Source organism: Lawsonibacter sp., assembly GCF_022777125.1.
In the GTDB taxonomy this organism is placed as follows: Bacteria; Bacillota; Clostridia; order Oscillospirales; family Oscillospiraceae; genus Lawsonibacter_A; species Lawsonibacter_A hominis.
Window position 1 is genome coordinate 1 of the sequence record NZ_JALFGV010000155.1, and the last position, 57,671, is coordinate 57,671.

Sequence of the window (57,671 nt, forward strand, 5' to 3'; positions counted from 1 at the left end):
TTGGCGGCTGTGCTGGCGGTGGGAGCGGCGGCGGTGTTCCTGGGGGCGTCCCAGGGGACCCAGACTGACCCGCTGGTGACCATGAGCTACATAAACGAAGTGACGGCGCCTCAGATTCTCTCCGACGTAGATGACAGACTGGACCAGCGGGAGCAGGCGCTGGTGGACCGGCTGGATGCCTCCATCGCCCGGTACGAGCGGGACATGGAGCAGAAGCTGTCCGGCTCGGCTGGGACGGGCATGGCGGGGACCTCCTCCGCCTTTACAGTGGTGAATGTGGCGGCAGGTCGGCAGCTCACCGGCGCCACCGGCTTCGAGTTCCTGCTGCGCTCCGGCTCGGCCACTGCGGTGGCGGCCTCGGCCCCGGGGCTCATCGATACCACCGGCGGCGGCACCCTGGCCTCCGGCGGGGCGGTGGAGCCCAACCACCTCTATCTCACCACGGCCGAAGGCAGGGGCCTGAAGGCCGTCACCGACCTCACCGTGCTGGTCCGGGGGAGCTATACCCTAACCTGATTGGAATGGAGCGGAAAAACACCCGGGACATCTGTCCCGGGTGTCAGGCTGTCGAAAAGCCCTCCTGGAGAAGAGCCTCGCAGAGTTCCGTCGTCCGCAGACGACGGAAGGAAAGGAAGCTCCGTCATTTCCGGCGACATGCGCGTCGGAAATGACACCTCTCATAACGGACAGGGCGACTTTTCTGCAAGAATCGAGCCCTGTCCGTCATGCATCCCTCTGTCGAAAAAGGCCTTTGGCCTTTTTCGACAAGCTGAGGCTGCCCGGCTTTGCCGGGCAGCCTGATTTTACGCTGTTTGGCGCATGCCATTCTGCGAGCGGACCCGGCCGGACGCGGCGGCAGCGGCCGGCGCCGCGCCGATGCAGGGCAGCGCCAACAAGAAAAAAGAAAAAGTGACGGCGAATTTTTAAAATGTAACCGAAATGTATCTGCTGGACTTTATAGTAAGAAGCACAGTAGATACCGTAAGACCTGCGCAGCAGGCAGGACGGGAGGTGATGGCTGCCTATGAAACAGGCGGCAGGAAAACGGGAGACCTTTGTGGTACAGATCCTGAATACGCAGAATGCCACATGGCAGGGAACCGTGACCTGGACGGATGGACAAAAGACACAGCCCTTCCGGAGCGCCTTGGAGCTGATTCGCCTCATCGACAGCGCCCTGCTGGAGCAGGCAGCAACGGAAGAGAGTAAGCAACCAGAGCAAGACTGAGCACACCAAGCGGCCCCATGAACACCGTGCAAAGGCAAACCGTCCGAAAGGGCGGGACGCAAAGCCAGGAGGCTACAGCGGGCGACCGCCACGCCGGTCCGGCTGCCACTGTTCCACTTCTCTTATTTTAAGGAGGAATTGAAACAAGATGGCAAAAAGAATGAAACGGACCCTGTCCCTGCTGCTGACAGCCGTGCTGCTGCTGGGCATGCTGCCCATCACGGCGGCGGCGGCGGAGAGCAGCAATCAGCAGATCAGCAACCCAGGCGGAACTGTTTACTACGATACCGATGGAACCCAGTATCAAGAGGGGACATTGGGGGAAGACGGAATCGTAGTCAAAATGACTAAAATGGTTGAGGGGACCACAACGGAAAACGAATTTATCGTTACCCTTCAGGTGCAGACCAACCAGAAATTGACGGAAATCCCGGCGTCTACGCCTGATGCAGCGGTGGCCTTGGCGATTGATGTGTCAAATTCTATGGATGACTGTGTCAACTGTGGCAAGGAAGAGGATGACCCTATCCATCAAGGGGAATCTCACACGGAGTATTATTGCTCTGGTACCTCAGGGAATACTTATAAGGAGCACTGGCATAGCTACGGTTTAGGCGGACGCTATGATTGTCGGCATTGCCACAAGACGCTCTGGGAACACAATGAAGTAACCACGACAACCGCTGGAACGTGCGCCTATCGTTCCCGGTTGGCCGATGCGCAGGCCGCGGCCCTGAGTTTCCTGAATCAGTTTGCCAATGAGACCGGCGCTAAGGAAGGCGAACGTCGTATGGTGGCCGTCGTCTCCTTTGGCTCCAACGCTCGGCGGGAGCTGAACTGGGTGGATATTAGGACACAGCCGGGAATGGATGCCGCCATCGCAGCAATCAACGGAGTTGAAGTCGCCCACGGCAATTCTAAAAACGGCGGCACCAACATCGAGGGCGGCCTGATGCTGGCGAAGAACCTGCTGAAGGCGGGCCGGGGCGATTCCGGTTATGTTCTGAGCGATGCCTATCAGAAGATTCAGGGTATCAACTACCTGTATACGATTCTGCTCACCGATGGCAATCCTACGTACCACGTCTCGAACGACAGCTCCAGCACCAGCAGTATTAGCGGGGCGAAGGGCGGCGGTAGTAGCACTACAGAAGCGGACGCAGAAGACGTAGGCGACGAGGCCGCGGCGATTCGCAGTATCACAAGCCTTTCCAGGCTGTATTCTATTTGCTTTGGCAAGGAAAAGAATAATGATGGAACCTATACAGTTGTTTGGGATAAAAAACCCTTTGGCGACTGGAAGAGTGCCAATCCGAAGACGACCAAAAGTACAACCGTAGGACAGTGGTTGAGCGCCTTTTCTACAGAGGCATACAACGGGCAGGCCACCGGCCTGTTTGACAGCTTTTCTGATATTGCCGCTCAAATCGCAACGGCCGCCCAGGCGTGGAAGGTCAATGACGAGATGGGCGAAAAGATCGAGTATCTTGAAGCGGTTCCGGTTGCAGGCAAAAGCAGCGGTTCTTACATCAATAACGCGGTGACATTCGCTGCAGATGGAAGGTCCTTTGAATGGAATATCCTGAACTCGGAGTATGACCCCAGGATTACAAACGTCGTGGTGCAGGATGGTAAGATGGTCAGCGGAACGCTCGGCTATACGTATCGCTACCGTATTCGTCTGGATAATTTGAATACGAGCCCTGCCGCTGTGGAGGATACAAATCGATTAGCTACACTGAAGTATATGGTGGCGGACACGGACGGGAACTGGCCCACCAGTCCAGATGATCTGAAGACGGGCGAGTTCCTGAGACCGAGCGTCCACGGCATGGAAGCGAGCACTGCGAGCCTTATTCTGAAGACGGACCAAAAGGGAACGCCGCAGAAAGACGCACAGTTCACGCTGGTGCATAATACCGACTGCGCAGCGTGCTCCCATGCGCAAGCGAATGCTTGGAGCAGTGGAACGGTATTTTCCAACGAAAATGGCTTTGTCAATATTACGAACATCCCGTCCGGCCATGCATATACCCTGACTGAGACCCAGGCCCCTTCCGGCTTCATTACCCCTTCTCTCAGCGACGCTCAGACGGCGATCACGGTGAAGTGGGGCAAGGTCTATGTGGGCAGCACGGAGATCACCGCGAATGCCCCCCATATCGTTCGGAACACCCGCGATCCGCAGAAGAAGAGCTTCACCGTCACCAAGAGCTGGCTGCCCGCCGGCAGCGCGCCCACGGACGGCACGACGGTTTCCGTCGACATTTATGTGATGACCGGCGCCACCCAGGACGGAACGCCGATCTACGACGCGGTGAAAGCGCCTGTGGATACGCTGGAGCTGACCCAAGGGAACGGCTGGAGCGATACCACCATACAACTGCCTACCAAGGACGAGGATGGCAAGGATATCGCTTATGTGGCCGTGGAGCGGGAGGTGACCGGCTACCGTACCGTCACACCGGCCGTCCCGCTGGTCTCCACAGCGGGCAATACCATCACCAATGTCAGAGACGCAAAGACGGACATCACCGTCACGAAGGAATGGGAAGGTCCCGCCGCCGACCAGAGCAGCGTTACCGTCGCGGTGATGCACGGCAGCACCATCGTGGATTCTGCTGTGCTGAGCGCTCCCGGCTGGTCCCACACCTTCCGCGTTCCCACGTATGACAATTCCGGCAATGAGGTCCACTATACCGTGGCGGAGCTGGGCGCAGATAACAAGCCTGTCAACGGCACCGTGACATTCAACGATCACACCTATACGATCCATTGTGACCAGGCGACCGGGAAGCTGACCAATACCATCACCGACCCCAAGAATGCCTCGATCGCCGGTACCAAGGTCTGGGTGGCCGCGGCGCTGGACAGCGCGGACAAGACCGCCACGATCGAGCTGTATGCCAACGGTAAGGCCACCGGCATCACCGCTGAGGTCACGGAGAGCAGCCCGGCGTTCTCTTTCACCGGCCTGCCCGTGTATGCCCTGAAGGGTACCGAGATTACGGTCGGAACGGGCGAAGACGCGCAGACCTACGCGATTCCGACTGCCGACGCCAACGGCGAGGCCATTGAATACACCGTCAAGGAGCAGGGCGAGAGCAACGGCAAGATCGCCCTGGATGACGGCGACTGGTTCGAGGTCGGCTATAAAAACAACCAGGATGGCAGCGTGACCATCACCAACACCCTCAAGGGCAGCTTGACCATCGAGGGTGACAAGCGCTGGGACGACGAGGGCAACACCAACGACACCCGGCCCGGGTCCATTACCGTCCGGCTCTATGCAAACGAAGTGGAAGTCGAGGGGCAGGCGAGGGTCCTGACCGCCGACCGTAACCAGAGCGTGGAGCTGAACGACGCAACGCCGGAAAGCACCGAAACGCCCAGCACCGAACCTACAGTCGAGCCCACGATCGAGCCCACAGTCGAGCCCACAGTCGAGCCCACCGCGGAGCCCACTGCCGACGGCGGCGATGCGGTCCTGTCCGGCGCACTGGCGGCGGCCCGCTTCATCGGCGTCGCGGGCCTGGACGGACTGGAACTGCTGGACGGCGCACCCGAGGGCGAGGGAGGACCGGCCGGCGGCATCGTCGCCACGGCGGGCACCTGGGCCTGGGCCGAGGAGACCCACTACAAGTGGGAGGATCTGCCCAAGTACGATGAAACCGGTGCGAAGATCACCTATACCGTGCGCGAAGATGCGGTTCCCAATTATACCGCCAGCTACGGGAAGGGTGAGGCCAAGAACGTGGGTGATTACGATATCACCAATATTCTGGAAGGCGATACCGCCAGCCTGACCATCTCCAAGACCTGGGTGGACGCCCGCAGCAGCCATGATACCGTTGCCTTTACGGTCAGCGCTGCCAACAGCGACAACGTAGCGCCGCGGACCGTGTACCTCCCGGTTACAAACGAAGGGGAGCCGGTCTGGACCACTACGATCTCGGTGCCTGCTTATGACGACGGCAAGCGCATCAATTATACCGTCCGGGAGCTGCTGGGCGGCGAAGCGCTGGAGAACGGGGCCGAATTCAAGCCCTACGGCGCCGATGGCGAGACCTATACGGTTACCTACAGCTCCTCCGGCAATGTGCAGAGCGGTTATGTCTGGAACGTGGTCAACACGGTGGGGCAGAGCAAGGTGAGCGTTTCCGCCACCAAGGAATGGAGCGGCGGGGATCCCGCTTACCGGCCCGCGCTGACCTTTACCCTCCATAAGAACGGCGTGACCACAAACCAGACCAAGGCCATGGTGTATGATGAGACTACGGGCATCGGCAGCCTGACCTTTGAGGATCTGGACCAGTACACCTTCAACGGCAACACCTGCACGAAGAACATCTATACCATCGTGGAGACCATGGAGGAGACCGCTCTGGCGGCTCGTTATACGCCTGCCAACACCACCGGTGAGGACGGCGTCATCCGCTTCGTCAACACCTTTAACGCCGGTACCAAGGATATCAGCATCACCAAGACCTGGGTGGACGGCGCTGCCGCCCATACCGGTGCGGACGCTTCCTTCCTCATCCTGCGGGACGGCACGGAACTGACCGGCGTGGACGCGCCTGCTGCGCCCACGGTTACGGCGAACGACGACGGCACCTTTACCTATCTGTATGAGGACCTTCCCGCCTACTCTGCGATGGACGGCCATGAATTTGCCTATACCATCCAGGAGAGCGGCGCGGTGACGGATGCAGCCACCGGGAAGACCACGGTTACCTGGGGCGGCAGCACTTACGACGTGGTCATCAATGGCTATTCTGTGACCAACACCCTGCAGCAGGATCATGTCGAGGTCACGGTGACCAAGATGTGGAAGGGCCCCGCCGCAGCCGAGGCCAAGTTTACCCTGACCCGCTGGGTCGGCACGACGCAGGACGACGGATTCAGCCTGGAGATCACCCTCACCGACGCCGATCGGAACGAGGACGGAACGGCTTGGGCCAAGACCATTACCACCGACGCCGACGGCGCTCAGCTGCCCAAGTATGATGACGGCCGCAACGAGTACACCTACGTGGTGAAAGAGGTCGTCGGCGCGGACGGCAAGGTCCATGCCTCCAACGGCCATGTGTATACGGTGACGGAGGGGGCCGGAAACGTCTTCCTCAATACCATCGAACAGGAGTACATCGCAGAACTGACGGTCACCAAGATCTGGAATGCCCCCGAGGGGATCGTCCTGCCCGAGTCGGTCACCGTATATCTGTACGGCGATGAGAACTGGGTGGCAATGGAGGGCGTGACGAACCCGGTCACGCTCACGGCCGGTGAAGAAGGTACCTGGAGCTATACCTGGACGAATCTGCCCAAGTATGCGCTCTCCAGCGACGGCCATGAGATCCGGTATACCGTTCAGGAGTGGGGCGCGCAGTCCATTATGACCCCCGACCTGGGCGGCGATAACGAAGGCGGCTCCTCCATCGCCATGAACATGGTGAAGTTCGGCGGCGACTACTACGAGGTCACCTACGGCGGCAGCGCGGCGGACGGCCTGACCATCACCAACACCTACCGCGCCAGTGATCAGTATCTCTACCGCGTGGACCGGGAGTACTACCACTACGATGAGAACGGAACCCTGATCACGGCGGACACCCTGAAGGTGACCGGAGACACCGTCGAGGGCAGCAAGGATCAGGAGATCAAATTGAGCGACCTGAATCCGAACAGCTACAAGAGCACGGACGGCCGGAGCACCTATGTGTACCAGAGCCAGAAGAGCCAGCCGCAGGATGGCGTAAAGCTGGAAGAGCCGGACACCATCTATGTGCTCACGCTGGTCTACGAGCTGCACGACGAAAAGGTCGTGCCCACTCCGACGCCTACCCCCTACGATCCGCCTGTGCATCCGACTCCGAAGCCCACCCCGAAGCCCACTCCGAAGCCCAGCGTCACCCCCACTCCGGAGCCGGTGGAGACGGATATCCCCGAGGAGCCCACACCGCTGGAGCCCGCTCCTGTGGAGCCGGTGCCCACGCCTGAGCCTCCTGCGGAAGAGGTGGAGATCCCCGAAGAGGAGCCCCCGCTGGGCGACCTGCCGCAGACCGGCGCAGTTGCCGGCGCGGTGGATCCCACCGCGACCCTGGGCCTGCTGGCCCTGGCGGCCTCCCTGTCCGCCGCTGGCCTGATCATCATGATCGGCCGCAAGAAGGGCGAAGAAGAGGACTGAAGCGCTTGAAAAAGCCGTGCCCCGTGCATACAGCACGGGGCACGGCTTTTTTGACCCGGTCACAGCAGATGCGAGGCGCTCCGCAGGGCGGAGCGCCTCGCATTTTGAAGCTGATTACTGAGCCTCCACCAAGGCATGCGCGCCATCGGCGGTGGCGTGGAGACTGTGGATGGGGGCCTTGTAGCTCTCGATCAGCTTGGTGGCAATCGCATCCTCCAGGTCCTTCTGGATCTGACGGCGCAGATTACGGGCGCCGTAGGTCTGGGAATAGGACTTTTTGACCAGGTAGTCCAGCAGAACGTCGTCCCAGGTGAAGGTAATACCCTTTTCCGCCAGGGTGGTTTTCAGCTCGTCCAGCATGATGGAAGCGATGGCTTTAAAGTTGTCCTCGCTGAGACGGTTGAAGTAAACGATCTCATCGACCCGGTTGATGAATTCCGGCCGCAGGAAACTCTCCAGCGCCTTCATGGCCCGCTCACGGCCCTGCTCGCCCGCAGTGCGGCCGAAGCCCACGCTGCCGGAGGCATTGGAGCTGCTGCCCGCATTGGAGGTCATGACGATGACGGTGTTCTCGAAGTTCACATTGCGGCCCTGGGCGTCGGTAATGTGACCGTCGTCCAGGATCTGAAGCAGGATGTTCAGCACATCCGGATGGGCCTTCTCGATCTCGTCGAAGAGGATGACGCAGTAGGGCTTGCGCCGCACCTTCTCGGTCAGCTGGCCGGCCTCATCGTAGCCTACGTAGCCCGGAGGGGAGCCGATGATGCGGGAGACGCTGAACTTCTCCATGAACTCGGACATGTCCAGCCGGATCAGCGATTCGGGGGAGTGGAACAGATCCTGAGCAAGCCGCTTGACCAGTTCGGTCTTGCCCACGCCGGTGGAGCCCACAAAGATGAAGGAAACGGGCTTGCGTTTGGAGGCGATGCCCACCCGGCCCCGCCGCACGGCGTTGGCCACGGCGTGGACGGCGTCGTCCTGGCCGATCAGGTGTTCCTTGAGACGCTCCTCCAGCTGGGCCAGACGCTCGTACTCCGCCTCCTGGATCTGACTGGCGGGAATCTTGGTCCACAGCTCGATGACCCGGGCCAGGTGCTCCACCGTCAGGGGAGGCGCGCTCTGGGCGTCCAGACGGCCCAGCTCCTCCTGGAGCTGGATCTCCCGGCTCTTGATGGCGGCCAGGCGCTCGTAGTCGTGGCCGGCCCCCTCATCGGAGAGCAGGGTCTCCCGCTCCCGGTTCAGGTTGGCCAGCTCCCGCTGGTAGCTGGCCTGCCGGTGCTCGTTGGAGCGCAGGGCCTCCTGCGTGGCGGGGTTTCCCGTGAGGGAATCGTGCTCGGCGTTGAGCTTGGCCAGCTCCCGGCGGATCTCCGCCTGGCGCTGCTCGTTGCTCTTCAGGGCGGTCTGGCGCTTGTAGTCCCGCTGGTTGGCCTCGCTCATCAGGTCTTCGCGCTCTTTGGAGAGGGATTCCAGCTCCTTTTTGACCTCCACGCTGCGGGCCAGGCCCTTATTGTGCAGGTTCACGTCGGAGCAGGCCTCGTCGATCAGGTCGATGGCCTTGTCGGGCAGGAAGCGGTCGGTGATATACCGCTCGCTCATGGTCACGGCCAGGCGGCACATCTCCGGGGAGATGTACACGAAATGATAGTGCTCATAGTAGGGGGCGATGCCCTGGATGATCTTGACGGAATCCTCAATGGAGGGCTCCTCCACGATGACGGGCTGGAAGCGCCGCTCCAGGGCGGAGTCCTTTTCGATGTACTTGCGGTACTCCGTAAGGGTGGTGGCGCCGATGACCTGGATCTCTCCGCGGCTCAGAGCGGGCTTGAGGATATTGGCCGCGTTCATGCTTCCCTCGGCATCTCCGGCGCCCACGATGTTGTGGACCTCGTCGATGACCAGAATGATATTGCCCAGCTTGCGGATCTCCTCGATGAGCCCCTTCATGCGGCTTTCAAACTGGCCCCGGAACTGGGTGCCCGCCACCAGGGCGGTCAGATCCAGCAGGTAGACCTCCTTATCCAGCAGCTTGTAGGGTACGTCCCGCTCATAAATCTTCTGCGCCAGACCTTCCGCAATGGCGGTCTTGCCCACGCCGGGCTCGCCGATGAGGCAGGGATTGTTCTTCTGGCGGCGGTTCAGGATCTGAATGGTGCGCTGGATCTCCTCATCCCGGCCCACGATGCGGTCCAGCTTGCCGTCGGCGGCCTTTTGCGTCAGGGAGATGCAGTAATTTTCCAAGAATTTGCGTTTGGGCTGCTTTTCGCCCTTGCCGTTCTTTTCCTTTTCCTCCCGGGCGGGGCGGGAAGCCTCACGCTCAGGGGGCTGGCCGGGGTTCTGGGCGGAGCCGAACAGCTTATTCAGGAAGGGAAAGGTAGCGGTCTTGCCGTCCTCGTCGTCCTCGTCGCCGTCCTCATCCTGGGCCATCAGGCCCTCCATGCCCTCGGCGCCGCCGAAGGCCGACATCATCTCGTTGGTCAGGCCCTCCAGGTCCTCGTCGGTGATACCCATTTTCTGGATCATATCTTCCACGGGCTTGATGCCCATTTCTTTGGCGCATTTCAGGCAGAGGCCTTCACTCTTCGTGGTGCCGCCCTCCATCTTCTGAATGAAGATGACGGCGACGTTTTTGTGACATCTGGAGCAAAGTGTGGGTTGCATCTATTTCAACTCCTTCCGGAGCGCTTCCGAATCGCAGCGGAACGCCCCTGAGATAACATTCCTTTTGAGAAATGATTCTAATCCGAAATTATGAACTGCGTATGAATCAGTGGGATTTTCTTTTTTCCAATCCCTTGACAAATTGGTACAGATAGCTGAAAAAGGCGGCTACCGTCAGGACGAGGGCCGCGGAGATCATCCGCACGGCCCAGGGCCTTGGAATAGCGGGGAAAAGGACCAGAGCGGCGCACACCACGAAGAACACGCCGGTGGCGCTCTTGCCCAGCCAGTTGGAGGAGATCACGTCCCCCCGCGCCCGATACATGAGATAGCCGCCGATGGCCATGGCCAGTTCCTTGCAGAAGAAGATCACGACCGCCCATACAGGGATCACTCCGTCCGCAGTAAGGCAGAGGATCACGATGAAGGTCATCAGCTTGTCGGCCATCGGATCCAGAATGCGGCCCAGACGGGTGATCTGGTTGAAGCGCCGGGCGATCCAGCCGTCGGCCACATCCGTGACAAACGCGGCCAGATAGAGAACGGCGGACCAGAGATGGGCGTTGGGAGCGCAGGAGAAGTAGACCAGGGCAAATACCGGCACCAAGGCCAGGCGAAGCAGGGAGAGCAAGTTTGGAATCGTCATAAGTCACCTGAATTTCCTTTGCACGCCGGTGCGGCGTTACAGTCCGCTCAAGAGAGCGAAGGGGTTGGTGTCCATAAAAAAGCGAAGCAGGCGGGTCTGTTCCACCGTCTCTTCCGGGATCAGATGGCCGGAAAACTGGATCAGCCAGGCCGCGACGAACAGAAGAATACACCCCTGGATCAGCCCGAAAAGGCCGCCCAGCGTTTTGTTGAGAAAATGCAGCCCCGGCAGCCGGGCGACCAGATCCAGAGCGCGGCTCACCAAAGTCCATGCCGCCAGCAGGAGGAGAAATCCCGCCAGGAAGAGCACCAGGTAGGCGACCGATTGGGCCACGGCGGCGGCCACCGCCGCCGCGGCGCTGGCGGCGATCTCCGCCACGCCCTGTTCCACGGCACGGTCCACCGCGCCGATCAGATTTTGGTAGAGCCCCATATCGCGCAGGATGTCCAGCACACCCTCCAGGGGGACGTCTTCGGTGGTGAGCACGGCCTGCTCCCCCTCTGCCACACGCTGTTCCAGCGCGTCCTCCAGACGGGTCTCGATAGCGGCGGCGAAGCGCGGCTCCAGGGCCTGGGCCACCATGGGAGAGACGGTGCGGGCCAGAAAGCTGGCCCCGGCGAACGCCACCACCACCGCCAGCAGAGAGCACAGGGAGAGCACCAGCCCGCGCCAGGCGCCCCGCAGGGTGAAGATCACCAGCACGGCCAGTACGATCAGGTCAAAAAGGAGAAAAGCTGCCATGAGATGCCTCCTGCGTGGTAGGATCAGGGAACATAGAGCCGGGCTTCGCCGCTGCCGATGAGCATGGCGGTACCGTCGCTGCGTATCAGCACGCGGCGGGCCCCCTGGGTGCCGTCCAGCGTGGCGTAGAGGCCGAGCTGCTGGTCATACAGGTCCAGCCGGTCGGCCGTGAGCACCGCCACATACCGCCCGGCGGCGGAAAGAGAGAGCACCTGCTCGTCAATGGACAAGGAGGCCTGTACCGCGCCCGCGCCGTCCACGATGGTCAGCACGGCATTGCTGCCCGCACGGTACTTGCCCAGCAGAAGCGCGGCAAAGCCGTCGCCCTCCAGCGAAAAGCCCTTCAGATAGCGTCCGCTGTAGGTATAGCCGCCGCCCAAAGCGCCGGAGCCGTCCACCCGGTACACGCCGTTCTCGCCCAACAGCCAGATGCCGTCATCCGTCCAGCGCAGGGCCAGGGGCGCGTTGTTGCCCACGGAGCAGGACGCGTCGGGCGCGGCGCTGCCGGCGTCATGGTCCAGCCGGTACAGGTCTACCCGGCAGTCAAAGCTGCCCTCCTCCAGACCTACGGTCAGGACAGCGACGGTCTTGTTGTCGGGGGAAAGGGCCGCGTCCATGACGAAGCGGCTGGACAGGTCAAGCCGCATGACGGGGGCATAGCTTCCGTCGTAGACCGTAACGCTGCCCTTATACCCGTGCTCCTGACTGACCAGGACCAGCCACCCGTTCGGATTGAGCGAGGCGGAGATCAGGGAGCGCTCGGTCTCCTGGGAGAGGGTAAAGGCCACCTCCCGGCCGGAGAGCACGAACAGCTCCTGTCCCCCGGCGTCGTAGACCAGGCCCCGTTTGCCGCAGGCGCTTACCACCGGGTGTTCCAGCAGTACGGTCTCGTCCACATACAGGGTGCCGCTGCCCGAATAGAGCTGAAAGCCAGTAGGGGAGCAGACCAGCAGGTCTCCGTCCAGGTTGGCGAAGGTGTCGGACGCGCTGCCGCCGTAGGAAAAGGTCTCCGCCTGTCCGCTGTCGCTGCGCTCCAGATTGCGGTAAGAGAACCAGCGCCGGATGGAATCCAGGTTGATCCTGTCGCGCCAGGCCACCAGGGCCACGGCGCCCACGACCAGAGCGACCGTCAGCAGAAAGGCCAGCAGCCGCCGCAGCAGATTTGGTTTTTGCAGTTTGGGGGCCGGACGGCCCCCGCTGATTTCTTCCATTTTATGCTCCTGATCGGGGAATATGTGGCCGAGCCGCTGTACGTCCTGCCGGCGCCGCAAGTTCATCCTATCTCATCCGCCGGTTGGCGCGGGGGGCGCAGCCGAACCGTTAGGGTACATCCTCGCCATACCACAATTGGGTCATATATAACCCGCCGGGAGGGACCGTGGGTCCGGCGGCGGTGCGGTTGCGGCCGGACAGGATGGCCGGTACGTCATCGGGGGAGAATTTGCCCTCGGCGGCGTAGACGCAGGTGCCCACCATGGCCCGCACCATGTTATAGAGAAAGCCGTCGGCACAGACCCGGCAGTCGATCTGATCGCCCCTGCGCGCAACGGTAAAGTAATGTACCGTGCGCACGGTGGAGCGCACCTCGGTGCCCACCGACTGGACGGCCTTGAAATCATGGGTACCCACGAAGTGGGCGGCTGCCCGGGCCATGACGGACTCGTCCAGATGCTTGGGATAGAACCATACCCGGTCCACCAGAAAGGCGTTGCGGATACGGGAGTTGTAGATGCGGTAAGTGTACTCCTTTTTCAGGCAGGAGCCGATGGCGTTGAACGCGCTGCTTACCTCGCCGGCCCGGACCACCACGATATCCTCGGGCAGGCGGGTATTCACCGCCAGGGGCAGCCGGTCGCAGGGGATGCGGGAGCTGGTATGGAAGTTGGCGATATAGGTTTCGGCATGGACGCCGGCGTCGGTGCGGCCTGCCCCGGTGCATTTGACCGGATGGCCCACCACCTGTGCCAGAGCTTTTTCCAGCGTCTCCTCCACAGAGACGGCGTTTTTCTGGACCTGCCAGCCGTGGTAGGCGGTGCCTACATACATCAATCGTAACGCAATATTCCTCATAGCGGTTTAAGCTCACATTAATTTTTTCTAAAATTAGAGGTCTGGGGATCGTTCGAGGCTTGGAACCGGAACCGGTTCCAAGACCGACGCCCATTCGTCCTTCCGCGGGCATTCAAACAGGCGCCCGGCGCGGCGGCGCGGGGGTGGCCGCACCGAGGAGCAAGGACTCGCCGGTTGGCGTTTGCACAAGCTCCCAAACAAGGATCTAAAGCCCGAACTGCCGCAGCACGCCTACCAGCACGCACAGAGCCGCGCTGCCGGCCAGTGCGGCCACGTCGGCGCCCCGGAAGCGGAGCACCCGCAGGCGGGTGCGTCCCTCGCCGCCGTGATAGCAGCGGCACTCCATGGCCACCGCCAGCTCGTCGGCCCGGCGGAACGCGGAGATGAACAGAGGCACCAGCAAAGGCACCAGGGCCCGGGCTTTCTGCATCAGGCTGCCCGTGTCGAAATCGGCCCCCCGGGCCTTCTGGGCGGACATGATCTTGTCGGTCTCTTCGATCAGCGTGGGGATAAAGCGCAGGGCGATGGACATCATCATGGCCAGCTCATGGACGGGGACTCGGATGGCCTTCAGGGGTCCCAGCAGCTTTTCCAGCCCGTCGGTGAGCAGGATGGGGGAAGTGGTATAGGTCAGCAGGAAGGTACAGGCGATGAGCATGGCGATGCGCAGGATCATATAAACGGCCGCCCAGATGCCCTCCGGATAGATCTTGAAGATCCAGAAGGCGGCCAGGGGCTCCCCCGCTCCGGGGGTGTAGAACAGGTTGAGCACGGCGGTGATGATGATGATGACCAGGATGGGCTTCATCCCGCGCAGGATGGTCTTCAGCCCCACCCTGGATACGGCGATGAGCGCGGCCAGAACGGCCAGCAGGACGGCGTAGCCCACGATGCCCTTGGCCAGGAACAGCGCCACGATATAGGCCACGGTGCCCAGCAGCTTGGTACGGGGGTCCAGCCGGTGCAGCAGGGTGTTTCCGGGGAAATACTGGCCCAGCGTGATATCCTTGAGCGCCATTTACACCGCCCCCTTCCGCCTGAGCGCGGCCAGCACCGCGCACTTGGCCTGCTCGATGGTGTAGACCGAAGGGTCGATGTCCACGCCGAGGGCCTTCAGCCGGTGGAACACCCGGGTCATGGCGGGCACGCCAAGCCCCATGCGCTCCAGCTCGTCCCCGTGGGCAAACACTTCCCGGGGGGAGCCGGAGAAGGGGATGCGCGCGTCGTCCACCACCACCAGACGGTCCACCGTCCGGGCCACTTCCTCCATGGAGTGGGAGACGATGAGGATGGTGGCGTTTTTGGCGGTATGGTAGTCGTGGATGTTCTGCAGGATGTTCTCCACACCCACCGGGTCCAGCCCGGCGGTGGGTTCGTCCAGAATGAGCACGGAGGGCTCCATGGCGATGACGCCCGCGATGGCCACCCGGCGCTTCTGGCCGCCGGAGAGCTCGAAGGGGGACTTCTCCAGCACCTCGTCCTTCAGGCCCACAAACTGGGCGGCCTGCCGTACCCGGCGATCGATCTCCCCCGCGTCCAGCCCCATATTCCGGGGGCCGAAGGAGATGTCCTTGTATACCGTCTCCTCAAACAGCTGGTACTCCGGGTACTGGAAGACCAGCCCCACCTGGAAGCGGGTCTGCCGGGTGCGCTCCTTGGTTTCCCAGATGTCGCGCCCTTCAAACAGGACCCGGCCGGAGGTGGGCTTCAGCAGGCCGTTGAGGTGCTGGATGAGGGTGGATTTGCCCGAGCCGGTGTGGCCGATGATGCCCAGGTACTCTCCGCGGTAGGCGGTGAAGTCCACGTCCACCAGGGCGCCCCGTTCGAACGGGGTACCGGCCGAGTAGATATGACAGAGCTTTTCCGTCTGAATGATCGGTTCCAAATGGCTTCATTCCTTTATCAATTGGTGCATCCCCCGCAGGGTAACGCCCGCGCGGGCCGTCTGGCCGGGCGGCCCGGTCCTTATTGCAGCAGCCGGTACAGCGCCTGGGCGCACTCCTCGTCGGAAAGCGCGTCCAGGGGAACGTCCACGCCCGCCTGGCGCAGCTGCCATAAAAGCTCGGTGGTCTCCGGCACCGTCAGACCAACGGACTTGAGGGCCTCCACCTGCCGGAAGACCTGTCGGGGCGGGCCGTCGGAGACGATCTTGCCCTTGGCCATGACCACCAGCCGGTCGGCCATGGCGGCCTCGTCCATGTGGTGGGTAATCAGCACCACGGTGACGCCGCTGGTGCGGTTAAGTGCGCGGATGGTCTTCATGACCTCGCTGCGGCCGATGGGGTCCAGCATGGCGGTGGGCTCGTCCAGCACGATACACCGGGGGCGCATGGCGATGACGCCCGCGATGGCCACCCGCTGCTTCTGACCGCCGGAGAGCAGATGAGGGGCATGCTCCCGATATTCGTACATGCCGACCTGCCGCAGGGCTTCGTCCACCCGGCGGCGGATCTCCTCGGAGGGCACGCCCAGATTCTCCGGGGCAAAGGCCACGTCCTCCTCCACCACGTTGGCTACGATCTGGTTGTCCGGGTTCTGGAACACCATGCCCACGGTGCGGCGGATGTCCAGCAGAGCGTCCTCGTCGGCGGTATCGATGCCGCTGACGTATACCTTGCCCCCGGTAGGGAGCAGGATGGCGTTCATATGCTTGGCCAGGGTGGATTTGCCGGAGCCGTTATGCCCCAGCACGGCCACGAAGGACCCCTCCGCGATTTCCAGATCTACCCCGTCCAGCACCACCGGAGGGACGGACCCCTCGTCGGCGGCGTAGGAAAAGCGGAGCTGCTGCGTTTTGATAATGGACTGACTCATATGCATTCCCTCCGATTCAGCCGCATACCCACCGCCCCGTGGCGCCGCAGGGCAGGGAAAGGCCAGTGGCGGTAACGGGCAGGCCAAGCTCCTGGCTCTCGGTGTGGCCGCCGTACCTGCGGGACACGATGGTCTCCAGCAGATAGGTGAGCACCGAGGGGGAGAGGCCGGTGGTATAGGAGTTGATGAGAAAGAAGATGGGCGCGTCGGAGAGCACCTGGGCCGCCAGCTCCAGAAAAAGGGGCAGGTTTTCCTCCAGCTTCCAGATCTCACCGGATGGGCCGCGGCCATAAGAGGGCGGGTCCATGATGACCGCGTCATACCGGCGTCCCCGCCGGATCTCACGCTCCACGAATTTGCCGCAGTCGTCGACGATCCAGCGGATCGGCGCCTGCTCCAGGCCGGAACTTTTGGCGTTTTCCCGCGCCCAGGAGACCATGCCCTTCGCCGCGTCCACATGGCACACGCTGGCCCCCGCCGCCGCGCAGGCGATGGTGGCCGCGCCGGTGTAGGCGAACAGGTTGAGCACGCTCACCGGCCGGCCGGCGGCGCGGATGGCCTGCATGGCGAAGTCCCAGTTGGCGGCCTGTTCGGGGAACAGACCGGTATGCTTGAAATTCATGGGCTTGATGTTGAAGGTCAGCGCGCCATAATCCAGCGTCCACCGCTCCGGCAGGTCCTTCTTGACCCATGCGCCCCCGCCGGTGCTGGAGCGCTGATAGCGTCCGTCGTGCCGCTTCCAGCCGGGATGGCTGCCCTCCCGCTGCCAGATGGCCTGGGGATCAGGCCGCACCAGCAGGTATTTGCCCCAGCGCTCCAGCCGCTCGCCTGCGCCGCAGTCCAGCAGTTCATACTCGTTCCAGTGATCTGATCGCCACATACGCGCCCCTCGCCTTAATGTTGTCATAATCATCCTATTATATCATTGTGTTCCGAACCAGTCAATTGGAAGAAATGATTGTACTGTCCGGGAAATTGTGATAAAATAGACACGATTTTTGTAGAGAAAGGGTGTTCGCCATGAGCGCCGGAGAGCTGCAGTTCCGCACCGCCGCCTTTGGAGGCTTCCAGAAGCAGGACGTGTTGGACTTTATCGATAGCCGCAGCCGGGAGCAGCAGGAAAAGCTGGAGGCCCTCAAGCGGGAACTTGAGGAGGGCGCCAAAGCCCGGGCGGAGCTGGAGGAGGAACTGGCCGCCGCCAAGGACCGGGCCGAGTGCCTTGCCGCCGAGGGGGAGACGTTGTCCGCCCAGCAGAAACAGGCGCAGGAGCAGGCCGAAGCACTGCGTGCCGAGCTGGAGCAGACCCGCGCACGGGCCGAAGCGGCCGAGCGCGGCCTGGCCGACGCCCAGGCGCGGCTTGCCAAGGCGGAGCCCGCCGCCGCAGCCTATGAGAGCGTGAAGGACCGCACCGCCGGTATGGAGCTGGAGGCCCACTGCCGGGCCGAACAGGTGGAGGCTGAGGCGGCCGAGCGGGTCAAAAAGATGCGGGAGCAGGTGGAGCACTGGCTGGGCCGGGTCCAGAACGAGTACGACCGCCTGCGGACCAGCATGGACGCCACCCTGTCCCATGCGGGCGGGGAACTGGAGCAGGTACGCGGTATGCTGGACGGCCTCTCGGCGGAGCTGGAGCGGCAGGACGAGGCGCTGGAAGGCCTCGCCGAGACCTGCCGGACGGAACTGGGTCCCCGGCCGCCCCGCCCGCTGCCTCTGGACGCTCAATAAGGAGCGGCAGAGGGCTGTTGCGGGCGGCCGTCCTCCGCAACGGGAACGCAGGACAATCGGAGCGCAGGGGGACTGTTTGACAGATGGAAAAAACGGGCGGCCGCAGGCCGCCCGTTTTCTGTATGTTGCAGCGCGTAGGGTTCACAGCATCCGTTTGAGATACTGCCCCGTATAGGAGGCGGCGCATTGCGCCACCTCCTCTGGAGTTCCCGTTACCACAATGCTTCCGCCGCCGTCGCCGCCCTCGGGACCCAGGTCGATGATGTGATCGGCGGTTTTGATGACATCCAGGTTGTGCTCGATGACGACTACGGTGTTGCCTGCGTCCACCAGCTTTTGCAGCACCTCAATCAGCTTGTGGACGTCGGCGGTGTGCAGGCCGGTGGTGGGCTCGTCCAGCACGTAGATGGTGGAGCCGGTGGAGCGCTTGGAGAGCTCCGTGGCCAGCTTGACCCGCTGGGCCTCGCCGCCGGAAAGGGTGGTGGAGGGCTGGCCCAGCTTTACGTAGGAGAGCCCTACCTCATACAGCGTCTGAAGCTTGTTGTACAGTTTGGGCAGGTGCTCAAAGAAGGGGAGAGCCTCCTCCACCGTCATGTCCAGCACTTCATAGATGTTTTTGCCCTTGTAGCGGACCTCCAGAGTCTCCCGGTTGTACCGCTTGCCCTTGCACACCTCGCAGGGCACATAGATATCGGGCAGAAAGTGCATCTCGATCTTCAGCAGCCCGTCGCCCTGGCAGGCCTCGCACCGCCCGCCCCGCACGTTGAAGGAGAAGCGCCCCGGGCCGTAGCCCCGGCTCTTGGCGTCGGGAGTGGAGGCGAACAGATCCCGGATATCGTTGAACAGTCCCGTATAGGTGGCCGGGTTGGAGCGGGGCGTGCGGCCAATGGGGGATTGATCGATGGCGATGATCTTATCCAGGAATTCCTCGCCCTCGATGCGCTCGTGCTTCCCCGCCCGGCATTTGGCGTGGTTCAGGTCGCAGGCCAGCTTTTTATAGAGGATCTCGTTGACCAGGCTGGATTTGCCCGAGCCGGATACGCCGGTGACACAGGTGAAGGTGCCCAGGGGGATGGACACGTCCACCTGGTTCAGATTATTTTCCGCCGCGCCCCGGATGATCAGAGACCTGCCGCTGCCGGTCCGCCGCTGGGCGGGGACGGGGATCTTCTTCCGGCCGGACAGGTAGTCGCCGGTGAGGGAGCCGGGGGCGTTCATGATCTCCTCGGCGGTGCCGCAGGCCACCACCTCGCCGCCATGGACGCCCGCGCCGGGGCCGATATCCACGATATAGTCGGCCGCGCGCATCGTGTCCTCGTCGTGTTCCACCACCAGCAGGGTGTTGCCCAGATCCCGCAGGTGCTTCATGGTGTCCAGCAGCATGTCGTTGTCCCGCTGGTGCAGGCCGATGGAGGGCTCGTCCAGAATATAGAGCACGCCCATCAGGGAGGAACCGATCTGGGTGGCCAGACGGATGCGCTGGCTTTCGCCGCCGGAGAGGGTGGCCGCCGCCCGGCTCAGGGTGAGGTACTGCAGGCCCACCGACCGCAGAAAGCCCAGGCGGGACCTGATCTCCTTCAGGATGCGTTCCGCAATGAGCATTTTCTGGGCGGAGAGCTCCAGATGTTCTACGAAGTCCAGGGCCTCCGTGACCGGTTTCTGACAGAAATCATGGATGCTGATGCCGCCCACGGTGACCGAAAGAGCCTCTTTTTTCAGCCGTTTTCCGCCGCAGTCGGGGCAGGGACGCTGGCTCATGCACTCCTCCAGCTCCCGGCGCATACCGTCGCTCTGGGTTTCCCGGTAGCGGCGCTCCAGATTGTTCACCACGCCTTCGAACGCCTGGTACAGGGTCCCCTGCCCGTTGCCGCGCTCGTAGGTCAGCTTGAGTTTTTCCCCCTGGGTGCCGTAGAGGATCCGGTCCAGGATCTCCGCGGGCAGCTCTTCCACCGGCGTGCTGAGCTTGAAGCCGTACTTTTTGGCCAGGGCGTCAAAGTACATGCGGGAGATGGAATCGCCCTTGATGTTGTTCCAGCCGGAGGCGGTGATGGCCCCCTCCAGGATGGAGAGCTTTTTGTTGGGGAGGATGAGGTCCGGGTCCACCTTCAGCTGTGCGCCCAGTCCGGTGCAGGTGGGGCAGGCGCCGTAGGGATTGTTGAAGGAAAACATGCGGGGCGTGAGTTCCTCAATGGAGATGCCGCAGTCCTCACAGGCATAATTTTGGGAAAACAGGATATCACGGTCCTCGTTCACGATGTTGAGGATGACCAGGCCGCCCGCCAGGGCGGAGGCGGTCTCCACACTGTCGGTCAGGCGGCGGGCGATGTCCTGCCGGATGACCAGCCGGTCCACGACCACTTCGATGTTGTGCTTCCTGTTCTTGTCCAGCTTGATCTCCTCGCTCAGGTCATACAGGGAAGCGTCCACCCGTACCCGGACATAACCGGACTTGCGGGCGTCCTCAAAGAGCTTCTGGTGTTCCCCCTTCCGGGCGCGCACCACGGGGGCGAGCACCTGTACCCGGGTGGCTTCGGGCAGGGTCATCACCTGGTCGATGATCTGGTCGATGGTCTGCTGCTGAATCTCCTTGCCGCACTTGGGGCAGTGGGGCGTGCCTACCCGGGCCCACAGAAGGCGCAGATAGTCGTAGATCTCGGTGACGGTACCCACGGTGGAGCGGGGGTTTTTGGAGGTGGTCTTCTGGTCGATGGAAATGGCGGGGGACAGGCCGTCGATATAGTCCACGTCGGGCTTCTCCATCTGACCCAGGAACATGCGGGCGTAGGAGCTGAGGGACTCCACGTACCGGCGCTGGCCCTCGGCATAAATGGTCTCAAAGGCCAGGGAGGACTTGCCGCTTCCGGATACGCCGGTGAGCACCACCAGCTTGTCCCGCGGAATCTCCACGTCGATGTTTTTCAGATTGTTTTCCCGTGCGCCTTTGACGTAAATGTGGTCGAGCATAATCGTTGGGTTCTCCTTTGTGACGACAGTCGGCCCCGGCGGGCCGGGTTTCGAAGCGGGATTAAAACAGATAGTACCACAGGGCCCAAAGCAGGATGCCGGCCCCAGGCAGGCCGGCAAGGACCCGCAGCCGCCGGGGCGGCCGGGGCCGGGCGGCCACGCAGAGCAGGGCAAAAGACAGCAGGCCGGTCAGGAAGGGGCCCCAGATCGCCAACAATATGCCCAGCTGCTCCAGGACGGGCGCAGGGCCGGCCAACCGCTCAGTAACCAAAATCCTTGGCCACCCCGCCCAGCATGTCCCGGATGGGCAGACCGTAGGGGCAGCGGCGCTCGCAGGCGCCGCACTGGACGCAGGAGCCCGCGTGGTAGCGCAGGGCCTGATAGCGCTCCCGGGCCCAGTCCGCCAGTCCGTACCGGCGCAGGTAGTTGGCCAGCAGGAAATTGGTGGGGATATCGATGCCGTTGGGACAGGGCGCGCAGTAGCCGCACCGGCGGCAGAAGGTGGAGCCCAGGGTCTTGCGGAGGGCCTCGGCCTGCGCCTGCTCCGCCGCGGTAAAGGGGGCGGAGAGGTCTACGGCGGCGTTCCGGGCCACTTCCTCCGGCGCGCCCATCCCCGCCAGGATCACGTCGCATACCCCGGCGGCGGCGATGAAGCGAAGGGCTAGGGCGGCGTCCTCCAGATTGCCCCCTGCCAAGGGCTTCATGGCGATGGTGCCGATCCCCTGCTTTTGGGCCTGGGCGAGCACGTCGTGCCCCTGGGTCTCCACGATATTATAGGGAAACATGACCGTTTCAAGACGGTCGCCGTATTCCTCCACCAGGCGGCGCAGGGCGTCTGCGCTGTGGGTGGTCACGCCGATATGCCCGATCTTGCCGGCGGCCTTGGCTTCCGCCAGGGCGCGGTACGCCCCCTCGGGGCCGAATGCCCGGTCAAAGTCGCGCTCCGACAGGTTGTGGAGCTGGTAGAGCTCGATATGGCCGGTACGCAGGTCTGCAAGGCTGGCGTCGATGTCCTTCTGCATGCCGGCGTAGTCCCGGGACATGCTTTTGGTGGCCAGGATGAAATGATCCCGGCGGCCCTCCAGCGCCGCGCCCAGGTAGTCCTCCGAGACGGTATAGCCCCGTGCGGTGTCGAGAAAGTTGACGCCGTGTTGTTCCAGTTGATCCACCACCGCGCGGGTGTTGGCCGCGTCGGCGCGCTGGATGGGGATGCCCCCAAAGGAGAGCCGGGAGACGTTCAGTCCGGTTTTACCTAAAATAACAGATTGCATGGCGGAACCCTCTTCTTTCTGAATGGAAGCTCACTCGCCCCGGAGCTTGACGATCTTATCACGGAGAATGGCGGCATATTCGAATTCCAACAGTTTGGCGGCTTCCCGCATCGCCCCGCGCGGCGTCCGCCGCCCGGGGACCCCCGAATGTACCTGACGTGCTCGGGCCGAGTAAATCGGCCCTGCGCCAAGGGTTTGCCTGAGGCAAAACGCTTGTGCGGCGCAGGCGCCGCCCCGCTGTGCGGGGCCCCAAAGAGCTGCGGGAAGCTTACTCGCCCCGGAGCTTGACGATCTTATCGCGGAGAATGGCGGCATATTCGAATTCCAACAGTTTGGCGGCTTCCCGCATCTCTTTTTCCAATTTGGCGATGGCCTCCATGCGCTGCGGTTTGGTGAGCGAAAGCGCGTCGGGGTCGTACTCCCTGGAGGAATCCTCCCCCTGAGACAGGTCGATCACGTCCCGGACGCTCTTGATGATGGTTTTGGGGACGATGCCGTGGGCCTGGTTGAAGGCATCCTGTTTGGCGCGCCTGCGCTCGGTCTCATCGATGGCCCGGCGCATGGAGGGCGTGATCTTGTCGGCATACATGACCACCATGCCCTCCGCGTTTCGGGCCGCGCGGCCGATGGTCTGGATGAGGGAGGTCTCGCTGCGGAGAAAGCCCTCCTTGTCTGCGTCCAGAATGGCCACCAGGCTCACCTCCGGCAGGTCCAGTCCCTCCCGCAGCAGGTTGATGCCCACCAGCACGTCAAATGTGCCCAGGCGCAGGTCGCGGATGATCTCCATGCGCTCGATGGTGTCGATGTCGTGGTGCATGTAGCGGACCTTGATGCCTGCGTTTTTCAGGTAATTGGTCAGGTCCTCCGCCATCTTTTTGGTGAGGGTGGTGACCAGTACCCGCTCGGCGTGCTGGGTGCGCTCGTTGATCTCCCCAATCAGGTCGTCGATCTGCCCCTCCACCGGGCGCACCTCGATCCTTGGGTCCAGCAGGCCTGTGGGCCGGATGACCTGCTCCACGATCTGCCCCGAGCGGGAGCGTTCGTACTCGCCGGGCGTGGCGGAGACGTAGACCACTTGATGGAGCCGCTTTTCAAACTCCTCAAATTTCAGAGGCCGGTTGTCGAAGGCGCAGGGCAGGCGGAAGCCGTAGTCCACCAGGGTCGTCTTGCGGGCGCGGTCGCCGTTGTACATGGCCCGCACCTGAGGCAGGGTCACGTGGGACTCGTCAATGAAAAGCACAAAATCTCTGGGGAAATAATCCAGCAGAGTGTGGGGGGGAGAGCCCACCGGGCGGCCCTCGATGACCCGGGAGTAATTCTCGATCCCGGAGCAGTAGCCCAGCTCCTGCATCATCTCCACGTCGTACATGGTGCGCTGCTTGATGCGCTGGGCCTCGATGAGCTGGTTGTTGGCCTCGAAAAAAGCCACCCGCTCCTCCAGCTCCCGGTAGATCTCCTGAACGGCGGCGTCCATTTTTTCCTTGGGCGTGACGTAGTGCGTGGCGGGCCAGACGGGGATGTTCTCCAGACGGCGGATGGGCGCGCCGGTGACCACGTTGATCTCGCTGATGCGGTCGATCTCGTCCCCGAAGAACTCCACCCGGATGGCGGAGTCCTGCCAGTAGGCGGGAAAGATCTCCACCGTGTCCCCCCGGACCCGGAACATGTTGCGCTCAAAGGCGATGTCGTTGCGTTCGTAGCGGATGGCGATGAGCTTTTTCAGCAGTTCATCCCGCTCCATTGAGGCCCCCACCCGGAGGGAGACCATCATTTTAGCAAAGTCCTCCGGCTCGCCCAGGCCATAGATACAGGAGACCGAGGACACCACGATCACGTCCCGCCGCTCCATCAGAGAAGCGGTGGCGGACAGGCGCAGCCGGTCGATCTCCTCGTTGATGGCGGAGTCCTTCTCGATAAAGGTATCCGTATGGGGAATATAGGCCTCGGGCTGGTAGTAATCGTAGTAGGAGACAAAATACTCCACCGCGTTGTGGGGAAAGAATTCCTTGAATTCGGCGCACAGCTGGGCGGCCAGGGTCTTGTTGTGGGCCAGCACCAGGGTGGGACGCTGGACGGCCTCGATCACCTTGGCCATGGTAAACGTCTTGCCCGAGCCGGTGACGCCCAGAAGCGTCTGCTCGTTCAGCCCGTTTTCCAGTCCTGCGGCCAGCGCTTCGATGGCCTCCGGCTGGTCGCCCGCCGGAGTATATTCGCTGACCACTTCGAATTTCGGCATGCCGCCCCCTCCTCCCGTCCGTATTCGTACATCCATTCTAGCAAAACAAATGTTCTATTGCAAGCCTTATTTTCAGGCTTCCTCGGTTTTGTAGAAGCCGCTGTCCCGGAGGGAGACCATGTCGTCATCCACAAAGACCAGATGATCGCACAGCGTCACCCCGACCTGTCCCAGTATGCCCTGCAGGCTGTAGGTGGTGGCGATGTCGTCCTCCGAGGGAAACGCCAGCCCGGAGACGTGATTGTGGGAGAGCACCACCCGAACGGCGTTCAGGGAGAGCGCCGCCTCCACGATCAGGCGGGTGGTCACCGCCACGGCGTTCACGTTGCCTTCGCCGATCTTGCGTACCCCCAGCACCTTCTGCTTGCCGTCCATGCACAGCAGATAGACCTGCTCGTTCCGCGCCCCGAAGAAATAGGGGCGCAGGATGGGATAATAGTCCCGGCTGCCCTGGGCGACCACGTCCATACGGGTGCGCCCCGCCAGATAGCGGCCGGAGAGCTCCTTTGCCGCCCTGAAGAGCACGGCGGCGTGCGTCCCCACGCCGGGGACCTTTTGCAGCTGCTCCGGCGTTGCGTCCAGTACGCCCGCCAGGGAGCCGAATTGCTCCAACAGGGTATGGGCCAGCGGGTTGGTGTCGCTTCGGGGGTTGGCGTAGAACAGCAGCAGCTCCAGCAGCTTGTGGTCGGGAAAGGAGTCCGGCCGGGCCAGAAACTCCATTTTCAACCGGCTGCGGTGACCGTCGTGAGCGCCCATACCGGACCTCCTCTCCATAGGATAACCCAAAATCAGCCTCTGGCGCCGTACTGCTCCAGATAGGCTTCCATGCGGGCCTTCACGGCGTCGTCAATAACGATTTTGCCGTCCACGGGGCGGTTGTGGAGGAAGGAGAGGATCTCCCGGACGGTGACGATGGGGTACACGGCGATGCCGTAGTCCTCCCGCAGCTCGTCCAGGGTGGAGCAGTCCCGGGTGCCGCGCTCCATCCGGTCCACGGAGACGATGAGGGCGCGCATCTTCACGTCGGCCACATGTTTGAACAGCTCGATGGACTCCCGCACGGCGGTACCCGCGGTGACCACGTCCTCTACGATGACGAGCTTGTCCCCGTCCTGGGGCTTGTAGCCCACCATGCAGCCGCCCTCGCCGTGGTCCTTGGCCTCCTTGCGGTTGAAGCAGTAGGGCAGATCGCGGCCGTAATTGCGGTACAGCGATGCGGCGGCGGACACCGCCAGGGGGATGCCCTTATAGGCGGGGCCGAACAGGCAGTCCGCCCCGTCGGGCAGGTTCTGCTGGATACAGGCGGCGTAGTAGTCCCCCAGCTTGGCGGCCTGGGCGCCGGTCCTGTAGTTGCCGGTGTTGATAAAGTAGGGGGTACTGCGCCCGGATTTGGTGGTGAAGTCCCCAAAGGTGAGCACGCCGGAGCGCACCATAAAGGTAATGAATTCTTCTTGATAGGTCATAGCGGCCAGCCCCTTTTCTCAAATGAAGTCGAAATATTATATCACTGGGCGCAGGCGGGGACAAGAGGAAGTTGGACGTTCGGCAAAGCGGCTTTTGCCGTCCTGCCGGGAGGCCGTTTCTGCAGCGTATACGCCGCCGCAGAAACGGCCTCCACTTTCTTGCGCCGCAGAAACGGCGAGACGCTGCAGGACTTTTTCTGCAGGCGGAAGGTTGAGCGGGGTTTTTCACAAAAACTTAATGTTATCCGGGCCGGACTTATGATACAATAAACTCCGCTGAGCAAACCGCGGTGCGGCTTATCCGCGCGGCGGCCGCGCCATAGCCTTACGGGTATGGTGCGCAAGCCGGTGCCAGCACGTCTGAGAGGTGTTCTGCGTGAATCTGCTGCAATGGCTGACGGACAGCCGGCTGGGGGAGATGGTCTTTACCCTGCTGGTCTCCATGATCCCGGTGGTCGAGCTGCGGGGCGGCATCCCCTTCGGCACGGCGCTGGGCCTGCCCCCCTGGGCGGCCCTGTGCGCCGCGGTGGTGGGCAATCTGATCCCCGTGCCGTTCATCATCGTCTATATCCGCCGGATCTTTCTGTGGCTGCGCCGCCGTTTCCCCAAGCTCAACCGCCTGGTGGACAAACTGGAGCGCAAAGCCCATTTGAAGGGCCGCAAGGTGAGCAAATACAAATATCTGGGGCTGTTTGTCTTCGTGGCCATCCCCCTGCCGGGCACCGGGGCCTGGACGGGCGCGCTGGCGGCGGCCTTCCTGGACATGCCCCTGCGCCGTGCGCTGCCCTCCATCTTTTTGGGCGTGGTCACCGCCGGGCTCATCATGACGCTGGCCACGGGGATGGTGGTGGCCACCATCCACTGAGCGCCCGGCGGCTGTCATTGCCGCGCCCTCCGGCATAGAATGGCCTGGAGGTGAGGGCGTTGAATCCCATTTTGGAAGTAGTGCTGATCCTGCTGGCGGCGGCGGGGCTGCTGGGACTGGGCTGGGTCCTGTTCGGCCGGCTGGTGTGCCCTGTGGGGAGCGGCGGCGTGTACGCCGTGATCCCCGCCAGCGGCGACGGGGCCAACCTGGAGCAGGATGTGAAGGGGCTTTTGTGGCTGCGGGGCGGCGAGCTGGCGCGGTTCACCATTGTGATCGCCGACGGCGGGCTCAACGCCGCGGGCCGGGCGGCGGCCAGCGCTCTGCTGGCCCGGGATCGGGGACTGGTGGTCTGCCCCATGGAGCGTTTGTCCGAGTACATAGGGAACCGGTGAATCGCGCTGTCCGGCACGGCGCGGAGCCTGCGCTCCCGTCCGGAGCGCGCGGAACGATCTGCGGCCGCTCCGGCCTGCTGCGTTTTTTTGCCCTGCCGGCTGCAGCCGCTCCCGCCGGCCCGCGCAGGCGGGTGGGGACGGCGCTTTTCCGGGGTTCGACAAATCGGCCTTCCGGTGTTACAATCTTCTGAGTGGGGGCTGTCTTCGTTTTGCACAGTCCCTGGAAAGGAGAGGGCGGCCCATGCAGGAGGCGGAATGGAATCTCATCGAGGGGACCGTGGAAGCCGTGATCTACCAGAACCGGGAGAACGGCTACACGGTGCTCAGGCTGGACGCGGGGGAGTCCGGGGGCGTGACGGTGGTGGGCTGTCTGCCCGGCGTGGCCCCCGGCGAGCGTATCACGGTCCGGGGGACCTGGATGCGCCATGCCTCCTATGGAGAGCAGTTCAAGGCGGAGACGGTGGAGCGGCGCATGCCCGCCGGAGAGAAGGCCATTTTTGAGTATCTCGCCTCCGGCGCGGTCCGGGGGATCGGCGCGGCCACCGCCCGGCGGATGGTGGAGGAATTTGGGGCCGAGGCCCTCACCGTTCTGGAGGAGCATCCGGAGCGGCTCACCGCCATCCATGGCGTCACCCGCAAGCGGGCGTTGGCGATGGGGGAGAACTTCCGGCTTCAGATGGGCATGCGCCGCCTGCTGGAATTTCTGGGCGCGCACGACGTGCCGCTCCAGCTGGCCATGCCCCTGTACCGCCGCTATGGCGATCAGGCGCTCGAGGCGGTGCGGGCCAATCCCTACCTGCTGGTGGACGGGGAGTTGGGGGTGGCGTTCGCCACGGCCGACAGCCTGGCGCTGGACCTTGGCATGGAGGGGGACGACCCCCAGCGCATTGAGGCGGGGCTCCTGTTCGAGCTGACCCACAATCTGGACAACGGGCACACCTTTCTGCCCCGGCGTAAACTTCTGTGGGCCACCGCGCAGCTCATCGGCGTGGAGGAGGAGGCCCTGGAGGACGGCCTGGAGGCCCTTCTGGAGCGGGGCGAGGCGATCCAGGAGCCGGTGGCGGGAGAGCAGGCCGTCTACCTCCGCGACCTGTACGAGGCCGAGCAGTACGTCGCTTGGCGCATCCGCGGCCTGGCGGAGGGCGAGCTGGTCCCTCCCCCCGGGCTGGACCGGCTCATTGGGAAGATCCAGAGCGAGCAGGGCATTGTTTACGCCCCTCAGCAGCGTCAGGCCGTGGAGCTGGCGGCGCAGCGGCAGGTAATGCTGCTCACCGGCGGCCCCGGGACCGGAAAGACCACCTCCCTGCGGGGCGTGCTGGCGCTCTTTGAGGCGCTGGGCCTGGAAACGGCACTGGCCGCTCCCACCGGCCGCGCGGCCAAGCGGCTGGGAGAGCTGTGCGGCATGGAGGCGGCCACCATCCACCGCCTGCTGGAGACCCAGTACGACCCCCATTCCGGCCGTCTGGTCTTCGCCCACGACGAACAGGACCCCCTGAAGGCGGACGCGGTCATTGTGGACGAGACCTCTATGGTGGATATCACCCTGATGCGGGCGCTGCTGTGCGCCCTGCGGGACGACTGCCGGCTGATCCTGGTGGGGGACGCGGACCAGCTGCCCAGCGTGGGACCGGGCAATCTGTTTTCCGACCTCATCCGCAGCCGGGCGGTGCCCATGGTGCGCCTGACCGAGATCTTCCGTCAGGCCGCCGAGAGCGCCATCATCCGCAGCGCCCACGGGGTCAACCGGGGCGAGCTGCCCGATCTGCGGGACAATAAGGGGGACTTTTTCTTCCTACGCCGGAAAGAGCCTCAGCGGGCGGCCGAGACCATCGTGGAGCTGGTGCGCACCCGCCTGCCCAAGAACATGGGCATCCCGCCGGAGCAGATCCAGGTGCTCTCGCCTACCCGCAGGCGCCAGGCGGGCACCGCGGCTCTCAACCGTGCCATCCAGGCGGCGGTCAACCCGCCGGGCGAAGGAAAACCGGAGCGCCGTTTCGGGGAGTCGATCTTCCGGGAGGGCGACCGGGTCATGCAGGTGCGCAACAATTACGACGTGATGTGGCGGGAGAAAAACGGCCTGAGCTCGGGCATGGGCGTGTTCAATGGGGATATCGGACGGGTGGAGACGGTGGATAACCGCAGCGAGACCATCACCGTGGACTTTGAGGGCCGGGTGGTGGAGTATACCCCCGACATGCTGGGAGAGCTGGAGAGCGCTTACGCCATCACCGTCCACAAGGCCCAGGGCAGCGAGTATCGGGCGGTGATCCTGGCCGCCTGCGACGGCGCGCCCATGCTGCTCACCCGCGGGGTGCTCTACACCGCCATCACCCGGGCCCGGGAGCTGCTCATCATCGTGGGCGACGAGGAGGTGGTGGCGCGCATGACCGCCAACGACCGCCAGCAGCGGCGCTACTCCGGACTGCGCTGGCGTCTGGCCGGGGGGACGGCGTGAGCGGCTGGAACCAGGGCCTTGCCGCTGTTCGGGACAGGCCGCGGCCTATGGCGGACAGGAAGCGTCCGCCCGGTACGGCGCTGTCTTGGAAACGGGGGAAATCTACAAATTTTGCGCCGTAAAAATGCACTAAGAATAAACTAAAAGCTTATGCAAACGATATGCTTTGCTTACCTGAGGATGAGGGGAGGCAGAACATATGGAAAAGACCAATCACCTGAGTATCCGCACGGACAAGGCCCTTCACGACAAGCTCCAATACGTGGCGGCCTACGAGGGCCGTTCGATGAGCGGACAGATCCTCTACCTGATCCAGAGCTGTATCCGGGAATTTGAAAAGGAACACGGGTCCATCCCGCCGGAGGATGGGAAATGAACGGCCCGGCGCGGCTGCTGCTGGACCTCCTCTTCCCGCCCCGCTGCGTGTTCTGCGGCAGAGTGCTGGCCGCGCGTGAGCGGGACCTGTGCGCCCAATGCCGGCGGACGCTGCCCTGGATGTTGGGGGCGGATGCGGAGCAGGGCGGGGAATGGTTCGCCCTGTGTGTCTCGCCCCTGCGGTATCAGGGGGCGGTGCGGGATTCCCTGCACCGGTACAAATTCAAGGGGCGGCAGGCTTACCACCGGGCTTACGGCAGGCTGCTGGCCCAGTGTGTCCGCGACCATCTGGCGGACCGGTATGACCTGATCTCCTGGGTGCCGTTGTCCCGGGAGCGCCGGCGCGAGCGGGGCTACGACCAGGCCTTCCTGCTCTGCGCCGCGACGGCGCTGGAGCTGGGGGATGTGGCGGTGGAGACGCTGCGCAAGGGCCGGGATACCGCCGTGCAGTCCCGGCTGGAGGGGGAGGCGCGGCGCCGGGCCAATGTGCTGGGCGCCTATGCCGCGGTGGAGCCGGAGCTGGTGCGGGACAAGCGGGTGCTGCTCGTGGACGACATCATCACCACCGGTTCCACCTTCTCCGAATGCGCCAGAGTGCTGCGCTCAGCGGGGGCGAAGGAGGTGCTCTGCGCGGCGCTGGCGCGGGCCCGGTAAGGTTTTTCGGGATTTTCGGTAAAATGGCGTTGAAAAACCCCGCGTACAACTGTATAATATAAGGGATTAGCTATGAGATTATGGGATAAAATAAAACAAAAGCTTTCAAGACTTCGAGGTGCAGGTATGTTCAGTAAGGATATTGGCATCGACCTGGGTACGGCGTCCATCCTGGTCTATGTGAAGGGCAGGGGCGTGGTCCTGCGGGAGCCCTCCGTGGTCGCCATCGACAAAAATACGGGCAAGCTGCTCAAGGTGGGCGCCGAGGCCCAGCAGATGCTGGGGCGTACCCCCGGCAATATCGTCGCCATCCGGCCCCTGCGGGAGGGCGTCATCTCCGATTACGACATGACCGAGCGGATGCTCAAGGAGTTTATCCGCAAGGTGACCTCCTTCCGCCTGTTCAAGCCCCGGGTGGTCATCTGCGTGCCCTCCGGCATCACCGAGGTGGAGGAGCGCGCCGTCATTGACGCGGGCATCCAGGCCGGCGCGCGGCGGGTGTACCTCATCGAGGAGCCTGTGGCGGCCGCCATCGGCGCGGGCATCGACATCGCCAAGCCCGATGGTCATATGATCGTGGACATCGGCGGCGGCACCACCGACATCGCCGTCATCTCCCTGTCCGGCATCGTGGAGTCCACCTCCATCAAGATCGCCGGCGACCAGTTTGACGAGGCCATCGTGAAGTACATACGGCGCAAGCACAATGTACTGATCGGTGAGCGCACCGCCGAGGAGCTGAAGATGCAGATCGGCTGCGTGTTCCCCCGGCCGGAGGAGCAGACCCTGGAGATCAAGGGGCGCTGCCTGATGACCGGGCTGCCCCGGGTGTTTACCGTATCCTCCAGCGAGATGATCGAGGCCTTCGAGGAGGTCTCCACCCGCATTCTGGAGGCCATCCACGGCGTGCTGGAGCGCACGCCCCCCGAGCTGGTGGCGGATATCTCCACCAACGGCATCGTCATGACCGGCGGCGGAAGCCTGGTCTGGGGCTTTGACAAGCTGATCGAGTCCCACACCGGCATCGAGACCCATGTGGCCGACGACGCGATCTCCTGCGTGGCCTACGGTACCGGAAAAAGCCTGGAAAACGTCAGCGACATGCAGGACGGCACCATCAATCTCTCCCGGCGCAAACAGATGAACTAGGCGGCCGGCGCCGCCTTCCAGAGGGGCGCAGTCCCCCTGGTTAGGAAAAGAGGGACCAGCCCGCGGGCTGGTCCCTCCGTTTTACAGCGTTTGTTTCAGATCTCCGGGCCTGTGAGCTCTTCGCCCACGGTATAGATGTCCCCGGCCCCCACGGTGAGGATCAGATCGCCCGGCCGGGCGAGGGCCTTCAAGTGTTCGGCCAGCTCCGGCAGCGTGGCGAAGTACCGGCTGCCCGGGATCCTGGCCGCCAGATCTTTGGAGGAGATGCCGATCTCGTTGGTCTCCCGGGCGGCAAAGATCTCCGCCAGCAGCGTCAGGTCGGGCTGCTTGAGCACCTCCACGAAGTCGTCGAACAGGGCCTTGGTGCGGGAGTAGGTGTGGGGCTGGAAGGCGCAGATGATCCGCTCATAGCCCAGACGCCCGGCGGTGTCCAGCAGGGCGCGCAGCTCTCCGGGGTGGTGGGCGTAGTCGTCATAGACCTCCGCGCCGTGGTAGGAACCCTTGTGTTCGAAGCGCCGGCCTGCGCCCCGGAAAGCGTTCAGCCCGTCGGCCACGGCCTGAGGCGGCACGGCCAGCGCGATGGCGGCGGCGGCGGCGGCCAGGGCGTTTTTTACGTTGTGCAGTCCCGGCACCCGCAGGGAGACATGGGTAAAGATCTGTTCCCGCCACATCACGTCGAAGCAGGGCAGGCCCCGGTCCCAGACCAGGTTGGCGGCATGTACGTCTCCGTGCTCCAGACCGAAGGTGCGCACGGCGCGCGTTTCTCCTTCCAGCGTGTGCATGGTGTTGGCGTCGTCGGCGTTGGCCACGATCACGCCGCCCTGGGGGACCCGGTCGGCGAAGGCGCGGAAGGAGTGCTCCACATCCTCCAGATCGCGGAAAAAGTCCAGATGGTCGGCCTCAATGTTCAGAATGACCGCCACGGTGGGGTAAAAGGAGAGGAAGGAGTTGCAGTATTCGCAGCTCTCCAGGATGATGGTGTCCCCGCGGCCCACCCGATGGCCCGCGCCCAGCAGGGGCAGGGTGCCGCCGATCATGACGGTGGGGTCCAGCCCGGCGGCCATGATGATGTGGGTGCACATGGAAGTGGTGGTGGTCTTGCCGTGGGTGCCCGAGATGCACAGCGCGTTTTTGTAGCTGCGCATGATGGAGCCCCAGGCCTGGGCGCGTTCAAAGATCGGGATACCCAGGGCGCGGGCCCCGGCGATCTCGGGATTGTCGTCATGTACGGCGGCGGTGCGGACGACCAGGTCCGCGCCCTCCACGCTCTTGGCCCAATGGCCGATGGTCACGGGAATGCCCAGAGAGCGCAGATGGGCCACCGCGGCGCTCTCATGCAGGTCGGAGCCGGTAATGATCATCCCCATGCCCTTGAGCACCTCGGCCAGAGGGGACATGGATACCCCGCCGATGCCGACCAGATGGGCCCGGCGGCCGGGAACGATGAAATCATGAATGCTGGTTGCTGCCATAGGGTTTACACGCCCTCTTTTCAAGTTTATAATGGTTACGAATCATATATTATAAACCATTATAGGCGAATAGCAAGAAAAAGATACCAAAAGGCGGTGAAAAAATGAGGAGCTGGCCCATTCCGGCCGGGGTGGCCGCCCTGCTGGATACCCTGCGGGGCGCGGGCTGCGAGGCCCATCCGGTGGGGGGATGCGTGCGCGACCTGCTGTTGGGGAGGACGCCGGGGGATTACGATGTGTGCACCTCCGCCCGGCCGGAGCAGGTCATGGCGCTGTTTCCCCGTACCCTCCCCACGGGCCTGCGCCACGGAACCGTCACCGTCCTGACGGAGAGCGGGGCGGTGGAGGTGACCACCTTCCGGCGGGAGGGCGGCTACGCCGACGGGCGGCGGCCGGACGGGGTGCGCTTTGACGTTGGACTGGCGGAGGATCTCTCCCGCCGGGATTTCACCGTCAACGCCATGGCGCTCTCGCCGGAGGGGGCGGTGATCGATCCCTCCGGCGGGCAGGCGGACCTGGCCCGCCGCCAGATCCGCTGCGTCGGGGACCCCGACCGGCGCTTTGCCGAGGATGCGCTGCGGATGCTGCGGGCGGTGCGCTTTGCCGCCCAGCTGGATTTTACGATCGAGGACGCCACCCTGGCGGCCATGCGCCGGAACGCCGGCCGGACAGCCCGGGTGTCCGGGGAGCGGGTCAAGGCGGAGGTGGAAAAGATTTTGCTCTCCGGCCGCCCGGAGCGGGTGGGGCTGCTGCTGGAGCTGGGGTTGCTGGAGCACCTGTATCCGGTCCGGACGGCCCCGGACCTGTCCGGACTGGGGGCGGCGCAGGCGGCTCCCGGCCCCCGCTGGCGGGCCTTCTGCGCAGCGACCGGATTTCCCATCACCGCTCTGCCCGTATCGCGCGCCCTGCGCCGCTGTGTGCTCCACCCCGAGACGGAACAGGTGAAACAGCTGGCGCTCTCCGGCGGAGAGCTGGAGAGGCTGGGGCTGGAGGGACCTCAGATCGGCCGCATGCAGCGGCGGCTGGCCCGGTATCTTCTGGAGCATCCGGGGGAAAATGAACGGGAACGGCTGTTGCAGATGGTCAGGGAGTGGCGGTATGGACGAAACGGTCTATGAATTTGACGCGGTGCTGCAAAAGGTGCCGGAGATCGACGGGGCCTATGTGGAGTTCCCGTACGATGTCCGGGCCGTGTTTGGGAAAGGACGGGTCAAGGTGCACGTCACCTTTGACGGGATCCCCTACGACGGGAGCCTGGTGCGCATGGGCACGCCGGGGCACATCGTGGGAGTGCGGAAGGAGATCCGGGCCAAGCTGGGCAAGAAGCCGGGCGACACGGTCCGTGTGACGCTCCGGGAGCGGGCATAGCATGGCTGCGCCCGGCGGCTGAAGCGCGATATCCCGGCCCAGCGTGTCGAACAAGCCTCGCAGCGTTTCGCGCCCGTGCCCAAGCCTGCAGAGCAGGCACGGAAATATCCTTGGGGTGCAGGCGCGAAAGAGGCATCCTTCTCGAAAAAGCGGCGCAGCCACTTTTTTGAGAGCCAGAGGGCGGGACATGGGTCCCGCCCTCGCCGTTGCCGCCGATTTGCCGGGGACAGGCAAGATGGACCGTCCGCCCGCATAGAGATTAGGGACGGGGAGGGCGATGGGATGGAACGGGGCAAGAAGCGGGAAGGGCTGCTGGAGAAGACCGCGGAGGTCTTCGACCTGCCCGGCGACGTAGTGGCGGGGCTGCCCCGCATTGAGATCACCGGAAGCCGGGAGCTGCGCATGGAGAACCACAAGGGCATCCTGGCCTATGGCGCCGACGAGATCCATGTCTCCGGCGGCAAGCTGGTGGTGAAGGTGCATGGAACGGGGCTGGAGCTGCGCTCCATGAACGCCAGCCAGCTGCTCATTACCGGCGACATCCATGGCGTGGATCTGACCTGAGGGGAGGGGACGGCTTGCTGCGCAAGATGATCAACGGCCTGCGGGGGAGCGTCCGCCTGGAGGTCTCCGGCGCGTTTCCGGAGCGGTTTTTGAATCTGTGCGCCCAGAACGGCATGGCCTTCTGGGACGTGGAGTGGCTGGAAGCCACCCGGCTGCGCCTTACCCTGACCCGCGCGGGCGGCCGCGCCGCCCCGGAGCTGGCCGGACGGGTCCTGTGTGAGCTCAGCCGGGTAAAGACCGGAGGCGTGCCTTTTTTTCTGGCGCGGTTCCGGAAGCGGTACGCCCTGCTGGTGGGGCTTTGCCTGTCCCTGACCGCAGTGCTGGTGCTCTCCCGGTTCATCCTGATCATCGATGTGGAGGGAAACGAGACGGTGCCCACCGCCCAGATCCTCTCCGAACTGCGGCGGCAGGGGCTGCGGGTGGGCGTATACGGTCCCGGGCTGGATGAGCGGGATCTGGCCCACGAGGCCCTGCTCCAGCTGCCCGACCTGTCCTGGATGGCCATTAACCTCCACGGTACCAGGGCCCAGGTGCTGGTGCGGGAGGCAGTCAAAAAACCGCCCGCGGAGGACGGGAGCGTCGTGGGGGACGTGGTGGCCGAGTCGGGGGGCATCGTCTCCCACATGGAGGTGCTCTCTGGGGAGGCGGTCTGTCAGGAAGGGGACACCGTGGCGGCGGGAGACGTGCTCATCAGCGGCAGCGTCAAGCTTCCGGGGCCGAAATACGGCGGCGGCGTGGACCTGGGCTGGAGCCAGGTGCGGGCCGCCGGGCGGATATATGCCCGCACCTGGCGCACGCTGACGGCCCAGGTCCCTCTGGAGGCCCAGGTGAAGCAGTATACCGGCTCGGAGGAGACCTGCTGGAGCCTGACATTTTTGGGCGTGCGGACGGTTTTTTCGCGAAACAGTGGAATTTCCTTCCCGGAGTATGATAAAATAAGTCGAGCGTGGACGGCGGCTCTGCCCAGCGGCCGGGAGCTGCCCCTGACGCTGAAGTGTGAGACGGTGCGGGAATATGTGACCGTCCCGGCTCCCATTGACCGCGCGGCGGCGCAGGCCCTGCTGGAGGAGCGGCTGGAACTGGCCCTCCGGGCGGCGCTGGGGGACGGCGAGGCGGTGAGCACGGCGTTTTCCGCCGCCGAACGGGACGGGATGCTGCGGGTGACCCTCCAGGCGGAATGCCGGGAGGAGATCGGGCGGTTCGTCCCGGCGCAGGGGCTGCCGGAGACGGCTGCCCAGGAGCCCCAGCCGGAAGTATAACAGGAAAATGAGGCGTACCAATGATAGAACAGACCATCAGTGTGGAGCGCATGGAGCAGGCGGTGGACCTGTTCGGGTCCTTTGACGAGAACATCAAGATCATCGAGCACGAGCTGGGCGTCAGCGTAGTCAGCCGGGATTCGGAGCTGAAGATCTCCGGAGAGGCGGAAAACGTCCTCTACGGGGTAAAGGCCATCCAGGGGCTGCTGTCCCTGGCGGCCCGGAAGGAGACCATCACCGAACAGAACGTGCGCTATATCATCAACCTGGTCCGGGCGGGAAATGAGGAGCATATCAACGACATCGCCAAGGACGTGCTCTGCGTCACCGCCAAGGGCAAGCCCATCAAGGCCAAGACCCTGGGCCAGAAACGATATGTGGACGCCATCCGAAAGAATACCGTTACCCTGGGGGTGGGGCCGGCGGGGACCGGCAAGACCTATCTGGCGGTGGCCGCCGCGGTGGCCGCCTTTCGGGAAAAGCAGGTCAACCGCATCATTCTCACCCGCCCGGCGGTGGAGGCGGGGGAGCGGCTGGGCTTTCTGCCCGGCGACCTGCAAAGCAAGGTGGACCCTTACCTGCGGCCCTTGTACGACGCGCTCTTCGACATGCTGGGGGCGGAGACCTACAACAAGTATCTGGAGCGCGGCAACATCGAGGTGGCCCCGCTGGCCTATATGCGGGGGCGCACTCTGGACGACTCCTTCATCATCCTGGACGAGGCGCAGAACACCAGCCGGGAGCAGATGAAGATGTTCCTCACCCGTCTGGGCTTCGGCTCCAAGATCGTCATCACCGGCGATATCACCCAGATCGACCTGCCGGCCGATAAGGTCTCGGGCCTCAAAGAGGCCATGCGGGTGCTCCAGAACGTGGAGGACATCGCCATCTGCCGCCTGGGCGAGGCCGACGTGGTGCGCCACGTGATCGTGCAGCGCATCATCAAGGCCTACGAGCAGGACGAGGAGCGGAGGACGAAATGAACCATCAGATCATCATCGAATCGGAGACGGAGGGCGCGGAGGAGTACGCCGCGCTGCTCCAACGGGTCATCCCCGCCGTCCTGGAGGCGGAAGGGGTGGCGTTTGACTGCGAGGTGGACGTGCTGCTTACCGACGACGCCGGCATCCATGCCATCAATTTGCAGCAGCGTGGGGTAGACCGTCCGACCGACGTGCTCTCCTTCCCCATGTTCGAGCTTGCCCCGGGGACGCCGCCCGCGTTGGAAGATGTGGAGGCCGACCCCGGCAGCGGCCTGGTCCCTCTGGGGGACATGGTCCTCTCCCTGGAGCGGGCAAAGGCCCAGGGGGAGGAGTACGGCCACGGAGCCCGGCGGGAGACGGCCTATCTGGCGGTGCACTCGGTGCTGCACCTGCTGGGATATGACCACCTGGATGAGGGGGAGCAGAAGCGCCGGATGCGCGCCCGGGAGGAGACTATCCTGGGCGCACTGGGGATCCCCCGGGAGACGGCGGAGGGGTAAGAAGGCTTGGCCAGGCAGTACAAAATTGCTCAAGAAAGCTGAGGATCACCTATGGACAAGACAAAATCCGGCATGATCGCCATTGTGGGCCGGCCCAATGTGGGCAAGTCCACCCTGACCAACGCCCTGGTGGGCGAGAAGATCGCCATCGTCACCAATAAGCCCCAGACCACCCGCAACCGGATCTGCGCGATCCTGAATCGGGGGGAGAGCCAGTTCGTGTTCCTGGATACGCCGGGGCTGCACCGGGCCCGCACCCGGCTGGGAGAGTATATGGTGGGCGTGGTGCGCCAAAGCGTGGCCGACGTGGACGCGGTGCTGCTGCTGGTGGAGCCCATCGCCAACGTCGGCGCGCCGGAGGAGGAGCTCATCCAGCGCATCAAGGCCCTGGACATGCCCGCCGTACTGGCGGTCAACAAAATTGATACCGTGAAGAAGGACGAGCTGCTGGCCGTGATCCAGACCTATGCCCAGGCGCATGCGTTTGCCGCCATCGTGCCCATTTCCGCCAAGGACGGCGAAGGGGTGGACGAGCTCCTGGAGGTGTTGGAGCGCTTCCTGCCGGAAGGGCCCCGGCTTTTTCCCGAGGATATGATCACCGACCAGCCCGAGCGGCAGGTGTGCGCCGAGATCGTGCGGGAGAAGCTGCTGCTCTGCCTGGACAAGGAGATCCCCCATGGCACCGCTGTGGAGGTGACGAAATTTTCCCAGAGAGAAGACGGCATGATCGACCTGGACGCCACCATTTACTGTGAAAAAAACAGCCACAAGGGGATCATCATCGGCAAGGGCGGCGCCATGCTGAAAAAGATCTCCACCCTGGCGCGGGAGGATATCGAGCGCTTCATGGGCGAGAAGGTCTTCCTTCAGACCTGGGTGAAGGTCAAAGAAAACTGGAGAGACCAGGTGAATTTGCTCAAGAACTTCGGCTACCGGGACGAGTGACGCGCTCCGGCGGACCCAAGCCGGTTTTCTTGCCCGCGGGAGCGGGCCGCGCCCCGGCGCGCCAAGCGTTTGCAGAGCAAACCTTGCCGCAGGGCGGATTCATTCCGCCCGAGGAAGAGAGAATCGGGGCCCCGCGGGACGGGACGTCCCGTGGGCAAACGGGAGAGACCAGGTGAATTTGCTCAAGAACTTCGGCTACCGGGACGAGTAAACGGCAGGAAACCGCCGGGGCCGACGTTCCGGTAAGCGGATGGGACGGGCGGGCCATCAAATTTTACCGCTCATAAAGCCCGCCGCCGGGGCCAACCTAACGGATGGAAAAGGGGGGCTGCGGTATGGACAGTCAAGCGTTTTGGCGGTTTTTCCTGGAGACCGGCCTGCCTGAGGCGTACAGCCTCTACTGCCGGCTGAAGGCGGAGGAGGCCGCGGCGCGGACGGTGAAAACGGCCTGATCCGGGCGGGCGTTCGGGCCCGCCTACATAGGGCCGGCCCAGACGACGGCCGGATACGCGCTTCGGCAAACGGGGGAAGGGTTATGCACATCAATACCCAGGGCCTGGTGCTCCGGGAGGTCAACTACAAGGAGGCGGACAAGATCTTGACGGTGCTTACCGCCGAGGGCGGCAAACGCACCGTCAAGGCCCGGGGCTGCCGAAGGAAGGGGAGCCGCCTGGCGGCCTGTGCCCAGCTGCTGGTGTACTCCGAAATGACCTTGTTCGAGTATCGGGACTACTATACCCTCAACGAGGCGGAATCCCTCCAACAGTTCTGGGGCGTGAAAGCCGACGTGGAAAAGCTGGCCCTGGGGTCCTACTGTGCGCAGGTGCTGGAAGCGGTGGCGGAGGAGGGGCGGAGCGATCCGGAGCTGTTGTCCCTGATCCTGAACACCCTCTACGCGCTGGACAAGCTGAACAAGCCGCAGGCGCTGGTGAAGGCCGCCTTTGAGCTCAGGCTGATGTGTCTGGCGGGATATGAACCGCTGCTGGACGCCTGCGCCGTCTGCGGCGTGCCTGCGCCGGAGCAGCCCCAGCTGAGCCTGTCCGAAGGGGTGCTCTGCTGCGGGCGCTGCCGGGCCGGGGCGGGGGACGGGCCCTTTCTGCCGCTGGAGGGCGGCACGCTGGAGGCGATGCGGCACATCGTCTACGGCGACCCAAAGCGGCTGTTTTCCGTTCCGGCGGACGGGGCGGCTCTCGCCTGTCTGGCGGAGGTGTGCGAGCGTTTTTTGACCGGCCAGCTGGACCGGGGCTTCCAGACGCTGGACTTTTATAAACAACTGAAAGCGGGGATGTAATGTGGAACTGTACATAGCCGACGCCTTTACCGCCACGCGCTTTTGCGGCAATCAGGCCGGGGTGGCCCTGCTGGGGCGGGAGCCCTTCCCGGAGGAAGGCTTCCTGCGGGCTCTGGCGGGGGAACTCAAGCACTCGGAGACCGCCTTCGTGCGGCAGACCGGGGAGCGCTCCTTCCACATCCGCTACTTTACCCCGGCGGAGGAGGTGGACCTGTGCGGCCACGCCACCATCGCGGCGTTCACCGTCCTGCGGGAAACCGGGGGCGTCCGCCCCGGCGCGTGCACGCTGACCACCCGCTCCGGCGTGCTGGAGATCGGGGTGGAGCAAAACGCCGTGTGGATGGACATGGCGCCGCCGGCGCAGGGGAGGACCTTCTCCGCGGAAGAACAGGCCGAACTGTATGCCGCGTACGGCCTGACGCTGGCCGACCGTCCGGCGCAGCTGGAGGCACAGGCGGTCAGCACCGGGCTTATGGATATCCTGCTGCCGGTGAAGGACGGGGCGGCCCTGGGGCGGGCCGTGCAGGACGAACGGACCGTCACGGCGCTGTCCCGGCGCTACGGCGTGGTGGGCGTGCACATGTTCTGCCTGGGGGACGCGCCGGGCGTGACCGCCCGCTGCCGCAACTTTGCCCCCCTTTATGCCATCCCGGAGGAGGCGGCCACCGGCACCTCCAACGGCGCGCTGACCGATTACCTGTACCGCCGGGGGCTGGTGTGTCCCGGCGGCGAGAACCGGTTCCTCCAGGGCGAGGCGATGGGCAAGCCCTCGGAGATCTTGAGCCGCCTGACGGACACGGACGGGAAGGTCCGCGTCCGTGTAGGCGGCCGGGCGGTCCTCTCCCTGCGGTGTGCGCTGTTGGGGGAGTGAGCCCGCCGATCCTGTCAGTTTGGAGAATCACCTATGACCGATGTGTTTGAAAAATCCATTCATACCCTGGAGCTGCCCCGGGTGCTGGAGCTGCTGGCGGACCAGGCGGTGACCGAGGAGGGCAAGCAGCGCTGTCTGGCGCTGCGGCCCATGACCGACGCCGGCGACGTGCGCCGCGCCCAGGCCGAGACCACGACCGCCGTGACGATGATGACGGTGCGGGGCACCCCTTCTTTTTCCGGCGTCAAGCCGGTGCGCGCCTCCCTTCAGCGCGCCGACATGGGGGGGAGCCTGAATACCCGGGAGCTGTTGGAGATCGCGGCGGTGCTGCGCGCGGCGCGCTCCGCAAAGGACTACGGCGAGGGCGGCGAGGGTGCGAAAAGCTGCATCGACCACCTGTTCCGCTCCCTGACGGCAAACCGTTTCCTGGAGGAGAAGATCACCGGCTCCATCCTGGGGGAGGAGGAGATCGCCGACGCGGCCAGCCCGGAGCTGGCCGCCATCCGGCGGCATATCCGTTCCACCGCCTCCAAGGTGCGGGACATCCTGAACCGGCTGCTCTCCTCCAATCAGGCCAAATACCTTCAGGAGGCCATCATCACCCAGCGCAACGACCGCTTTGTGGTACCGGTGAAATCGGAGCACAAAAACGATGTGCCCGGCCTGGTCCACGATGTATCCTCCTCCGGTTCCACCTTTTTCATCGAGCCCATGGGCGTGGTGAAGGCCAATAACGAGCTGAAGGAGCTCCAGGCGCGGGAGGAAAAGGAGATCGAGCGCATCCTGGCGGAGCTCTCCGCGGAGTGCGCCGCTCACAAGGAGGATCTTGCCCAGGACTATGACCTGCTGCTGCTCCTGGACGGCATTTTTGCCCGCGCCAAACTGTCCTACCGGATGCGGGCCTGCGAGCCGAAGATCACGGAACGGGGCGTCTATCTGCACCGCGCCCGCCACCCGCTGCTGGACGCGGACAAGGCGGTGGCAAACGACCTGATGCTGGGGGAGACGTTCGACACTCTGGTGATCACCGGCCCGAATACCGGCGGCAAGACGGTGACCCTCAAGACCATCGGGCTTTTGGTCCTGATGGCCCAGTGCGGGCTGCACATCCCGGTCTCCGGCGACAGCCGGGTGCGGGTGTTTCAGCGGGTGCTGGCCGACGTGGGGGACGAGCAGTCCATCGCCCAGAGCCTGTCCACCTTCTCTTCCCATATGGTCAATATCGTGGGCATCCTGCAGCAGGCGGACGACGAGACCCTGATCCTCTTCGACGAGCTGGGAGCGGGCACCGATCCGGTCGAAGGCGCGGCGCTGGCTGCCGCCATCATCGAGAGCGCCCGGGCGCTGGGCGCCCTGGTGGCCGCCACCACCCACTATGCCGAACTGAAGGTATACGCCATGACCACGCCCGGCGTGGAAAACGCCTCCTGCGAATTCAATGTGGAGACGCTGGAGCCCACCTACCGGCTGCTGATCGGGATCCCCGGCAAATCCAACGCGTTTGCCATCTCGGAGCGGCTGGGCCTGCCGCGTGAGGTCATCCAGAAGGCCGCCCAGCGGGTCGATGCGGAGAACGTGCGCTTTGAAGATGTGCTCACACAGCTGGACGAACAGCGCCAGCAGATGGAGCGCGAGAAGGACGAGGCCCGGCGGCTGCGGCGGGAGATGGAGGAATCCTCCAGGACCATCCGGGAGTACCGGGCCAAGCTGGAGGCCGAGCGGGCCAGGGCCGTGGAAAAGGCCCAGGCGGAGGCCCGCGCCATCCTGGACGAGGCCCGCGGCACGGCCGACCAGGTGTTTCAGCAGCTCAACGAAATGCGCCGCCGCCAGCGGAAAGAGGAAGACTGGCAGGCTGTCAACGACGAGCGCTCCGCCCTGCGCCGCCGACTCAACGAGGCGGAGGGAAAGCTGGGCCGGCGGCCCGAGGAGCCCGCGCCGCCCCCCACCCGTCCGGCCCGGGCTGGGGACACGGTGGAGCTGGTGAAGATGGGGACCCGGGCCGCGGTGCTCGCCGTGAATAAGGACGGCTCCCTGCAGCTGCAGGCGGGGATCTTGAACATCACGGCCAAGCAGGATGAGGTGCGGGTCGTGGAGGGCGAGACCCGGAAGCAGGCCCAAAAGCTGATCCAGCGGGCGGAGCACAAGCTGCGCGCCCTGGGGGCCTCTCCGGAGGTGGATCTGCGGGGCATGATGACCGACGAGGCCGTCGGCGCGCTGGATCTGTTCCTGGACAACGCGGTGCTGGGCAAACTGAATGAGGTGCGCATCATCCACGGCAAGGGCACCGGCGCGGTGCGAAAGGCCGTGCGGGAGCACCTCAAGCGCAGCCGCTACGTCAAATCCTTCCGTCCCGGCCGCTACGGAGAGGGCGAGGACGGCGTGACGATTGCGGAGCTGAAGTAAAGAGCCCGGATTGGTTCCCCGTCAATAAAAACAGTTTCGACTGCGTAATTTGTGCATTTTGTCATTGACGGTTTGGGACAAATTTGCTATTCTATACGTGAAGTATGCTTAACGCATCTTGGGGGGAAACGCTATGTATATGAAAGAGGCAGTCGTGAACAACCAGGTCGGCCTGCATGCAAGACCGGCTACGTTCTTCATCCAGAAGGCCAACGAGTTTAAGAGCTCTATTTGGGTGGAGAAGGACGAGCGCAGAGTCAACGCAAAGAGCCTGCTGGGCGTCCTTTCCCTGGGCATTGTGAAGGGCACGTCCATCAACCTCATTGCCGACGGCCCCGACGAGAAAGAGGCGGTGGAAGCGCTCATCGAGCTGATCTCCTCCAACTTCTCGGAGTAAGCACCGAGCGAGAGAAAAAAGCGCCGCAATGCGGCGCTTTTTTTGATAATGGGGGTGCGGTATGGAAGCAACAAAGAGCTTGAAACGCGAGAGATACCTGTTCTGGATTTTGGTGGGCGGCCTGCTGTTTCTGCGGTTTCCGTGGATCATACTGGGCAAAGCCCTTGCCCCTGCCTACGGTGCGGGGATCGTAGTGGTCTTTGAAGTGGGCACCTATCTGCTGACAGCCCTGCTGGTTTTTCTGGAGCGGAAGCGGCTGGCGGAGTACCACATTGACAGTCTGGCTCTGGTACTGCTGCTGGGTGCGCCGGTTGTCATACTCATTGGGAGCAAAACCGGGGGTTATGCCCTGCCCGGACAGGGGATCAAGGCCCTTTTTGCGTCGGTGCTGCTGATTGCGCTGCTGATCTGGCGGCCGGTTCTGCCCAAACGGGGTGCGGCACAGACGGCGATCTACCTAGGAGCGGCGGTGCTGATCGGCGGAGCGCTGGCAATCGTGTCCGGCTTTCTGCTGTCCTTTCAGGTTCAGAAACCCCTTGATTTGTCCAGGTTCCCTTCGGCGGGAAGACTGCTGTATGAGGGGCCCTCTATCAGTTGGACTATGCCGCTGCGGCGGAGGAACCCCTGTTCCGCGGCTTCCTGTGGGGAGGACTGCGGCGGTGCGGCTGGAAGGATCATTGGATCTGGCTGTTCCAGGCGCTTCTGTTCGCGGTGGGCCATGTCTACTATGTGGGGGTCTATAATATCTCCGCCTTTCTTGTGGTACCGCTGGCTGCACTGGTCCTTGGCCTCGCTGCCTGGAAGACCAGAAGCATTGGCACCAGCATGATCGTACACGGGATTACAAACGGATTTGGCAATGCCCTGGTCTATCTGTTTTGCGGCTTGTTGAGATAGTCCCGCTGCTGAAGGTGGGGAAGGAGTGCGGACCGTGAGACCATCCGTGACGCCAAAGCCACAGAGACGAAGCGATCTGCGCATGCGCCTGGGCGCGACCCTGTTCTGCCTGCGGCGGCGGGCCTTTTGGCATACCGGTGGGCTGCGCTTCGCTAGGCTCCGGCCGGAGGCGGAGTGCCCCTGTCTCTGGGCGGAGCACAGCACCCCGCTGCTGCGGCAGCTGCGGGGGGAGGAGATGGCCCTCCAGCGCAATAAGGTGACCAATCTGCGCCTGGCCCTGTCCCGGCTGGACGGACTCACCCTGGCGCCAGGGGAGACCCTGTCCTTCTGGCGGGCGGTGGGCAAGCCCACCCGGCGGAAGGGCTATGTGGAGGGGATGCTCCTGCGCAACGGCCGGGTGGCCGCCGGGATCGGTGGCGGATTGTGCCAGATGACCAATCTGCTCTACTGGATGACCCTCCATACCCCGCTGACGGTGACCGAGCGGTGGCGGCACGGCTACGACGTGTTCCCCGACTCCGGCCGCACCCAGCCCTTTGGCAGCGGGGCCACCTGCTTTTATAACTACATGGACCTGATGGTGCGCAACGACACCGAGCACACCTGGCGGCTCACCCTCCGCCTCACTGAAACCCACCTGGAGGGGGAGTGGCGGGCCGGCGCCCCCTGCGACCGCCGGTATGAGGTGTACGAAAAGGAGCACTATATCCAGGGGGAGTACTGGGGCGGCTTTACCCGGCACAATACCCTATACCGCCGGACCTTCGACCTGGAGGGGACGCTGCTGGGGGACGACTTCCTCATCGAGAACCACGCCATCATGATGTACGACCCCATGCTGCCCGGGAACAGCCCGGAGTCCCTGCCCGCCTCATAGGGGCGGCAGGGCATACGGAGTCCAGCAGAAAGGAGGGCCGGGCCGATGCAGGCATCGGCCCCTGCCATCATATGACCTTCGACGAGTTGAAAGAAAAAGCCCATGCCCTGCCGCTGAAGCCGGGCGTATATATCATGCAGGACGCCAAGAACGAGGTCATCTATGTGGGCAAGGCCAAGGCGCTGAAGAACCGGGTGAGCCAATATTTTGCCAACCTGGCCTCTCACACGGAGAAGACCCGGGCCATGGTCGGCCAGATCGACCACTTCGACGTGATCGTGGCCGATTCGGAATTTGAGGCGCTGATACTGGAAAATTCCCTGATCAAGCGCCACCAGCCCCGCTACAACATCCTGCTGAAGGACGACAAGGGCTATCCGTATATCCGCCTGACGGTGAAAGAGGATTACCCCAAATTCTCGCTGGCCAACCGCCCGGCGGAGGACGGGGCGCGCTATTTTGGGCCGTATGGCAGCCGGGGCGCCACCCAGGGCATCATCGACGCGCTGCGGCTGGCCCTGCGGCTGCCCTCCTGCCATAAGAAGTTCCCGCGGGACATCGGCAGGGAGCGCCCCTGCCTGAACTACCATATGGGCCAGTGCGACGGTTACTGCTGCCCCGGCGTGGACCAGGGACGTTACCGGGAGGCGATGGATCAGGCCGTGCGCCTGCTGGAGGGGAAATTTCAGGAGGTGGGCGAGGAGCTCCAGACGGAGATGGCCCGCGCGGCGGAGGAGCTGCGCTTTGAGAAGGCCGCCGAGCTGCGGGACCGCTACCGTGCCATCGAACTTTTGAGCAAGCGGCAGAAGGTGGTGGCCGCGTCCCTGGCGGATACCGACGTAGTGGGATTCCACCGGGGGGAGGCTACCCGCAGCTGCTTCGTGGTGCTCCACTACGTCGACGGGGAGCTGGCCGCCAAGGACTGGGACCTGATCGACACCCCGATGGAGGAGGACACCTCGGACGTCGTCTCCGCCCTGGTACGGCAGTATTACGGCTCCAGGGGGCGGCTGCCCGGGCAGATCCTGCTGCCCTGCGAGCTGGAGGATGAGGCGCCGCTGACCCGGATGCTCTCCGAACAGGCGGGCTGCCGGGTGAGCCTGGTCACCCCGCAGCGGGGGGCAAAGATGGACCTGATCCGCCTGGCCAACAAAAACGCCGCGGAAGAGGTGGAGCGCTGGACCAGCCGGGAGGAGCGGCAGAATAAGCTTCTGGAGCTGCTGGGGCGCATGCTGGATCTGGAGGGCGCGCCCCGCCGCATGGAGTCCTACGACATCTCCAACCAGGGCGCGGACGATATCGTGGCCTCCATGGTGGTATACGTCGACGGCAAGCCCCTTAAGCGGGACTACCGGCAGTTCAAGCTCAAGGATATGGCCGGACCCGACGACTATGCCGCGATGGAGCAGGTGCTGACGCGGCGCTTCCAGCGCTATTTGGACGGGGATGAAAAATTTGCCGGCCGGCCCGACCTGCTGCTGATCGACGGCGGGGAAAACCATGCGCGCGTGGCGGTGCGGGTGCTGGAGACGCTGGGGCTTTCCATCCCGGTCTTCGGCATGGTGAAGGACGACCGGCACCGTACCCGGGCGCTGGTGACGCCGGACGGACGGGAGATCGGCATCCAGGGCAATCAGGCCGTCTTTTCCCTCATTGGTCAGATCCAGGAGGAGACGCACCGCTTCGCCATCGAATTCCACCGCCAGCAGCAGGCCCGGCGGGTACGCTCCTCCGTGCTGGATCAGATCCCCGGCGTGGGGGAAAAGCGCCGGGCCCAGCTGCTGAAGCACTTCAAGAGCGTCAAAAACATCCGGGCGGCCTCCCGCGAACAGCTGGAGGGCGTGGTGCCGAAGAATACCGCGAAGGCGGTATACGACTATTTTCAGACAGACGGAAAGGCGCGGCCATGAGAGCAAAAATCTTATTGACGATCGCGCTGCTGGCGCTGCTGTGTGCCTGCGGCGGCGGGACGGACGCGGCGCCCGCGAGCGGTGTGGACGCCGCCCAGGTGGCCCGGAGCGTGCTGGACAGCCAGACGGACGCCGGAGGGCTGTCGGAGCAGAGCGGGGAGGACCTGGCGTTTTACCTGACCGGGCTGTACGGGCTGGAGGAGGGGAGCTGGAGCGACGCGGCGGTCTATGCCGCCTCCGGCGTGGACGCCCGGGAGATCGCGGTGCTTTGCCCGGCGGCGGAGGACGGGCTGGAGGGGCTGTGCGCCGCGCTGGAGGCATACCGCCGGACGCGGGCGGGAGATTTTTTCGGCTATGCGCCCGCCCAGTCCGCCCTGCTGGAAAACGCCGCGGTGGTCACCGGCGGAGGCTATGCGGCCCTGCTGGTCTGTCAGGATCTGCAGGCGGCCAAGGACGCCTTTGCCGCCTGCATCGAGGAAGCGGCGGTCCCCGTGATCGCCCCGGCGGACGTGCCGCAGGAGCCTGCGCAGAGCGCCTCGGAGCCGGAAACGCCCCGGGAAGCGGAGAACGCCCCCGCGCCGTCCGCGGCAGCTTCGGATGCGCCGCAGCACGCCGCGGGTGGTACCGCCCCGCCCTCCGCCCCGGCGTCACCCGCGCAGACCGCAGCGCCTACGGCCACACCGGTCCCGGTCCTCAACCCGGACCTGGATATCAGCGGCTTTGTCCCCTTTGACCCGCCCAATGAGCACGATATGAGCCTTTACGACACCGCGGCCATCCAAGCGGCCTGGACCGGCGGGGACGCGAGCGGCCTGAGCGAAAAGGACGCGGCGGTCCTGGAGCGCTGCCGGGAGATCTTCGCATCATGCATCACCGACGGCATGACCGCGTTTGAGCGGGAGCTGGCCCTCCACGATTATCTGGTGGCGTGGGGGGAATATGACCAGACCGTCTACGATGCCCGGACCCCTCAGGGGCGGGCGGATAACACCAATCCCTACGGTATGCTGACGGGGGGATACGGCATCTGTCTGGGCTACGCCACCACCTTTCAGCTGCTGATGGACCTGGCGGAGGTAGAGTGCATCACCGTGGTGGGCGCGTCCTCCGATTCCACCGGGGACCATGCCTGGAATATGGTGCGCCTGGAAGGGGAATGGTATTGTGTGGACCCCACCTGGGACGATCCGTCGGGGGACTACACCGGGGTGGATCCGAGCTGGATGACCCGGATGAACCACCGCTATTTCAACGTGACCAGCGACCACATGCGCCGTACCAACCACCAGTGGGATTACCGGAACGTGCCGGAAGCCGTTTCCATCCGCTTTTTCTGGGATGGGACGGGCGAACTGCCCCATTAGGCCCAGGGAAACGGGAAGGGGCTGCGCCGGCAGACACCAAAATCGAAAGGAAGATCGCCATGCGCGTCATTACCGGCACGGCCAGAGGCCGGAAGCTGAAAGAGCTGCCCGGTCTGGAGACCCGGCCGACCACCGATAAGGTAAAGGAATCCATGTTCAATATCATCCAGTTCGACATCGAGGGACGGACCGTGCTGGATCTGTTCAGCGGCACCGGACAGCTGGGCATCGAGGCGCTGTCCCGGGGCGCGGAGCGCTGTACCTTTGTGGACCTGCGGAAGGATGCGGTGGCGGTGATCCGGGAGAATCTGGCCCATTGCAGGATGGAGGAGCAGGCAACGGTGATCCAGGGGGATTCCCTGGCCTTTCTCAGCGGCTGCCGGGAGCGCTTCGACCTGGTCTTTCTGGACCCGCCCTACCGGACCGGACTGCTGGAAAAGGCGCTGGAGACCATCGCCAAGATTGACATCGTCACCGGAAATGGTATAATAGTCTGCGAAAGTCCAGCGGAAAGCGTCCTGCCGGAGGGGACGGCTCCCTATGAGAAGGGCAGGGAGTACCGCTACGGCAAGATCAAAATCACCCTGTACCGCCGCACCGTGTAAGAGACGCGGCGCGCTACACGAGGATGTGGATGTGTGAAGACCGCCATTTATCCAGGCAGCTTTGACCCCATCACCCTGGGGCACCTGAATATCATCAAACGGGCCGCCGTATGCTTTGACAAGCTCATTGTCTGCGTGCTCATCAATTCGGATAAGCACGGCGGCCTGTTCACCCCGGAGGAGCGGGCCGACCTGATCCGGCGGGTGGTGGCCAAGCTGCCCAACGTGGAGGTGGACTGCTCGGCTACGCTGCTGGCCGAGTACGCCCGGCAGAAAAAGGCCTGTACGCTGGTGAAGGGCCTGCGGGCCGTGTCGGACTATGAAAACGAGCTCCAGATGGCCCTCATCAACCGCAAGCTCAACCCCCGCCTGGAGACCATGTTTCTGCCCTCCAGTGCGAAATATACTTATGTAAGCTCCAGCGTGGTCAAGGAGATGGCCCGCTATGGGGCGGACCTGAGCGATTTTGTGCCCAGGGAGATCATTGACGACGTAAACGCAAAAATGAAAAGCAGGAGGGATGGCTGATGGCTACCGGAGTAGACGAATTGCTGGATATGCTCTTTGAGATGATCGACGAGGCCAAGAGCCTGCCCCTCTCCAGCGACAAATGCATCGTGGAGCGGGACAAGGCTCTGGACCTGCTGGATGAGATCCGGGCCCAGTTCCCCATGGAACTGGCCGAGGCGAAAAAGCTCATTGCCGCCCGGACGGAGTACATCGCCTCCGCCAAGCGGGAAGCGGAGCTCATCCGCAAGCAGGCGGAGGACCAGGCCAAGCAGATGCTGGCGCAGGACGAGCTGATGGCCCAGGCCAAGCAGAAGGGCAATGAGATGATCCGCACGGCCGAGGAGCGCAGCCGGGAGCTGCGCCGTGCAGCCAACGAGTATTGCGAGGACGTGATGCGCCGGGTGGAGGAGGCGCTCTCTGAGGCCCACGGCGAGGTGCAGCGCTCCCGCACCAAGTTCCGCGCCCTGGCCAGCGGCGCCGCCGCGCAGGGCGGGAGCCGCCAGCCCTATGACGCGGAAGCGGAAAAACACTGAATAGAGTCACAAAAAGAAACATCCCTTGCGCACAAGCGCAAGGGATGTTTCTTTTTGAATTGGATTACAAGATATAGTATAAGTCAAAACGATACATACCAGATTTGGAAACAGAAGGAGCGCTGAGCGGCAAAACCAAAATCGAACAGATGTTTTTGGTGCGGAAAAGAAAGAAATTCCATTGAAAAAAGCAGGGTTTTGACGCAAAAAAAGAAGCAAAAAACTATTGCAATTCCGGGGACAAGCCTTTATACTGGAGGTGATAGTGGGGCAAAGTGGAGTGAAAAACCAGAATTGAAAAGTAAAGTGGGGGAGTGAGCGCGTGACCGGCACCTATGAGCACAGCATCGACGCCAAGGGCCGTCTGTTCATTCCCGCCAGGCTTCGGGAAGAACTGGGGGCGGTGTTCTACCTGGCCATGGGCGTGGACGCGTGCCTGGCCATCTATCCCCAGGCGACCTGGGACCGCTTTACGGAAAAGTTTGCCTCACTGCCCATGAGCCAATCCAAGGCCATGCGCCCCCTCTTTGCCAACGCCGCCCGGTGCGAGCTGGACAACCAGGGGCGTATCGTCATCCCACAGAAGCTGCGCAGGTATGCCGGTCTGGAAAAGGACGCCGTGATCATCGGCGTCCATGACCGGGCGGAAATCTGGAGCGCGGATGCCTGGCAGGCCCAGGAGGAGGAAGAGATGACGCCGGAAAAGATGTCGGCCTGTATGGAGGCGCTTGGATTCTGATATGAACGAGCAGGAATTTGTCCACCGCCCGGTGCTGCTGGACGAGTGCATCGACGCGCTGGCCATCCGGCCGGACGGGATCTATCTGGACGGTACGCTGGGGCGGGCGGGCCACTCCCGTGAGATCGCCCGGCGGCTCACCACCGGGCGGCTCATCTGTGTGGACCGGGACCAGGCGGCCTTGGACGCCGCGGCGGACAAGCTGGGGGAGCAGATGGAGCGCGTGACCCTGGTCCACAGCAATTTCGACCGCCTGGATGAGATCCTGGATACGCTGGGGATCGGCGGCGTGAACGGCATGCTGTTTGACCTGGGGGTGTCCTCTCCTCAGTTGGACGACCCGGCCCGGGGCTTTTCCTACATGCAGGACGCGCCGCTGGACATGCGCATGGATCGGACCGATACCCTGACGGCCCGGACGGTAGTGAATGAGTGGCCCCAGGAGGAGCTGCGGCGCATCCTCTACCAGTACGGAGAGGAGCGGTATGCCCCCGCCATCGCGGCGGCTATCGTCCGGGCCAGGGACCAAAAGACGATCGAGACCACGCTGGAGCTGGTGGATGTGATCCGCTGCGCTATGCCGCCCGCCGCCCTGCGGGAAAAGCAGCACCCCGCCAAGCGGACGTTCCAGGCCGTCCGGATCGCCGTCAACGACGAGCTGGCCGCCGTGGACCGGATGGTCGGCGCGGCGGTGCCGCGGCTTGTTTCCGGCGGGCGCCTGGCGGTGATCTCCTTCCACTCGCTGGAGGACCGTATCGTTAAAAACGCGCTGGCGGCTTTTGCAAAAGGCTGTACCTGCCCGCCGGATTTTCCCGTCTGCGTGTGCGGAAAGAAGCCCAGCGTCCGGCTGGTGCACAAAAAGCCCATCGTCTCCGGAGCACGTGAGCTGGAGGAAAACCCGAGAGCCCGCAGCGCCAAGCTGCGGGTGGCAGAGAAATTGTGAGATCCCCTTTTGGGATGAGAGATTGGAGTGGACCTGGCTATGGCAACTGCGGCCAAACGGCGCAACCGATATCGGACTTATGAGGGCGTCTCCTACGCGTCTTACGACGGCTCAGCCGCCCGTCAGCTGGAGCAGGGCGCCGAGATCCTCCAGCCCCGCCCGCTGGTGCGGCCCCGGGAGCGGGCCGTGGCCCGGCCCCGGGTGCAGGTGCGGCAGGCCGGCAGCGTCTCCCTGTTTGCGGTGGCGGGCTTTCTGGCGGTCGGCGTGTTCGCGGTGCTGCTGCTGATGAGCTACGTACAGCTCAACACCATCGCCGAGCAGGTCGTCTCCCTGCGCAGTGAAATGAGCGCCCTCCAGTCGGAGGAGGCCAAGCTGCGGGCCCAGTATGAGCTGTCTTACGACCTGTCTGAGATCGAGCAGTCGCTCACCGCGGACGGCAGTATGGTCAAGCCTCAGAATGGCCAGGTCATCTACGTGGATCTGTCCGAGCCGGACGCCGTGACCTTCTATGACCGGGAGGAGCCGCTCTCCGGCCTGCGGGGCGCGTTTGAGAGCGTAAAATCCATCTGCGGAGAGATCGTGGAATATTTCCAGTAAAACCAGCCATATACTGATTTGCAGACCCCCATACAATACAGAACGGGCTGCCGGCGGCGGCCTTCCAGAGAAGAGGGCGTAAGAAAAGGAATTTTCTTACGCCCTCCTGCGGTATCCAAAGACGTCCGACCAAGACAGGAGGCAGGCACGATGGCGCCCAGAAGAAGAAAAAGCAGAATGGTACCTCAGCAGCCTGACCGGCGGGCCAACCGGACGATCCTGCTGCGCACCCTGTTTCTGATGCTGGTCTGCGGCGTATGCGCTTTTGTTCCGTTGTTCGTCAAGCTTTATCAGATCCAGATCGTGGAGCACGAGAAGTATGAGCAGCTTGCCATCGACCAGCAGACCCGGGATTCCACCGTCTCCGCCAGCCGGGGCACCATCTATGACAGCAAGGGCACGCCGCTTGCCATGAGCTATACGGTGTATAATATCCAGCTCTCTCCGCGGGATATCGTCAAGCTGCAGGACGCCTATCAGGAGGCGGTGGAGACGGCCCGGGAAAAAGGGAAGGAGGCTCCGGACTACCCGGAGCCGACCAATCAATTCATCGCGGAGGGCCTGTCGGAGATCCTGGATCTGGACGTGGCGGATATCATCAAGCGGCTGGAAAAAGTCAATTCCGCTTATGAGATCGTCAAATGGCGTGTGGAGGAGGAGGAGAGCGACGCGGTACGGGAGTTCATCACCCAAAATCACCTGTCCGGCGGCATTTTCGTTATGCCTACCACGAAGCGGTACTATCCCAAAGGTTCCCTGGCGGCCCAGGTCATCGGCTGGGTCAACTACAACAGCGACGGCAAAGGCGCTTACGGCATGGAGGCCGTCTATGAGGAGCAGCTGGCCGGGCAGACCGGCCGGGTGGTCACCGCCAAAAACGGGAAGGGCACCGAGATGCTCTACCGTTTTGAGGAATACTACGATGCCACCAACGGCAACGACCTGAAGCTGACCATCGACGCCACCATCCAGTCCTACTGCGAACGCATCCTGGCCAAGGGCGTGGAGACCTTTGAAGTGCGGGACGGCGGCTTCGCCATCGCCATGGATCCCAACACCGGCGCCATTCTGGCCTGGGCCAACTCCCCAACCTATGATCTGAACAGCCCCTGGACGGTGACCGATCCGGTGTTGGCGGAGTATCTGGAGAAGGTGGAAAACGATCCCGGCTCCAGCGACCAGGCCTATCTGGAGGCCCTGGGGCAGGTGCAGAACCAGCAGTGGCGCAACAAGGCCATCGTGGACACCTATGAGCCGGGCTCCACATTCAAAGCCATGGTGCTGGCCGCCGCGCTGGAGGAGGGGGTGGTCACCGAGAGCGACCATTTCTACTGTTCCGGCGTGGCGACGGTCGCGGACCGTAAAATCCGCTGCTCCAAGCGGGAGGGGCACGGGGACCAGGACCTGGCCACCGCGGTGGGCAACTCCTGCAACCCCGCCTTCATCGCCATCGGCCAGCGGCTGGGCGCGGAGAAGTTCTACGACTATCTGGAGAACTTCGGCATGATCGGCAAGACCGGCATCGACATGCAGGGCGAGGCCGACAACTCCAAGGGCGGCCTGGTATGGGACCGGGACTTTTTTACCGGCGTCTACGGCGAGACCTCTCTGGCCACCGCCTCGTTTGGCCAGCGCTTTAAGGTCACCCCCATCCAGCTGATCACCGCCGCCTCCGCCGTGGTCAACGGCGGGCACCTGATGCAGCCCTATGTGGTTTCGGACGTGACCGACTCGGATGGGAACATCATCAGCCATACCGACCCCACGGAGGTCCGGCAGGTGGTCAGCGCGCAGACCAGCGAGCGCTGCCGCACCATCCTGGAAAAGGTGGTGGACGGCGGCACCGGCAAGAACGCCCGGGTAGAGGGCTACCGCATCGGCGGCAAGACCGGCTCCTCCGAGACCGGCGAGGACGACCACACCATCGTCTCCTTCCTGGGCTTCGCCCCGGCCGACGACCCGCAGGTCATTATCCTTTTGGCCTACGACAACCCCAAACCGGTCTCCGCCGGCAGCAACTATACCGCCGGCGGCTGGTACATCAGCGGCGGCAACATGGCGGCCATTATGGCGGGAGAGCTGCTGGAGGATATTCTGGATTATCTGGGCGTGGAGAAGACGTATTCCGCTCAGGCGGACACGCTGGTGCCCAATCTGACCGGCCTGAACCTGGCCGACGCCACCAGCCGTCTGAAAAACGCCAACCTGACCGTACGCACCGTGGGCGGCGGGGATACCGTCACCGGACAGATCCCGGCCTCCGGCGCGTCCATCCCCGGCGGCAGCCAGGTGGTGGTCTATCTGGGCGAGAGCGTCCCCACCGATCCCGTGGAGGTGCCCAATGTGACGGGCAAGACCGCGGAGGCCGCCCGGCAGGCGCTGGAGAATGCGGGGCTCTATATGAAGGCCACCGGCGCCACGGACTACGGCTCCAGCACCGTGGCCCTCAGCCAGTCCATCGAGGCGGGCACCCTGGTAGATCGGGGTACCGCCGTGGAGGTACAGTTTATCGACAATTCCGGCGGCGGCGCCGGGTGGGGATTCTAAGGCGCGTCGACTTTCTGCGGAAAATCTCTGCCGCTGCGCGGCAGGGTACGCGCCTTCCCGGGGGGACCGGGTCCCACCGGATACGCGCCCGAGGGGCGCGATGCCCTCTCCGCGCTCCGAGGGGATGGGCGGACGGGGGGAAATGGTCTACTTTGCGACAACGAGAGGTGAGCGTATGCAGCTTGAAAAGCTATTGGACGGTGTGGAATATACGGAAAAGACCGTCCGGGAAGTGGAAATTTCAGGAATTTGCTACGACACCAGAGAACTGATGCCCGGCTGTCTGTTTGCGGCGCTGCCGGGCTACAAGACCGACGGACACAGATTTATTTCCCAGGCGCTGGCGCTGGGGGCCTCCGCGGTGCTCTGCGAGCATGCGCCGGAAGAAGCGGGACCATGGATCGTGGTCCCGGATGCGCGGGCGGCGTTGGCGGCGGTCTCCGCCAACTGGTTCGGCCGCCCGGCCGATCGCCTGACGGCGCTGGCCGTCACCGGGACCAACGGCAAGACGACCACCACCTATCTGCTCAAGGCGATGCTGGAGGGCGTGCTGGGGGCCAAGGTGGGGCTCATCGGCACCAACCAGAACATGATCGGCGGGGCGGTCCTGCCTGCCCACCGCACCACCCCGGAATCCTGGGAGGTGCAGAAGCTGCTGCGGGAGATGGCGGACGCCGGATGCACCCACGTGGTCATGGAGGCGTCCTCCCATGCCATGGTGCTCCACCGGGTGGACGGGATCCGGTTTGCAGCCGGCATCTTTACCAATCTGACCCGGGATCATCTGGACTTTCACGGCACGATGGAGGCCTACCGGGACGCCAAGGGGCGGCTCTTCCGCCAGACGGACACAGCGGTGCTGAATCTGGACGACGAGGCCGGACGCTATTTCGCCTCCACGGTGGCCTGTCCCAAGCTGACCTACTCCGAGAACAAGGATGACGCCGATCTGACCGCCAAGAATCTGAGGCTCTTTCCCGACCGGGTGGAATTCGAGGCGGTGGCGGTGGGGAGCATCCAGCGTATCCGCCTGCCCATACCCGGCGGCTTTACCATTTATAACGCCCTGGGCGTCATTGCCTGCGGCCTGGCCCTGGGTCTGCCGCTGGCGGGCGTCGCCGCCGCCCTGGAGCGGGCGGATGGGGTCAAGGGGCGCATCGAAGTGGTGCCGGTTCCCGCTGAGTTTACCGTCATCATTGACTACGCTCACACACCGGACGCACTGGAAAATATCCTGACCACGGTCCGTGATTTTACCCGGGAGCGGGTCATCTGCCTGTTCGGCTGCGGCGGCGACCGGGACCGCACCAAACGGCCCATGATGGGGGCGATCGCCGCCGCGCTCTCCGATTTCGTGGTGGTCACCTCCGACAATCCCCGGACCGAGGAGCCGGAGGCGATCATCGACGACATCCTGGAGGGCATGCAGGAGGGCGGCGCGCCCTACGCCGTAGAGCCGGACCGCCGGGCCGCCATTCGCTACGCGCTGCGTCTGGCCCGGCCGGGGGATACGGTGGTGCTGGCCGGAAAGGGGCACGAGACCTATCAGGAGATCGACGGCGTGCAGCGGCATCTGGACGAGCGGGAGGAAGTTGCCTCGTTCTATCGGGGATAACGCCGCATTTTTGTTACTATTTCGAGTGGAAACGGCTTGCGTGTTGTGGTACAATGCTCCATTGTGAAAAAAGAGTCCGAACGGTACTTTGGAGGGTGCAAAAGATATGTTGAGGATCGTCATCAGCTTTGTGGTGGCCTTTGTGGTGGCCGCCCTGACGGGGAAAGCGCTGATCCCGGCGCTGCGGAGGATGAAGGCGGGCCAGTCCATCAAGGACATCGGGCCCACCTGGCACAGGTCCAAACAGGGGACCCCCACCATGGGAGGGCTGATGTTCATCATCGGCGTCGCCGCGGCGGTCTTTCTGCTGGGGTGGAAGGATTTTGCCCAAGGCCGCTTCGGCGGGGCCTTTGTGTTCCTGTTCGCCCTGGTGTTCGGCGTCATCGGCTATATCGACGACTACTTTAAGGTGAAAAAGCATGAGAACACCGGCCTGACCGCCCCCCAGAAGTTCCTGCTCCAGCTGGCGGCGGCCATATTGTTTACCGTGCTCATGCGCAACCACGGCTACCTGTCCAATGCGCTCTACGTCCCCTTTTTCCACGTGACCTTTTTGATCCCCTGGCCGCTGTACATGGTGTTTGCGGCGTT

General features: G+C 63.7%; 50 protein-coding genes and 1 riboswitch (1 of these 51 running past the window's edge). Of the genes, 34 read left to right on the forward strand and 16 right to left on the reverse strand.

The annotated features are described in order from the left end of the window. The 3 genes from MR825_RS12610 to MR825_RS12620 form a co-directional block, all read left to right on the forward strand. The coding region (locus tag MR825_RS12610) for a hypothetical protein (protein WP_287881032.1) at positions 1-516 on the forward strand (516 nt) is incomplete at its 5' end. Positions 517-1,024: 508 nt separating this feature from the next. Further along, on the forward strand, positions 1,025-1,228 hold the full coding sequence (locus tag MR825_RS12615) for a hypothetical protein (RefSeq protein WP_186906335.1): 204 nt from the start codon (positions 1,025-1,027) through the stop codon (positions 1,226-1,228). 23 nt (positions 1,229-1,251) lie between these two features. Beyond that, a riboswitch (cyclic di-GMP riboswitch) is annotated at positions 1,252-1,338 on the forward strand. Positions 1,339-1,388: 50 nt separating this feature from the next. Beyond that, positions 1,389-7,415, forward strand: a complete 6,027-nt coding sequence (locus MR825_RS12620) for a Cna B-type domain-containing protein (protein ID WP_287881034.1) — start codon at positions 1,389-1,391, stop codon at positions 7,413-7,415. A 114-nt stretch (positions 7,416-7,529) separates the two neighbouring features. On the opposite strand, the gene MR825_RS12625 is transcribed toward MR825_RS12620, so the two are convergent. From MR825_RS12625 to MR825_RS12665, 9 genes are all read right to left on the reverse strand, one after another. After that, positions 7,530-10,073, reverse strand: a complete 2,544-nt coding sequence (locus MR825_RS12625) for an ATP-dependent Clp protease ATP-binding subunit (RefSeq protein ID WP_186906333.1) — start codon at positions 10,071-10,073, stop codon at positions 7,530-7,532. Positions 10,074-10,179: 106 nt separating this feature from the next. After that, positions 10,180-10,719: a CDP-alcohol phosphatidyltransferase family protein gene (locus MR825_RS12630; protein ID WP_287881036.1), complete on the reverse strand. Its 540-nt coding sequence runs from the start codon at positions 10,717-10,719 to the stop codon at positions 10,180-10,182. A 36-nt stretch (positions 10,720-10,755) separates the two neighbouring features. Continuing rightward, positions 10,756-11,460: a CvpA family protein gene (locus MR825_RS12635; RefSeq protein WP_186906331.1), complete on the reverse strand. Its 705-nt coding sequence runs from the start codon at positions 11,458-11,460 to the stop codon at positions 10,756-10,758. A 23-nt stretch (positions 11,461-11,483) separates the two neighbouring features. Next, entirely contained in the window at positions 11,484-12,671 is a 1,188-nt protein-coding gene (locus tag MR825_RS12640; RefSeq protein WP_287881038.1) for a DUF5711 family protein, read from the reverse strand. 109 nt (positions 12,672-12,780) lie between these two features. Then, a complete protein-coding gene (truA, locus tag MR825_RS12645) occupies positions 12,781-13,530 on the reverse strand; it encodes a tRNA pseudouridine(38-40) synthase TruA (protein WP_186906329.1) in 750 nt (249 codons plus the stop codon). A gap of 205 nt (positions 13,531-13,735) precedes the next feature. Then, positions 13,736-14,548, reverse strand: a complete 813-nt coding sequence (locus MR825_RS12650) for an energy-coupling factor transporter transmembrane component T family protein (RefSeq protein WP_186906328.1) — start codon at positions 14,546-14,548, stop codon at positions 13,736-13,738. Next, entirely contained in the window at positions 14,549-15,415 is an 867-nt protein-coding gene (locus MR825_RS12655; RefSeq protein WP_186906327.1) for an energy-coupling factor transporter ATPase, read from the reverse strand. It lies immediately after the preceding gene. Between the two features lie 80 nt (positions 15,416-15,495). Beyond that, on the reverse strand, positions 15,496-16,344 hold the full coding sequence (locus tag MR825_RS12660; RefSeq protein ID WP_186906326.1) for an energy-coupling factor transporter ATPase: 849 nt from the start codon (positions 16,342-16,344) through the stop codon (positions 15,496-15,498). A 16-nt stretch (positions 16,345-16,360) separates the two neighbouring features. Continuing rightward, a complete protein-coding gene (locus MR825_RS12665; RefSeq protein ID WP_186906325.1) occupies positions 16,361-17,224 on the reverse strand; it encodes a class I SAM-dependent methyltransferase in 864 nt (287 codons plus the stop codon). Positions 17,225-17,364: 140 nt separating this feature from the next. On the opposite strand from MR825_RS12665, the gene MR825_RS12670 reads away from it, so the two are divergent. Next, on the forward strand, positions 17,365-18,066 hold the full coding sequence (locus MR825_RS12670) for a hypothetical protein (RefSeq protein ID WP_186906324.1): 702 nt from the start codon (positions 17,365-17,367) through the stop codon (positions 18,064-18,066). A 141-nt stretch (positions 18,067-18,207) separates the two neighbouring features. Here MR825_RS12670 and uvrA read toward each other — a convergent pair whose 3' ends face one another. The 6 genes from uvrA to pyrE all read right to left on the reverse strand — a co-directional run bounded on the left by uvrA (position 18,208) and on the right by pyrE (position 26,000). Next, on the reverse strand, positions 18,208-21,030 hold the full coding sequence (gene uvrA, locus MR825_RS12675) for an excinuclease ABC subunit UvrA (protein WP_287881041.1): 2,823 nt from the start codon (positions 21,028-21,030) through the stop codon (positions 18,208-18,210). A 61-nt stretch (positions 21,031-21,091) separates the two neighbouring features. Next, a complete protein-coding gene (locus tag MR825_RS12680; protein ID WP_186906362.1) occupies positions 21,092-21,301 on the reverse strand; it encodes a hypothetical protein in 210 nt (69 codons plus the stop codon). Continuing rightward, positions 21,291-22,301 carry an aldo/keto reductase gene (locus MR825_RS12685; RefSeq protein ID WP_287881043.1) on the reverse strand — a complete coding sequence of 337 codons (1,011 nt, stop codon included), beginning with the start codon at positions 22,299-22,301 and terminating at the stop codon, positions 21,291-21,293. The genes MR825_RS12680 and MR825_RS12685 overlap by 11 nt, the downstream gene beginning before the upstream one ends. 268 nt (positions 22,302-22,569) lie before the next feature. Next, entirely contained in the window at positions 22,570-24,537 is a 1,968-nt protein-coding gene (gene uvrB, locus MR825_RS12690; protein WP_186906321.1) for an excinuclease ABC subunit UvrB, read from the reverse strand. 72 nt (positions 24,538-24,609) lie between these two features. Further along, positions 24,610-25,293 carry a JAB domain-containing protein gene (locus MR825_RS12695; RefSeq protein ID WP_256175573.1) on the reverse strand — a complete coding sequence of 228 codons (684 nt, stop codon included), beginning with the start codon at positions 25,291-25,293 and terminating at the stop codon, positions 24,610-24,612. 32 nt (positions 25,294-25,325) lie between these two features. After that, a complete protein-coding gene (pyrE, locus tag MR825_RS12700) occupies positions 25,326-26,000 on the reverse strand; it encodes an orotate phosphoribosyltransferase (protein ID WP_256175572.1) in 675 nt (224 codons plus the stop codon). Positions 26,001-26,376: 376 nt separating this feature from the next. Here pyrE and MR825_RS12705 point away from each other — a divergent pair, with 376 nt between their 5' ends. From MR825_RS12705 to MR825_RS12730, 6 genes are all read left to right on the forward strand, one after another. Further along, positions 26,377-26,865, forward strand: coding sequence for a COG2426 family protein (locus tag MR825_RS12705; protein ID WP_352408176.1), 489 nt, complete (start codon positions 26,377-26,379; stop codon positions 26,863-26,865). A 59-nt stretch (positions 26,866-26,924) separates the two neighbouring features. Then, entirely contained in the window at positions 26,925-27,257 is a 333-nt protein-coding gene (locus MR825_RS12710; protein ID WP_186906318.1) for a hypothetical protein, read from the forward strand. A gap of 241 nt (positions 27,258-27,498) precedes the next feature. Next, positions 27,499-29,712: an SF1B family DNA helicase RecD2 gene (gene recD2, locus MR825_RS12715; protein ID WP_287881047.1), complete on the forward strand. Its 2,214-nt coding sequence runs from the start codon at positions 27,499-27,501 to the stop codon at positions 29,710-29,712. Positions 29,713-29,911: 199 nt separating this feature from the next. Then, positions 29,912-30,088, forward strand: coding sequence for a hypothetical protein (locus MR825_RS12720; protein ID WP_287881049.1), 177 nt, complete (start codon positions 29,912-29,914; stop codon positions 30,086-30,088). Then, positions 30,085-30,741 carry a ComF family protein gene (locus MR825_RS12725; protein WP_287881050.1) on the forward strand — a complete coding sequence of 219 codons (657 nt, stop codon included), beginning with the start codon at positions 30,085-30,087 and terminating at the stop codon, positions 30,739-30,741. Before MR825_RS12720 ends, MR825_RS12725 begins: the two co-directional genes overlap by 4 nt. A 126-nt stretch (positions 30,742-30,867) precedes the next feature. Further along, positions 30,868-31,890 (forward strand): rod shape-determining protein, encoded by a 1,023-nt coding sequence (locus tag MR825_RS12730; RefSeq protein ID WP_186906314.1) that lies wholly within the window; start codon positions 30,868-30,870, stop codon positions 31,888-31,890. 95 nt (positions 31,891-31,985) lie between these two features. Here the strand turns inward: MR825_RS12730 and murC are convergent, their stop codons facing one another. After that, entirely contained in the window at positions 31,986-33,362 is a 1,377-nt protein-coding gene (gene murC / locus MR825_RS12735; protein WP_287881052.1) for a UDP-N-acetylmuramate--L-alanine ligase, read from the reverse strand. Between the two features lie 104 nt (positions 33,363-33,466). Between murC and MR825_RS12740 the strand changes: the two genes are divergently transcribed. From MR825_RS12740 to mraY, 24 genes are all read left to right on the forward strand, one after another. Continuing rightward, positions 33,467-34,480 carry a CCA tRNA nucleotidyltransferase gene (locus tag MR825_RS12740; RefSeq protein ID WP_287881053.1) on the forward strand — a complete coding sequence of 338 codons (1,014 nt, stop codon included), beginning with the start codon at positions 33,467-33,469 and terminating at the stop codon, positions 34,478-34,480. Then, positions 34,461-34,730: a DUF1905 domain-containing protein gene (locus MR825_RS12745; RefSeq protein WP_287881054.1), complete on the forward strand. Its 270-nt coding sequence runs from the start codon at positions 34,461-34,463 to the stop codon at positions 34,728-34,730. The genes MR825_RS12740 and MR825_RS12745 overlap by 20 nt, the downstream gene beginning before the upstream one ends. A 282-nt stretch (positions 34,731-35,012) precedes the next feature. Beyond that, complete coding sequence (locus MR825_RS12750) at positions 35,013-35,294, forward strand: YabP/YqfC family sporulation protein (protein ID WP_186906310.1); 282 nt, start codon at positions 35,013-35,015, stop codon at positions 35,292-35,294. A gap of 14 nt (positions 35,295-35,308) precedes the next feature. Further along, complete coding sequence (locus MR825_RS12755) at positions 35,309-36,553, forward strand: sporulation protein YqfD (RefSeq protein WP_186906309.1); 1,245 nt, start codon at positions 35,309-35,311, stop codon at positions 36,551-36,553. A gap of 20 nt (positions 36,554-36,573) precedes the next feature. Continuing rightward, positions 36,574-37,536, forward strand: coding sequence for a PhoH family protein (locus MR825_RS12760; protein WP_186906308.1), 963 nt, complete (start codon positions 36,574-36,576; stop codon positions 37,534-37,536). Then, positions 37,533-38,036: an rRNA maturation RNase YbeY gene (ybeY, locus tag MR825_RS12765; RefSeq protein WP_186906307.1), complete on the forward strand. Its 504-nt coding sequence runs from the start codon at positions 37,533-37,535 to the stop codon at positions 38,034-38,036. The genes MR825_RS12760 and ybeY overlap by 4 nt, the downstream gene beginning before the upstream one ends. 51 nt (positions 38,037-38,087) lie before the next feature. Continuing rightward, entirely contained in the window at positions 38,088-38,981 is an 894-nt protein-coding gene (gene era, locus MR825_RS12770) for a GTPase Era (protein ID WP_186906306.1), read from the forward strand. A 535-nt stretch (positions 38,982-39,516) separates the two neighbouring features. After that, positions 39,517-40,272 carry a DNA repair protein RecO gene (gene recO, locus MR825_RS12775; protein WP_186906305.1) on the forward strand — a complete coding sequence of 252 codons (756 nt, stop codon included), beginning with the start codon at positions 39,517-39,519 and terminating at the stop codon, positions 40,270-40,272. Between the two features lies 1 nt (position 40,273). Next, positions 40,274-41,143 carry a PhzF family phenazine biosynthesis protein gene (locus MR825_RS12780; RefSeq protein WP_186906304.1) on the forward strand — a complete coding sequence of 290 codons (870 nt, stop codon included), beginning with the start codon at positions 40,274-40,276 and terminating at the stop codon, positions 41,141-41,143. Positions 41,144-41,176: 33 nt separating this feature from the next. Next, a complete protein-coding gene (locus MR825_RS12785) occupies positions 41,177-43,546 on the forward strand; it encodes an endonuclease MutS2 (protein ID WP_287881057.1) in 2,370 nt (789 codons plus the stop codon). Between the two features lie 133 nt (positions 43,547-43,679). Beyond that, on the forward strand, positions 43,680-43,943 hold the full coding sequence (locus MR825_RS12790) for an HPr family phosphocarrier protein (protein WP_007495691.1): 264 nt from the start codon (positions 43,680-43,682) through the stop codon (positions 43,941-43,943). Positions 43,944-44,537: 594 nt separating this feature from the next. Then, positions 44,538-44,840, forward strand: coding sequence for a CPBP family intramembrane glutamic endopeptidase (locus tag MR825_RS14455; RefSeq protein WP_353845888.1), 303 nt, complete (start codon positions 44,538-44,540; stop codon positions 44,838-44,840). A 34-nt stretch (positions 44,841-44,874) separates the two neighbouring features. Beyond that, the gene (locus MR825_RS12800; protein WP_441328118.1) at positions 44,875-45,717 is read left to right on the forward strand and encodes a VanW family protein; all 843 of its coding nucleotides are present in this window, start codon (positions 44,875-44,877) and stop codon (positions 45,715-45,717) included. A 71-nt stretch (positions 45,718-45,788) separates the two neighbouring features. Then, positions 45,789-47,627, forward strand: a complete 1,839-nt coding sequence (gene uvrC / locus MR825_RS12805) for an excinuclease ABC subunit UvrC (RefSeq protein ID WP_287881070.1) — start codon at positions 45,789-45,791, stop codon at positions 47,625-47,627. Next, the gene (locus MR825_RS12810; protein ID WP_186906300.1) at positions 47,624-48,991 is read left to right on the forward strand and encodes a DUF4358 domain-containing protein; all 1,368 of its coding nucleotides are present in this window, start codon (positions 47,624-47,626) and stop codon (positions 48,989-48,991) included. Before uvrC ends, MR825_RS12810 begins: the two co-directional genes overlap by 4 nt. A 59-nt stretch (positions 48,992-49,050) precedes the next feature. After that, positions 49,051-49,596 carry a 16S rRNA (guanine(966)-N(2))-methyltransferase RsmD gene (gene rsmD / locus MR825_RS12815; RefSeq protein WP_287881072.1) on the forward strand — a complete coding sequence of 182 codons (546 nt, stop codon included), beginning with the start codon at positions 49,051-49,053 and terminating at the stop codon, positions 49,594-49,596. Between the two features lie 33 nt (positions 49,597-49,629). Further along, positions 49,630-50,124 carry a pantetheine-phosphate adenylyltransferase gene (coaD, locus tag MR825_RS12820; protein ID WP_186906298.1) on the forward strand — a complete coding sequence of 165 codons (495 nt, stop codon included), beginning with the start codon at positions 49,630-49,632 and terminating at the stop codon, positions 50,122-50,124. Beyond that, positions 50,124-50,639, forward strand: coding sequence for a hypothetical protein (locus tag MR825_RS12825; protein ID WP_287881075.1), 516 nt, complete (start codon positions 50,124-50,126; stop codon positions 50,637-50,639). The genes coaD and MR825_RS12825 overlap by 1 nt, the downstream gene beginning before the upstream one ends. A gap of 322 nt (positions 50,640-50,961) precedes the next feature. Then, positions 50,962-51,378 carry a division/cell wall cluster transcriptional repressor MraZ gene (mraZ, locus tag MR825_RS12830; protein WP_256175552.1) on the forward strand — a complete coding sequence of 139 codons (417 nt, stop codon included), beginning with the start codon at positions 50,962-50,964 and terminating at the stop codon, positions 51,376-51,378. Between the two features lies 1 nt (position 51,379). Continuing rightward, positions 51,380-52,321 (forward strand): 16S rRNA (cytosine(1402)-N(4))-methyltransferase RsmH, encoded by a 942-nt coding sequence (gene rsmH / locus MR825_RS12835; RefSeq protein ID WP_186906295.1) that lies wholly within the window; start codon positions 51,380-51,382, stop codon positions 52,319-52,321. A gap of 39 nt (positions 52,322-52,360) precedes the next feature. Then, complete coding sequence (locus MR825_RS12840; RefSeq protein ID WP_256175550.1) at positions 52,361-52,918, forward strand: hypothetical protein; 558 nt, start codon at positions 52,361-52,363, stop codon at positions 52,916-52,918. 150 nt (positions 52,919-53,068) lie between these two features. After that, positions 53,069-55,465, forward strand: coding sequence for a penicillin-binding transpeptidase domain-containing protein (locus MR825_RS12845; protein ID WP_186906293.1), 2,397 nt, complete (start codon positions 53,069-53,071; stop codon positions 55,463-55,465). A gap of 175 nt (positions 55,466-55,640) precedes the next feature. Then, complete coding sequence (locus MR825_RS12850; RefSeq protein ID WP_186906292.1) at positions 55,641-57,080, forward strand: UDP-N-acetylmuramoyl-L-alanyl-D-glutamate--2,6-diaminopimelate ligase; 1,440 nt, start codon at positions 55,641-55,643, stop codon at positions 57,078-57,080. 106 nt (positions 57,081-57,186) lie between these two features. Then, positions 57,187-57,671, forward strand: partial view of a phospho-N-acetylmuramoyl-pentapeptide-transferase gene (mraY, locus tag MR825_RS12855; protein WP_186906291.1) — the start only. Its footprint extends 496 nt past the window's final position; only the first 485 of its 981 coding nucleotides appear in the window; it begins with the start codon at positions 57,187-57,189; its stop codon lies beyond the right edge, outside the window.

Bases quoted from the DNA above. Each gene is read 5' to 3' on its own strand.
- MR825_RS12790 (WP_007495691.1), top strand. From the start codon at position 43,680: ATGTATATGAAAGAGGCAGTCGTGAACAACCAGGTCGGCCTGCATGCA.
- rsmD (WP_287881072.1), top strand. From the start codon at position 49,051: ATGCGCGTCATTACCGGCACGGCCAGAGGCCGGAAGCTGAAAGAGCTG.
- MR825_RS12615 (WP_186906335.1), top strand. From the start codon at position 1,025: ATGAAACAGGCGGCAGGAAAACGGGAGACCTTTGTGGTACAGATCCTG.
- MR825_RS12625 (WP_186906333.1), bottom strand. From the start codon at position 10,073: ATGCAACCCACACTTTGCTCCAGATGTCACAAAAACGTCGCCGTCATC.
- murC (WP_287881052.1), bottom strand. From the start codon at position 33,362: ATGGCAGCAACCAGCATTCATGATTTCATCGTTCCCGGCCGCCGGGCC.
- MR825_RS12810 (WP_186906300.1), top strand. From the start codon at position 47,624: ATGAGAGCAAAAATCTTATTGACGATCGCGCTGCTGGCGCTGCTGTGT.
- MR825_RS12650 (WP_186906328.1), bottom strand. From the start codon at position 14,548: ATGGCGCTCAAGGATATCACGCTGGGCCAGTATTTCCCCGGAAACACC.
- uvrA (WP_287881041.1), bottom strand. From the start codon at position 21,030: ATGCTCGACCACATTTACGTCAAAGGCGCACGGGAAAACAATCTGAAA.
- uvrB (WP_186906321.1), bottom strand. From the start codon at position 24,537: ATGCCGAAATTCGAAGTGGTCAGCGAATATACTCCGGCGGGCGACCAG.
- MR825_RS12750 (WP_186906310.1), top strand. From the start codon at position 35,013: ATGGAACGGGGCAAGAAGCGGGAAGGGCTGCTGGAGAAGACCGCGGAG.
- ybeY (WP_186906307.1), top strand. From the start codon at position 37,533: ATGAACCATCAGATCATCATCGAATCGGAGACGGAGGGCGCGGAGGAG.
- MR825_RS12850 (WP_186906292.1), top strand. From the start codon at position 55,641: ATGCAGCTTGAAAAGCTATTGGACGGTGTGGAATATACGGAAAAGACC.
- era (WP_186906306.1), top strand. From the start codon at position 38,088: ATGGACAAGACAAAATCCGGCATGATCGCCATTGTGGGCCGGCCCAAT.
- MR825_RS12825 (WP_287881075.1), top strand. From the start codon at position 50,124: ATGGCTACCGGAGTAGACGAATTGCTGGATATGCTCTTTGAGATGATC.
- recO (WP_186906305.1), top strand. From the start codon at position 39,517: ATGCACATCAATACCCAGGGCCTGGTGCTCCGGGAGGTCAACTACAAG.
- MR825_RS12730 (WP_186906314.1), top strand. From the start codon at position 30,868: ATGTTCAGTAAGGATATTGGCATCGACCTGGGTACGGCGTCCATCCTG.
- rsmH (WP_186906295.1), top strand. From the start codon at position 51,380: ATGAACGAGCAGGAATTTGTCCACCGCCCGGTGCTGCTGGACGAGTGC.
- MR825_RS12670 (WP_186906324.1), top strand. From the start codon at position 17,365: ATGAGCGCCGGAGAGCTGCAGTTCCGCACCGCCGCCTTTGGAGGCTTC.
- MR825_RS12845 (WP_186906293.1), top strand. From the start codon at position 53,069: ATGGCGCCCAGAAGAAGAAAAAGCAGAATGGTACCTCAGCAGCCTGAC.
- MR825_RS12785 (WP_287881057.1), top strand. From the start codon at position 41,177: ATGACCGATGTGTTTGAAAAATCCATTCATACCCTGGAGCTGCCCCGG.
- MR825_RS12725 (WP_287881050.1), top strand. From the start codon at position 30,085: ATGAACGGCCCGGCGCGGCTGCTGCTGGACCTCCTCTTCCCGCCCCGC.
- truA (WP_186906329.1), bottom strand. From the start codon at position 13,530: ATGAGGAATATTGCGTTACGATTGATGTATGTAGGCACCGCCTACCAC.
- MR825_RS12620 (WP_287881034.1), top strand. From the start codon at position 1,389: ATGAAACGGACCCTGTCCCTGCTGCTGACAGCCGTGCTGCTGCTGGGC.
- MR825_RS12740 (WP_287881053.1), top strand. From the start codon at position 33,467: ATGAGGAGCTGGCCCATTCCGGCCGGGGTGGCCGCCCTGCTGGATACC.
- MR825_RS12660 (WP_186906326.1), bottom strand. From the start codon at position 16,344: ATGAGTCAGTCCATTATCAAAACGCAGCAGCTCCGCTTTTCCTACGCC.
- MR825_RS12685 (WP_287881043.1), bottom strand. From the start codon at position 22,301: ATGCAATCTGTTATTTTAGGTAAAACCGGACTGAACGTCTCCCGGCTC.
- MR825_RS12695 (WP_256175573.1), bottom strand. From the start codon at position 25,293: ATGGGCGCTCACGACGGTCACCGCAGCCGGTTGAAAATGGAGTTTCTG.
- MR825_RS12635 (WP_186906331.1), bottom strand. From the start codon at position 11,460: ATGGCAGCTTTTCTCCTTTTTGACCTGATCGTACTGGCCGTGCTGGTG.
- recD2 (WP_287881047.1), top strand. From the start codon at position 27,499: ATGCAGGAGGCGGAATGGAATCTCATCGAGGGGACCGTGGAAGCCGTG.
- MR825_RS12665 (WP_186906325.1), bottom strand. From the start codon at position 17,224: ATGTGGCGATCAGATCACTGGAACGAGTATGAACTGCTGGACTGCGGC.
- pyrE (WP_256175572.1), bottom strand. From the start codon at position 26,000: ATGACCTATCAAGAAGAATTCATTACCTTTATGGTGCGCTCCGGCGTG.
- MR825_RS12720 (WP_287881049.1), top strand. From the start codon at position 29,912: ATGGAAAAGACCAATCACCTGAGTATCCGCACGGACAAGGCCCTTCAC.
- MR825_RS12630 (WP_287881036.1), bottom strand. From the start codon at position 10,719: ATGACGATTCCAAACTTGCTCTCCCTGCTTCGCCTGGCCTTGGTGCCG.
- MR825_RS12745 (WP_287881054.1), top strand. From the start codon at position 34,461: ATGGACGAAACGGTCTATGAATTTGACGCGGTGCTGCAAAAGGTGCCG.
- MR825_RS12840 (WP_256175550.1), top strand. From the start codon at position 52,361: ATGGCAACTGCGGCCAAACGGCGCAACCGATATCGGACTTATGAGGGC.
- MR825_RS12640 (WP_287881038.1), bottom strand. From the start codon at position 12,671: ATGGAAGAAATCAGCGGGGGCCGTCCGGCCCCCAAACTGCAAAAACCA.
- uvrC (WP_287881070.1), top strand. From the start codon at position 45,789: ATGACCTTCGACGAGTTGAAAGAAAAAGCCCATGCCCTGCCGCTGAAG.
- MR825_RS12760 (WP_186906308.1), top strand. From the start codon at position 36,574: ATGATAGAACAGACCATCAGTGTGGAGCGCATGGAGCAGGCGGTGGAC.